This window comes from Pseudomonas sp. GM102 (genome assembly GCF_000282555.1).
Classification (GTDB): Bacteria; Pseudomonadota; Gammaproteobacteria; order Pseudomonadales; family Pseudomonadaceae; genus Aquipseudomonas.
Genome location: NZ_AKJB01000017.1, coordinates 1 through 57,671, shown reverse-complemented (window position 1 = coordinate 57,671; position 57,671 = coordinate 1). Strand labels below are relative to the sequence as shown.

The following is a 57,671-nucleotide window of genomic DNA, read 5'->3' as shown; positions in this document are numbered from 1 at the left end:
GTGAGAGGGCGTTGAGCATGGTCTGTCTCCGATGAATGCGCCGAGCTTACTAGAGGCCGGTACGCGGATTCAATCAGAAAATGCTATCGATGATCATGGGCTTTTCTATCGCTTGAGTACGTCGGGTGTTGTGACACACTTTGCGCCGCGCCCGATAACTACAACGTCACAAGGACGAAACCATGACGACACTGACCATTGCCGCCGCTCAATCGATCTCCATCGCCGGTGATCTTGCCGCCAATATGGCCTGGCATCGGCGCTTCATGCAGGTTGCTGCGGAGCAGGGCGTGCAATTGCTGGTGTTTGCGGAACTGTCACTGACCGGGTATGAACGCGGCCTGGCGGCGGAACTGGCCATAAGGCCGGACGCCGGGGTGCTGCAACCGCTGCGTGATTTCGCGCGGGAAGTCGGTGTGACCACTGTCGTCGGGATGCCGATTCGTCTGTCGGATGCTTCGCCGGTATTGATCGGAGCTCTGGTATTGGGCGCCGATGGTTCGCTTGGGGTTTACAGCAAGCAGCATCTGCACCCAGGCGAGGAGGTGGCGTTTGCTCCGGGAACAGGCGGTTCGACATTGAAGATCGGTACCGACACCGTCGCGCTGGCGGTCTGCGCCGATTTTTCTCACGCCAGTCACGCGGCAGCCGCGGCACGGCAGGGCGCTGATCTTTACGCCGCGGGCGTGTTGATCACAGAAAACGGCTACGCTCCAGATACCGCACTATTGCAAGGCTATGCTTGCACCCACTCGATGGCGGTTCTGATGGCCAACCATGGTGGCACAACGGGTGGCTGGGAGTCGGCAGGGCGCAGTGCAATCTGGGCGGGGGACGGGACGTTGATTGTGGCGGCCCCGGGTACGGGGAGCCTTATGGTCGTTGCTCGGCGCAATGCTGACGGTTGGAGAGGGCAAATCGTGGCTGTGGCGGAGGCTTGAATGGGTTTCGAATTGCGTCCGGCAACGTCTCGGGATCTGGACTTTGCTCGTGACCTGACTTGTCGAAATATGCTTCGCTACTACATTCAACATGAGCTGTTGTGGCTGGACGAGGCCTTCGATGTCGCTTGGGAGGGGCGCGAAAACTGGCTGATCGTGCGTGATGACACGCTGATGGGTTATGTCAGCCTGAGCCGTGACGCCAGAGCCTTGTATATCCGCGAATTGCATATGCTTGAAGCGTACCAGGGGCAGGGCGCCGGGTCCTGGGTGATCGATCAGGTATTCGCCATGGCATGCAAGGAACGACGTCCGGCATTGCGTCTGACCGTTTTTGAAAATAATCCGGCAAAAATACTTTACGAAAGAAAGGGCCTGAAGGTGGTCGGCAAAGACCAGTGTTTCCTGAGAATGCAGCGTGATATCAATGAACTGCACCGCTGAAACACACTGGTGGCAAGCCTCGCAAGAAGATTTGACACTTTTTATATGCTGCTTTCCGCTAGGTCTGCCAGTTGCTTTTTGCTAAGGTGTCCGGCAACCCAATAAGACCAAATCGCGAGGTGTCTGCTTGATTAGGGTGCTAGTAGTCGATGACCATGATCTCGTTCGTACAGGCATTACACGAATGCTGGCTGACATCGATGGCCTGCAAGTAGTCGGTCAGGCCGAGTCAGGGGAGGAATCCCTGCTCAAAGCGCGTGAGTTGAAACCCGATGTGGTGCTGATGGACGTCAAGATGCCCGGGATCGGCGGTCTTGAAGCCACGCGCAAATTATTGCGCAGTCATCCCGACATCAAAGTCGTCGCAGTCACCGTGTGCGAAGAAGATCCGTTTCCTACCCGGCTGTTACAGGCGGGGGCCGCGGGTTACCTGACCAAGGGCGCCGGATTGCCGGAAATGGTCCAGGCCATTCGCCTGGTATTTGCCGGGCAACGCTATATCAGCCCGCAGATTGCCCAGCAACTGGCGATCAAGTCGTTCCAGCCAACCAATGATTCGCCCTTCGACGCCTTGTCGGAGCGGGAAATCCAGATTGCGTTGATGATTGTCGGCTGTCAGAAAGTGCAGATCATTTCCGACAAACTGTGCCTGTCGCCAAAAACAGTGAATACCTACCGTTACCGTATTTTCGAGAAGCTTTCGATCAGCAGCGATGTCGAGTTGACGCTGTTGGCGGTTCGTCACGGCATGGTTGATGCCAGCCTCTGAAAATGACTGAAATATTCGATCCAAGTGCTTTTCTGTCGACGGTCAGTGGGCGGCCGGGCGTCTATCGCATGTTCGACAGCGATGCGCGGCTGCTTTATGTCGGCAAAGCCAAAAATCTCAAGAAGCGTTTGGCGAGTTACTTCCGCAAAGCCGGTCTTGCCCCCAAGACTGCTGCGCTGGTGGGCCGTATCGCCCAGGTCGAAACCACCATCACGGCCAACGAAACCGAAGCCTTGCTGCTTGAGCAGACGCTGATCAAGGAATGGCGTCCGCCGTACAACATCCTGCTGCGCGACGACAAATCCTACCCTTACGTCTTTCTCTCGGATGGTCAGTTCCCACGCCTGAGCATCCATCGGGGAGCGAAAAAGGCCAAGGGCAAATATTTCGGCCCTTATCCCAGCGCCGGTGCGATTCGCGAAAGCCTGAGTCTGCTGCAAAAGGCCTTTTTTGTTCGTCAGTGTGAAGACAGCTTTTACAAGAACCGCGCTCGACCTTGTCTGCAATACCAGATCAAGCGCTGCAAGGCGCCGTGTGTGGGGCTGGTGGAGCCCGAGGTGTATGCCGAAGATGTACGCCACTCGGTGATGTTTCTTGAAGGGCGCAGCAACGCCCTGGCGGATGAGTTGTCTGCGGCCATGGAGGAGGCTGCGGTCAACCTCGAGTTCGAGCGCGCCGCCGAGCTGCGTGACCAGATCTCATTGCTGCGTCGGGTCCAGGACCAGCAAAGCATGGAAGGCGGGACGGGCGATGTCGATGTGATTGCGGCGTTCGTCAATCCAGGTGGCGCCTGCGTGCACTTGATCAGCGTGCGCGGTGGCCGGGTGTTGGGGAGCAAGAACTTCTTTCCGCAGGTGGGTATCGAGGAAGACGTTTCCGAAGTCATGGCAGCGTTTCTCGGCCAATACTTCATCAGCAGCCCAGAACGCGACTTGCCGAGCGAGCTGATCGTCAACGTGGTTCACGAAGACTTTCCGATCCTGATCGCAGCCATCGAAGAGCTGCGCGGTCGTGAATTGACCATCAGCCATCGAGTACGCGGTACCCGAGCGCGCTGGCAGCAATTGGCGGTCACCAATGCCGAGCAAGCGTTGGGCGCACGTCTGGCGAACCGGCAACACGTCGCGGCCCGTTTCGATGCCTTGGCCGAAGTGCTGAAACTGGACGAGCCACCGCAACGTCTTGAGTGTTACGACATCAGCCATTCCAGCGGTGAGGCCACTGTGGCCTCCTGTGTAGTGTTCGGACCGGAAGGCCCGATCAAGTCCGACTACCGGCGCTACAACATTGAAGGCGTTACACCGGGCGATGACTATGCCGCGATGCACCAGGCCCTGACCCGACGCTTCAGCAAATTGAAGGACGGCGAGGGCAAGTTACCGGACATCCTGCTGGTCGACGGCGGTAAAGGTCAGCTATCCATGGCCCGTGACGTGCTTAACGAATTGGCCGTGCCAGACCTGATTCTACTGGGCGTTGCCAAGGGCGCGACGCGCAAGGCGGGTTTCGAAACCCTGTACCTCAACGACGCGGCCCATGAGTTCACCTTGCGCGGCGATTCCCCCGCGCTGCATTTGATCCAGCAGATCCGCGACGAAGCTCACCGTTTCGCGATTACCGGGCACCGCGCACGTCGCGGGAAAACTCGCCGCACGTCTACGCTTGAGGGCGTTGCCGGCGTCGGACCGACACGTCGACGCGATTTGTTGAAACATTTTGGTGGATTGCAGGAGCTGTCTCGTGCCAGCATCGAAGAGATCGCCAAAGCACCCGGAATCAGCAAAAAGCTCGCAGAGTTGATTTATGCAAATCTGCACAGCGAGTAGAATGCCCAACTCACCTCGTAGCCAGTTGTGCCGATGAATATCCCTAATCTGATTACCGTTCTACGCGTCCTGCTCATCCCGATCTTCATTTTGCTGTTTTACTTGCCTTACCACTGGAGCTATCTGGCGTCTGCGTCGGTCTTCGCATTTGCCGCCGCGACCGACTGGCTCGACGGGTATCTGGCCCGTCGTCTGGAACAAAGCACACCGTTCGGGGCTTTCCTCGATCCTGTTGCAGACAAGCTGATGGTCGCCGTTGCCCTGGTTCTGCTGGTGCAAGAGCATGGCAACCTGTGGCTCACGCTGCCGGCCGCCGTTATCATCGGTCGCGAAATTGTCGTCTCGGCACTGCGCGAGTGGATGGCCGAACTCGGTGCCCGTGCCCATGTAGCGGTGTCGAACCTGGGTAAATGGAAAACCGCCGCGCAAATGCTGGCGCTGGTGATTCTGCTGGCCAATCCGTCGAGCTTCAGCTTCTGGGTCCTGATGGGGTACGCCTTGCTGCTGGTGTCTGCCGGCCTGACGTTGTGGTCCATGGTCCAATACTTGCGGGCTGCCTGGCCGCATCTGAAGACGGATGTGGAAAAGAAATAAACTTTTTTTGAATCAAGGGGTTGACGGGGCATCTGGATTCTATAGAATGCGCCTCACCAAGACGCGGGAATAGCTCAGTTGGTAGAGCACGACCTTGCCAAGGTCGGGGTCGCGAGTTCGAGTCTCGTTTCCCGCTCCAAGCATTAAAAAATGGATCTCTGAAAAGAGGTCCATTTTTTTCGTCCAGAGAAAAGTCTTTCTTTGACTTTTGCCGCGTCCCCCCTGAAAACACTCAGGTCCAGCCCCAATGGGCACATTCTCCAGTACATCAATCCGGTGTTCGGCATATCGGCTTTCTCGTGGCGTGTGCGATGGCTCTCACCAAGACCGCGGTCCGACACGCCAAACCCGATAAACAACCGCGTATTTCTCTCGGTACCTATCCTGAAATTAGCTTACGAGATGCTCGTGCTCAGCGTGATGTTGCGAGGGCACTGGTCGCCAGGGGCATCGATCCGCGTGTCCATCGGCAGCGGGGGCGTAATGCCAGGCGCCTGGCCACGGAAAACGCCTAAGAAGTGGTGGTTCAGCATTGAAAGTGGTACGCAAAGTTGAACATCGTGTTTCTGGTCGTGGGTCTAGATAGTCAGTATCCGTCTTGGCTCTCAACCCTCAAGGTCAACTCCTTCAGGGCTGCCTCTAAGGCCAGCTGACGGGCAAACTCTCGCAATCGATAGATCGGTTTCGTCTCTGAAGCATTGGCTGGTGCTGGTCTTCGGATCAGCATCCGCCAGCCACTTCAAGTGTCCATCGGACGGACTTCCAGTGCCGGATAGGTATCGAGAGTATCCGGTGCCCAGGACACCGCTGCACCTTAGTAATGAAGGAAAAACAAGAATACTTCGTGCAAAATTATCGGAAAAGCCTATGTGAAGATTAATAATTAATTCATAAAAAAGTGCACTTCCCCTAACCTTTCAGTATCAATTATGGAGGTGCATCTATGTTGATTTTCGTTAAGTCAATGGTCATTGGGCTTTGTATTGCAGCCCCTGTGGGGCCCATTGGGCTGTTGTGCATACAGAGGAGCCTTATGCTGGGATGGAGAGCAGGTTTCGCGACAGGATTGGGGGCGGCTACAGCTGATTCGATCTATGGATTTGTCGGTGCGCTGGGGATTACAGCTATCATAGCGACGCTCATTAGCTTCAAACCATGGTTGTGTATTTTCGGGGGCGTGTTCCTCGCGTACATTGGTTATCAAACAATAAGATCGAAAGGGAGCACAACAGCCTTGGCAGGTGAGCGAGCCAACATGTTCAAAGCCTACTCGACTACACTGTTTTTGACACTGTCAAACCCAATGACCATCTTGTCGTTTATTGCGATATTTGCCGCCATGAGTGACGGCATGGTCAATGATCAAAGCAGTCAGCACTCAGTGTTGCCTATGGTGATCGGTATATTTCTAGGCTCGGCTGTCTGGTGGCTGGGGTTGAGCGGATTCTCCTCCATATTCAAGACCCGGATCTCCCAATCAAAGCTTAGGTTGATCAACTATTTTTCCGGGTCAACCATAAGCATCCTAGGTGCCTATCAGGTAGCCACTGGCGTTATACTTGCCACAGGTACCTGAGCGGAAAGTCATACAAGGCTTGTTTCTCATTGACTGATCAACACGCCTTGGCATCAATCCCCAAGGCCCACGGGAGGATACTTTACTGCATTCTAAATTCAATGTACGCCCTGAGGCGGCCTATCGCTTGTTGGATTTCTGATTCTGTCGCATTACTAAACGACAATCTGACCTGAGTAACAGCCTCATTCGTCAGTGAAAACAAGGAAGTGGGAAATACAATAACCTTGAAATTCCTGGCGCACTCGCACATTTCAGAATATTCAAAGGTGAAAGGCAACTGTACATTGATGAAAAAACCACCTGTCGGATGGTTCCAGGTGACAGCTCTTCGAGAATTATCCTTGAACGGGAATTCACGTTCAAGGCATTCAATCATGCAGTTTCTTTTTTTCGTGTAAGACAACACTCTTGGTTGGTTCAGGTTTTTTAAAGAGTAATTGTTCTCTATCAACAAACCTCCGACAACCGCTTGACACAGGGCAGGTGTATTGACCGTGATCAAGCTTTTGGCTTTGCATAATCTACTGCTAAAGGACATCACCCCGGCGCCCTCCGGAGCGATGACATAGCCCATACGTAATCCCGGAAAAATCGACTTTGCAAAAGAGCCAAGAAGGAACACTCGACTACTGTCGATCGACTTCATCGAAGGGATTTTATCTCCCTCGTACCTGAAGTAGCTGTAGGCATTGTCCTCCAGGATTAAAAAGTCAATTTCGTTGGCCAAGGAGAGCATAGCCTTCCTGTCTTCATAGGAAAGGCTGTCAGCAGTAGGGTTACTAAAATCTGAAATCGCGTACAGCGCTTTTATCTTTTCCCCCCTGGACTCCAGCTCCTTGGCTACCTTACGCAGGGCAGAGGGATCGAGGAAGGTGTCCATGGGAACGGGTACAATTTTTATTCTTAATAATTTCGCAATACCGGTTATCCCGGAAAACACAGGGTCAGGCACTAATAAAACACCGCCCCCTTCAAAAATGGCTAACAGTGTCAAGGTGGCAGCTTCTTGAAACCCCATACACACGACAATACTTTCAGGGGTGAAAATTTTTATCCCTTCATCCACCTGCAAGTATTTGGCGATTATCTCATTGATAATCCCGGCGGTTTTTCCATATTGGCAAAGGAGTGTCGCAAGTGAATGTTCCGTATCGGCGATGTATCGTGCATAGCTGGCCAGTCCCTTATCGATGAGGGAGTGGTCGCATTGCTCATCATCAGGTCGACCGGAAGCCAGAGAAATAGCCTCTGGATTTTCATTGGAAATGGAATTTAGAAGATGGATAACGTTCAGAGTAGGGTCTTCGAATATCGTTTTTTCGAATGCAATGGACAATTTCGCTTCTCCATAAAAAAAGCAACGAGCCGTTGAAAGCTCGTTGCTCATGATTAACATCAACTACGCAGGTTTAAGTGCACGTTCTCGATTCGCCATGTTTTCCATGGTTTCGAATGCTTGAAGCAGATCCTCTTTAAGATCCTCAAGGGCTTCTAAACCAAAACACAATCGAACCAAACCCTTTTCAATCCCCATGTCCGCTTTTTCCTGCTCAGTCATTGAGGCATGACTCCCACTAAAGGGTTGAGCAACCATCGACGTGACACAGGCCATTCCCGTGCCCGTTCCAAACCATTTGAGGGCGCTGGTGAAGATTTTGTAAAAGGGAACCAGATCGGACCGAATATCAACAAACACAATGCCACCATATCCGGTCAATTGTTTGTCATCGACTCGCGGATAATAAACATGCTCAATAAAGGGCAGTTCCTGCAGGTAGTTGAGCATGCTGGAGGTAGTGTTACTGTGTTTCTCCATGCGTAGGTTAAACGTCTGCATGCTTCTGCGAAGCAACCATGCGCTATAAGGGGCTAATATTGAGCCTGAATAAAAACGACCTTCGAGCAGGCGCTTATAAATCATTTCACTGTTGATAAGCACCAGGCCGCCCATGACATCGCTGTGCCCGGAGAAATACTTCGTTGCACTGTACAGAGAAATGTCGGCGCCAAAGTTTAGAGGTTTTTGAAAGATCGGAGTGGCCCAAGTGTTATCAACGACTACCAGGGCCTGTGGGTTGTTTTGCTTAACCGCCCTGCTGACCGCATGAATATCAATATCTTTCAGGAAGGGATTGGTCGGCGTTTCGAAAATGACCATATCCACGTTCGATGGCAACGCTTCCAACCCACTTTCTGTGGTGAGATCCAGAATCGTCAGTTGCGCACCGATACGTGCAGCATATCGCTGAAACAGTTTATAAGAACAGCCATAGATGTATTTGTTGATCACCAGCGACCCACCCGGTTTCAGCAGCTCCAAAACCATGTAGATGGCACTCATTCCGGTGCTGTAGGCCAAGGCGTATTCGCTGCCTTCCAAGGAAGCGACAACCTGTTCCAGCTCCGTCACGTTGGGATTGGCTTTTCTCGAGTAGAAGAACGCCGAGTCAGCGCTAAAAGCGCTGCACTGATAAATAGGCGTCACAGATGGATGGGCCTCTCGGTCATCGACCTTGATATGGAGTATTTCAGTAGACACATTCATGACTTGTTGACCAGTTTGATAATCTGCTCATACATGTTCTGCTTGCCTTCATAACCAATTGTCGGCGTGATGTCATTTTGCGAAATACCAATCTCTTCAATCGACTCGGTTGGGAAGTGAGCCCTGTCGAATACTTCATGAAGATTTGAGTTAACTCCCTTGGGAAGCCAGACCTCAGGGCCTGATTCATCAATTCGCGCCTTGGCGACAATGAATCGATAGCTTTCGTACGGCCGCAATGTCAGTGATTTCCAATCACTGTTAAGCCCGTCGGTATAATTGCGCCGCAGGTAGACGGTCTGTTCAAAGCCTTCAGTATTCAGCACTTGGGCATGCAACGATACGATATCCCCATGCCACTCGAACTTTCGCTTCTCATAAGCGGTCAACGCATCTTCTTGCAGTTCAACAGGAATGTTCACTTTGTGTTCGCCAAGTAACTTGAAATGTGCATCGTGCCCACACTGAGTACAGCAACCATTGCTATCCAGTCCGATGATGTCAGCATTCAAACCGTAGCGGGTAACGAGTAGAGCGTTACAGTTATTGCAACTGGTATTGGTGCCCTCGACATCATTCACGTTTCCCAGATAAACATGCTCAACCCCCATGCTCCGAGCGATGTCTCGAGCCTTCAGGAGTCTGTCCACGGGGGTCCGGATGCTATTACTCATTTTATAATCGGGGTGAAACCTTACAAAGTGGAGCGGTACATTCGGGCCCAGTTCATCCAATACCCACTGGCTAATCTTCCTGGCGGTATCCTCATCGTCACTGATGTCGGTCACCATCAAAGTGCTGACTTCAACATATTTACCCGCATCGTATACTTTCTTGATGCCGGCCAGAACGGGCTCTACCCAGCCTGTTGTGACTTTTCGGTAGTATTCAGGGGAAATGGATTTTAGCGAAATGGAGAATATATCAATGACCGGCAATAGTTCATCAATGGCTTCTTCACTGATAAAAAATGCAGATTTATATAAGTTGATCAACCCCGCTTCCTTTGCCAGCTTTGCCGTGTCGAGGATAAACTCATGCCAGACAACAGGGTCGTTATAAGTCCAGGAGATGACGCGTATACCATGCTTTAGTGCAGTTTCCACCACCTGTTCAGGGGTGTAGTAGTACACGTCTTTGTCTGTCACATATTTGGCCTGGGAGGTCTTCCAGTTGTGACAGTAGCCGCAGTTAAGCATGCAGCCGATATTGCCTAAGGAAAGGATTCGCTCTCCGGGAGCAAAGTGGAATACCGCCTCGGTTTCGATCGTCTCTTCGGTACTGTGAACGCCTTTACCATAATTCAATGTAACTAAACGACCCCCTCTGTTTCCGCGCACCTTGCAAAAACCTACCTTACCTTCCTGGATGACACAGTTTCGAGGGGAAAGATGACACTTTACACTACCGTCAGGAAGTATTTCCTCCAGCTTTGCGGGCATGCTTTCCAAGGTCCAGTTTTTATTTTTTGTATTTTCCATTACTCACTCCTCATCTCGGAAGTTACTGTCAACATCACCGGTTAAAATAGTCGAGGCAAAATAATCCCACAGCCACGGTGGCCGCAATCCCTCTCGTGGTTATGGGTAGGCAGAAGAAGCGCTGGTTAATCCATAATTTTTAAGTGAAAAGCGCCTGGCATTTATATTCATGAATGGTTGTATGAGAGGGCCTATGACCAACAAAAATGCAATCGTTCCCACACCGAACGGCCCACCTAAAAGCCACCCGGTCGAAAAGATTCCAACTTCAATGATCATTTTGGCCTTGGTGAATGACCACGCCCATTTGGAAACCATGGTAAGCACCACAAGGTCCATGATTCTGATACCAATACCGCTCATGATGATCAGTGCGGATGAATAAGCACACAAGATCAGTCCCATCGCTAATATCGTGTACTCATCCACTCTGGCAATCAAATACTCTCCAAGCCCCAGCACAGACCAGAGGTCTATTAGCAGGCCGGTAAGCGTAGTTGTAATAAAGGGACTTATCGGAGGGTATTTCTTGTTCCAGAGCATCCACCACAGCAGAAAGAATATAGCAACGATGCCCGAACAAACACCCATTCCGAGCATGAGTATTTTATTGATTGAAATGATCAGGACATCTAAAGGATCAGTTCCCAGTCGACTGACTATGAAAAACTTGGCACCCACCGAGAACAGGGTGACGCCAGCCAGATACATGAAAACCTGATCCATCTTGAAGTTGCGAAAACCTAGGACTTCCGTTCCAATATACTTGGTGAGTGATGGACAGGACTTTTTTGCACACTTTATTTTTTCATCTTCCATGCGAACACCATCCCTGAAGGAAATTTTTTATTATGCGGTGCGTAACGCTAAAGATTAGGGCTATTGATTTCCCTGATTCTTTTTAGGCTTTGTCGGGCTGTAAATAGACTAGCACTGCGCTTTATTTTGGTGCATTATTTTTTAATGAAAAACACATGCTTTTCATTAAAATTTATACTTTTTACTGGGGAAACGTACATGGATCGTATAGACACAAAAATCCTGGGAAAGGTGCAGGACTGTGGTCGCATTTCCATCACAGAGCTGTCCAGGCACGCGGGTCTTTCTATTCCCGCCACCACTGATCGGCTACGAAAACTCGAAGACTCCGGAGTCATCAAGGGCTATAGCGCTCAGTTAGATCCAACCAAGCTAGGGTTTGGCATATCTGCTGTCGTCGGCATCACCACCCTCAAGCCGGCGAAATCCAAATTGATAGCGACGCTCACCGACATACCCGAAGTTGTTGAGTGTCTACACATCACGGGTAACGACTCCTACCTGATCAGGATCTATGCCAAGTCAATGGCCGATATCGAGAATGTCATTGCGAGGATCAACGCGTACGGTGAAACACGTACAAGCATTGTTTTGTCAGTCCCTATCGAGAGAAGAACGCTTGCCCCTTGAGTTGCGCGACATCCTCTGACTATCTATTTTTTGCCAAGTAGAAGGACATACATCCGCCACTCCAGCCCAACGAATAGGCTTCGGCCATGTAGTCGTAGTTGCCGACGGTGCTGATCCAGCGCACCACCAGATCGCGACGCTCGGTGCTGAGGTTGGGCTGGCCCATCTCCTGGTGTTTGTATTCCGGACCGGCGTGGCGTTCGACCTATTTTTCCGCGTGAACCATCCTGACCCCCAGACCGTCCCTTACGCTCACCTTGTTGCAGGCCCGCGAGGCGGCCATGGCATTTTTCCGGCCGGTGCTCAATGAACATGATCTGACTGGACGCTGATGATTTCGCGGCTGGCGACGTGGCTTACGCGGGAGTTGATGCCGGCAGCCTGATGGTTGCTTCTGCGGCTGGATGTAGAAAACACTCGGTAGTACGGTTTGGCGTTATGTTCTTCCTGTTCTTGACATCCCCTCCGTGACATCGGATTTGCAAATGCAAATCAGCCTGGTCTCAAATACCCCCATCACAAACAAAATCAATAAACGCTCGCAACTTCGGCGTCAGGTAGCGGCTTGACGGCCATACCACCTGGATGTTCAGCGTGCGCAGCACTTGATCGGGCAGTATCGACACCAGCTCTCCGGCCGCCAGTGCCTCGCGCACCGCAAACTCCGGGACGCAGGCAAGGCCCAGTCCTTGGCGGGCCATGTGGATCAGCATTTCAAGGTTATTGCAGACCATCGTGGCCGGTACTTTCAACTCGCTGCCTTCGGCAAGCCCCGGCAGTGGCCATTTTTCCAGTTTGCCCGTGGAGGGCAGTTTGTAATGCAGGCAGTGGTGTTCCTGCAGTTGCTCGACATTCTGCGGGTAGCCGTGGTTCGCAAAGTAACTGGGGGCGCCGACGAGGTAGAAGCCGAAGCTGTCGAGTTTCCTGGCCATTAACCGCGAGTCGTGCAACTGGCCGGTGCGCACCACGGCGTCGAAACCTTCCTCGACCACATCCACCAGCCGATCGGTGAAGTCCAGTTCCAGCTGGATTTGCGGATAATGCTGCATGAATCGCGAAAGCTGCATGAACAGGACGTCGCCCAGCAGCGGCAGGCTGATGCGCAGTTTTCCTCGTGGTGTCTCGCTGGAGCTGGAGAGTTCCTGCTCGGCGGCTTCCAGTTCGTTGAGCACCCGGCGGCAGCGCTCCAGAAACAACGAGCCTTCGCTGGTCAGGTTGATGCTGCGGGTATTGCGATGGAACAGGCGTGCGCCGAGTTTCTCTTCCATGCGCGCGATGCTCTTGCCCACCGCCGAGGCGGAGATCCCCAACAAGCGGCCGGCCCCAACAAAACTGAGGCTTTCGGCGACCTGCACGAACACCGTGATGCCATTGAGCTTATCCAACACTCACTCCTTTGATTGCGGACAAAAAGGTCCGTGGACCTCGGAATTGTAACCTCTGTTTCCCGACAACGGCCGGCTCTACCATCGAGACATCGAGTCATTCATTCAACTATTCAGGTCCGCCAATGTCAGTCAACGAACCGCTTCGCCCATTACAGTCTCTACGCTCGTTTGCACCCGTCCAGCTGGCTTCACGCATCGACACGGTGCTGGAGCAGACCCTGCACGATCAGCGCCTGGTGGGCGCGGTGGTGCTGGTGGCTCACCGCGGCAAGCTCATTTACCAGCGCGCGGCCGGGTTGGCCGATCGTGAGGCGCAGTTACCGATGCGCGAGGATGCCTTGTTTCGGCTGTCTTCGGTATCCAAGCCGATCGTTTCGGTGGCGGCACTGGCACTGATCGGCCAGGGCAAACTCAACCTGGATGACGATATCACCCGCTGGTTACCTTACTTCAAGCCAACGCTGAGCGACGGCCAGCCGGCGACGATCACGGTGCGCCAGTTGCTGAGCCATACCGCCGGCTTCACATATGGTTTTCTGGAAAGCGATCAAGGTGGCCCTTATCGCGATGCCGGTGTGTCCGATGGTATGGAGCGCAGTAACCTGACGCTGGAAGAAAACCTGCGCCGCCTGAGCCACGCGCCCTTGCTGTACAAACCGGGCAGCTCGTGGGGCTACTCGATTGCGACCGATGTGCTGGGCGGCGTGATCGCAGCGGTCACCGGTACTTCGCTGGCCGCCGCTATCGACACACTGATTGCCAAGCCACTGGGCTTGGGCGATGTCGGTTTCGGCGTGTCTGACGCCAGCCGCCTGAGCCCGGCATACCTGAATGATCAGCCACAACCGCGGCGCATGAAAGAACTGGAAGTGGTTCCGGTTTTTGAAGGCACTGCCGGCATCAAGCTGGAGCCGGGCCGGGCCCTCGATCCACAGGCTTTCAACTCTGGTGGTTCAGGCTTGATCGGCAGCGCCGGTGAGTTTCTCCAGTTGCTCGAAACCCTGCGCAAAGGTGGCGCGCCGTTGTTACCCAAAGCGCTGGTCGAGGAAATGACCAGCAACCAGACCGGCGAGCTCGAACTGGAAAACTGGCCCGGTCGCGGCTTCGGTCTGGGCTTTACCGTGCTCAAGGACCCGGCCGCCGCACAGACAGCCGAATCGGTTGGCAGCTGGCGGTTGGGCGGTGCCTACGGACACTCCTGGTTTGTCGACCCGGTCGAACAATTGACGGTCGTTGCCTTCACCAATACCGCTTTCGAAGGCATGTTCGGACAATTCACCGTTGACCTTTGCAACGCCGTTTACGGGGAATGACCTTCGCGCCGGTCCCTGCCCGGGGACCGGCCGCAAGCACAAGAAAAGCGGTTCTCCCAGCGTTCCGCCACTAGAAAAATGTCTGCATTTAGCCGTACCCCTGGGGTCAACGGACCCTCGCAACATTGCCTGCAATGCTCGCAACGCCGCTGAGACTGTCGTGTGTTTTTTTACAGGGAGCACGCCCCGGACACGCAGGTGTCTTGGGCGCGCCATGACTATTTGGGGATCGGGAAATGAAAAAAGCAGAGTTCTACCATTCGCATATCCACAGCAAACTCGACTCGCTCACCGGGATCCGTTTCCTCGCGGCGGCGATGGTGTTCATGTTTCACGCCTCACTGACCCGGATCATCGGTTTCAACCCCTATGCCGACACCGATGTGATCAATGCCTTCCAGCGGATCTTCAGCGGTGGTGGCTGGCTCGGGGTGTCATTCTTTTTTGTACTCAGTGGCTTCGTGATCACATGGTCGGCCCGCAAAGGCGACAGCGTGACGGGCTTCTGGAAACGCCGTTTGTTGAAAATCTACCCTAACCATATCGCCACCTGGGTGTTGGCGATGGCGTTGTTTGCCGTGCCTGCCGCCAGCGTGGCGATCTGGTTGCCCAACCTGCTGCTGGTGCATTCCTGGATTCCACGGATGGACACCTTCCTCAGCGTCAACGGTCCGTCCTGGTCGCTGTGCTGCGAATTGTTCTTCTATTTGCTGTTCCCGCTGGTGCTCAAGCTGATCTGGAACATTTCCGAGGAGCGCCTGTGGCACTGGGCCTGGGCGATGGTCGCCGGCCTGGCCCTGACGCAAGTGGCGATACGCTTGCTGGCGCCTGCGACACCGCTGATCAATGAGTACCCGATTTCCCTGAGCCAATGGTGGTGGTCCTACTTCTTCCCACCTGTGCGGATGTTCGAGTTCGTGCTGGGCATGCTCATGGCGCGCATTCTCATGGCCGGGCGCTGGATCGAACTGAGTGTGCCCTGGGCTTTCGCGTTGATGGCCGGCGGTTACCTGGCGGCCATGTGGGTGCCGTTCCAGTACAGCCTGAATCTGGTGACGCTGGTGCCGATCGCCGCACTGATCACGGCGATTGCCGCCAGTGACCTGAATGACCGCAAGGGGCTGCTCAACAGTCGCTGGATGATCTGGCTGGGGGAAATCTCCTTCGGTTTCTACATGATCCATTTGCTGATCATGACTTACGCGACGCAACTGCTCGGCGGCCGATTGTTCGATAGCGCGACGGCCACGTTGATCGTCGCGGTCACCTTCGCGCTCTCCATCTTCGGTGGCTGGGTGTTGTTTAACTTTATCGAGCGACCGGTCATGCAGCGCTGGGGCCGGACCGGGAAAGCCAAGGTGTCGGGCAGCCGTTTGGGCAGCCCCGAAACCGCGCCTTGATGCACCTTCGACAGACCGTTGCCCCCACGTCGCTTAATAACAGGGAAGTTGTTTTATGGACTCGAACCGACCCAAACGCTCGGGCAGTGCGCTCATGCTCCGTGCCAGTCTTGCTTGCGCTATCGTCGCCGCCCTGGTGGTCGTGCTACGCGGGGAACCGTCCACTGTCGCCAAGGCCAGCGTGGCGCCAGCGGCCGCCGAAGTCGATGTGGCCATGGCGCTGTCCAGGCCGGTGACCGACTGGCAGAACTATTCCGGGCGCCTGGAGGCGGTCGAAAAAGTGGTCATCCGGCCGCTGGTGTCCGGGACGATCGTTGCCGTGCATTTCAAGGACGGCGCGATCGTCAAGGAGGGCGACTTGCTCTTCGAAATCGACGCCAGACCCTATACCGCCCAGGTCGAACAGGCCCAGGCCAGTCTGGCGGCGGCGAAGTCGCGAAGCCAGTACACCGCCACCGATCTGGGCCGGGCACAACGGCTGATCAACTCCAATGCCATCGCCATGCGCGATCTGGACGAGAAACAAAACGCTGCCAGCGAAGCGCAAGCCAATGTCCGGCAGGCCCAGGCGATACTCGATAGTTCCCGGTTGGATCTGGCCCACACTCGCATCACCGCGCCGGTCAGCGGACGCATGTCCCGTGCCCTGGTGACGGCGGGCAATATCGTCAGCGCCGGTGAAAATGCCGCGCCGTTGAGTACCCTGGTATCGCTTTCGCCGATCTATGCCGCTTTCGACGTCGACGAGCAAACGTTCCTGCGCTACCTCAATCACGGCAGTGCGAAGGGCAATGAAGTGCCGGTCATGCTCGGGCTGTCCAATGAAACGGACTATTCCCGCGAGGGCAAACTGGCGTCGATGGACAATCAGCTCGACGTGCAGTCGGCTACGTTGCGGGTGCGCGCCAGCTTCGACAATACCGACGGCCTGCTCAGACCCGGCATGCTGGCCAGAGTCAAACTCGGAGGCGGCCCGCCGCGTCAGGCAGTGCTGATCGACGATAGCGCAATCGGCACGGACCAGGATAAGAAGTTTGTGTTGGTGGTCACCGCTAATGATCAGGTCGAGTACCGGCGCGTCAGCCCCGGCAACCTGGTGGGCGACCTGCGAATCATCGATTCCGGCCTGCAAGCCGGCGAGCGAGTCATGATCAACGGCCTGCATCGGGCGCGGCCGGGTGACACCGTCAGACCACTGCTCGCCCAACGCGTCGATGCGAGGGAAGGGCAATGAACTTTTCGCGCTTCTTCATTGACCGACCCATTTTTGCCGGAGCCCTTTCGACTCTGATCTTGCTGGCCGGGATCATCTCGCTGTTTCGCTTGCCTGTCTCGGAATACCCCGACGTGGTCCCGCCGCTGATCGTGGTCAATGCCCAGTACCCCGGCGCCAACCCGGCAGTGGTGGCGCAGACTGTGGCGGCGCCGCTCGAGGAGCAGATCAACGGCGTCGAGGACATGTTGTACATGCAGTCCCAGGCCAATAGCGACGGCAACCTCACGCTCAGTGTCACGTTCAAGGTCGGTACCGATCCGGACAAGGCGCAGCAACTGGTGCAGAACCGTGTCTCGCAAGCCTTGCCACGCCTGCCGGAAGACGTGCGTCGGCTGGGGGTGGTAACGATGAAGTCATCGTCGACCCAGACCCTGGCCATTCACCTGATCTCGCCGGATGACCAGTACAACGCCACCTACCTGCGCAACTACGGCATTCTCAACATCAAGAACCAGTTGGAACGCATCCCGGGCGTCGGTGAAGTCCGGATCTGGGGCGGCGGCGACTATGCGATGCGCATCTGGCTTGACCCGCAAAAAGTGGCCCAGCGCGGATTGAGCGCCAACGATGTGGTGGCGGCGATCCGCGAGCAAAACGTGCAGGTCGCGGCCGGTGTCATCGGTGGTCAACCCATGCGTACAGATGTGGCCCAACAGTTGTCGGTCAACACTCAGGGCCGGTTGAAAACGGAAAAGGAATTCGGCGACATCATCCTCAAGAGTTCGCCGGGCGGGGCGGTGACTTTTTTGCGCGACGTTGCCCGTGTCGAGCTGGCGGCGTCGGATTACGGTTTGCGCTCACTGGTCGACGGTAAGCCCGCTGTGGGGTTCGGCGTGTTCCAGATGGCCGGTGGCAACGCCCTGGCGATTTCCGATCAGGCGCGCGACATCATGCGCCAGGCCAAGCAAGACATGCCGGCCGGGGTCGACTATACGATTGTTTTCGACCCGACCCAGTTTGTCCGTTCGAGCATTTTGGCGGTGATCCAGACCCTGCTCGAATCCACGCTGCTGGTCGTGCTGGTGGTCATCCTGTTCCTGCAAACCTGGCGGGCCTCGATCATTCCGCTGCTGGCGATGCCGGTGTCGATCATCGGCACGCTCTCACTGATGCTCGCCTGTGGTTTTTCGATCAATGCCCTGTCGTTGTTCGGCATGGTTCTGGCCATCGGTATCGTCGTCGACGATGCGATCGTGGTGGTGGAAAACGTCGAGCGCAACATTGCCCGGGGGCTGAGCCCCAAAGACGCCTCCTATAAGGCCATGGAGGAAGTCAGCAAGCCGATCATCGCCATCACCCTGACGCTGGCGAGTGTGTTTGTACCTCTGGCGTTCATGCCTGGGCTGACCGGACAGTTTTATCAGCAGTTCGCGTTAACCATCGCGATTTCGACCATCATTTCGGCGTTTAACTCCCTGACCTTGTCACCGGCGCTGTGCGCGCTGCTGCTCAAGTCCCACGACGCACCGCGAGATCGCCTCAGTCGTGCTATCGATCGGCTCCTGGGGCCATTGTTCAGCCGCTTCAACCGACTCTCGGCGCGGGGCGAGCAATCCTACGGCAGCAATCTGGGCCGGGTGATTCAGCGCAAAAGCATGACCCTGGGTTTTTACGCAGTATTGCTCGGGCTCACGGCCTGGCTTGGTCATTCGTTGCCCGGTGGTTTCGTGCCAGCCCAGGACAAAGAGTTTCTGGTCGGCCTGGCCCAACTGCCCAACGGCGCCTCACTGGAGCGTACCGAGCAAGTCATCCAGCGAATGAACGACATCGCCCTCAAGCAACCTGGCGTGGCCCACACCCTGGAATTTCCCGGCATGTCGGTCAACGGTCTGATGAACTCGTCAAGCGCCGGCATCATCTTCGTGATCCTCAAGCCGTTCGCCAACCGGCAGGGTTCGGACATGAGTGCCGCAGCCATCGCCTCGGCGTTGAACCAGCAGTTTTCCGCGATCAAGGAAGCTTTTACCGGCGTGTTCCCGCCGCCTCCGGTGTTGGGGCTGGGCACCTTGGGCGGATTCAAGTTGCAGTTCGAAGACCGTGGCGCGCTGGGGTTTGAAAAACTCGATGAAGCGGTTCGCGCGTTCCTCAAGCAAGCCGCACTGGCACCTGAACTGGGGCCGAGCTTTTCCAGCTATCAGATCGATGTGCCGCAATTGAAGGTCGATCTTGACCGGGTCAAGGCCAAGCAGTCGCAGGTTGCCATGACCGACGTCTTCGATACGTTGCAGATCTATCTGGGCTCGTTGTATGTCAATGATTTCAACTTGCTGGGCCGGGTCTATCAGGTCCGGGTGCAGGCCGATGCGCCGTTCCGCGCCCACTCCGATGACATCGGGCAACTGAAGACCCGCAATGCCGACGGCAACATGGTCCCGCTGGCCAGCCTGGTGGAGGTGCACCCCACCTATGGGCCGGAAATGGTCGTGCGCTACAACGGCTACACCGCTGCGGATCTGAACGGCGGCCCCGCGCCGGGTTATTCATCCGGTCAAGCTCAGGCCGTGGTGGAGCGAATCGCGGCCGAGACGCTGCCCAAGGGCATCAAGTTCGAATGGACCGAATTGACCTACCAGCAAATCATTTCCGGCGACTCCACGTTGTGGATCCTGCTGATCTGCATGCTGCTGGTGTATCTGGTGCTGGCCGCCCTCTATGAAAGTCTGCTGCTGCCGGTGGTCATCTTGCTCATCGTGCCCATGAGCATCATGTCGGCGCTGCTCGGGGTGTGGCTGACCCAGGGCGATAACAACATCTTTACCCAGATCGGCCTGATGGTGCTGGTGGGGCTGGCCAGCAAGAACGCGATTCTGATTGTCGAGTTCGCCCGTGAGCTCGAGCAGCAGGGCCATAGCATCGTGCGCGCCGCCATCGAAGCCAGTCAGTTGCGTTTGCGCCCGATTCTGATGACCTCGATCGCTTTCATCATGGGGGTCGTGCCCCTGGTGCTCTCTACCGGCGCTGGTGCCGAAATGCGTCACGCCATGGGCGTCGCGGTGTTCTTCGGCATGCTCGGGGTAACCCTGTTCGGCCTGTTGTTCACCCCGGTGTTCTATGTCGCGCTGCGGCTGCTCGCGACACGGCGATCACGCTCGCTGACGGACGACTTTGCACCGTCGGTTGCGGACATAACTGTCCGTTAAGAATGGAACAGCGGCTTGTTTTTCAGTATTCGCACTCACTTTACAGTTACCGTCAATCAACGAAATAAAGGGACAGTCAATGACGCGCGTCGTGCGGTTTAGCCAATATGGTGGCCCGGAAGTACTCAGGATTGATGACATCAAGGTACCTGAACCGGGGCCTGATGAAGTACGGATCACCGTCAAGGCGATTGGTCTGAACCGGGCAGAATCCATGTTCCGCTCCGGTCAGTATCTGGAAGAGGCACAGTTTCCTTCCCGTCTGGGCTACGAGGCGGCAGGTATTGTCGAGGCCGTCGGCGCACGCGCCGGGCAGTTTGCCGTCGGTGACATCGTCAGCCTGATTCCTCCGGCCTCGATCGCGCAGTGGGGCACCTATGCCGAACTGGCCGTGGTGCCGGCGGCGATGCTGGTCAAGCATCCTGCCAGCCTGTCGTTCGCTCAGGCCTCGGCGGTGTGGATGCAATACCTCACGGCGTGGGGCGCGTTGATTCATGTCGCGGTATTGCAGCCCGGCGAATTCGTTCTGATCACGGCGGCCTCAAGCAGTGTCGGCCTGGCGGCGATTCAGATTGCCAATCAGGTTGGCGCCATCCCGATCGCCGTCAGCCGCACCTTGGCCAAGCGCGAGCAGTTGTTGTCTGCCGGAGCCGCGCACGTGGTGGCCAGCGAGTCGGCGGATTTCAATCAACAGGTTGAGCGGATCACCGCAGGCAAGGGCGCCCGGGTGATCTTCGATCCGGTGGGCGGGCCGTTTCTGGAGCATCTGGTCGACGTAGCCGCCACTGACGGGATCGTTCTCGTGTATGGCGCTCTGAGCCCCGAGCCCGCGCCGTTCCCACTGTTCAAGGTGCTGGGCAAGAGTCTGGCGTTGCGCGGCTATCTGCTGCACGAAATCACCTCCCGGCCAGCCTTGCTTGAGGCCGCCAAGGCGTATGTCATTGCCGGTCTGGAGGAGGGGACGTTGCGTCCGGTCATTGCCAAAACCTTCGACTTTGAACAGATCGTTGCCGCCCATCAGTACCTGGAAGCGGGCGAGCAGTTTGGCAAAGTCGTGGTCACGCTGGAGTCCGAATCATGAAAATGCTCCATCCGATCTACTTTCTCGCACTGGGCCTGTTTGGGGTTTACACCATCGAGTTCGGCGTCGTCGGGATTCTTCCGGTGATTATCGAGCGCTTCTCGATCAGTGCATCCCAGGCCGGCCTGTTGGTGGGGTTGTTCGCGCTGATCATTGCGGTATTCGGCCCGATCATGGTGCTGCTGCTGTCACGCTTCAACCGGAAAAAAATCCTCACCATTGCGTTGTTCATTTTTGCCGGCACCAGTGTGTTGTCGGCCTATGCGCCCAACTTTGAGTCGCTGATGGTGCTGCGCATCATCCCGGCGCTGTTTCACCCTGTGTACTTTTCCCTGGCCTTTGTCGCAGCCGTTTCGCTGTACCCACCGCAGGAGTCGACCCGTGCAGCCGCCAAGGCCTTTGTCGGTACCAGTATGGGCATGGTGTTGGGGGTGCCGTTGACGACGCTGATCGCGGCGCAGTTTTCCTATGAGGCCTCGTTTCTGTTCTGCGCCGTGGTCAACTGCATTGCCGGCCTGGGGATCATTGCCCGGCTGCCGGATGCGCCCGATAAAACCCGCATTTCCTACAAAGAGCAGTTGGCTATTTTGCGTAAATTTCCACTCTGGCTGAACATCACCGCCTCGACGCTGATTTTCGCCGCGATGTTTTCCGTGTACAGCTACTCGGCCGAGTACCTGGCCAAGGAAGCGGGCATGAGCGCGCAGATGATCAGCATCCTGTTGGTGATCTTCGGTATTGGCGGCGTCGCGGGCAATCTGTATGCCGGCAAGCTGATCGGGCAGAACATGGTCCGGACAACGCTCCTGCACCCGATCCTGCTGGCCGGTGCCTATGGGCTGTTGTACCTGTTCGCCGGTCCGTCCCTGATGACAATGTTGATTATTGTGGTGATCTGGGGCGCGACCCATACCAGCGGGCTGATCGTCACGCAGATATGGCTGACCTCCGAAGCGCCGGAAGCGCCCGAATTCGCCACCGGCATTTATATCTCGTTCATCAACCTGGGGGTGACGATCGGGTCAACGACGGGTGGGTGGTTCCTGGCGCGCATGGGTTTGCAGGGCACCCTGTACAGTGGTTTGCTATTTGCGGCGCTGGCCGTATTGGTCATCGTGATCAAAGTTCTGTTTTTCAGTGCCGAGCCGCGCAAGGGAGGAGCGCAGATCGCCGCAGACTGAGTTGAACGATGCATCGCAGCCCGCACGGATGGGGGTGTATTTTCGTCAGTGCGTGGCCGCCATCGCCCAAACAAGGATATCCAGGAAGGAAGCCTATGGGTCGACACCCTGGATTGTCATTCCATCGAGAATCGATCGAGGCCACATGAATTCGTTACCTTTGCACAATGCTTCCTGCAACTGGCCCGTAGGCCTGGAATCGCGCGACATCAGCATGTTCGACTGGGAGAATCTGCGCCATTACGTTACTTTCGCCCGCACGCAGTCGCTTAGCAGCGCGGCGAGGGAGCTGGGTGTGGAACATGCCACCGTCGCGAGGCGGATCGCGGCGCTGGAGTCATCACTGAACCTCAAACTCGTTGACCGACGCAAACGCAACTATGAAATGACGCCGTTTGGTCACCGCATCGCCGAAATCGCCGGGCGAATGCAGAAAGATGCCAAGGCGATTTCCAAGGTGGCGCTTTCGGTGCAAACGGAAATGGTCGCCGACCTCTCGGTCAGTGCACCACCCCTGCTGACCTCCGAGTTCATTGCCCCGCACCTGGGGCGCTTGCGTCGTGAACACCCCTCGATCAATGTGAGCCTGCTGATGCAGGACGATATCGGCACCCTGTGCAGCCCCGAACCGGACCTGATGATTCGTTTGTGCCGCCCGACCCAGATGGACTTGGTGGCGCGCAAGATCGGCACCGTGTCGTTCGGGCTGTACGGCAGTGCGCAGTACCTGGCAGAGCACACTAGCGATCAGTACGAGTACATCGTCTATGACGACAGCATGGAACACTCTCGACAACAGGTGTGGCTGCGCGAGGTGGCTGCGGAGCGCCCTGTGGTATTGCGCGCCAGAAGCCTTGAAGTTCAGGCCTCGGCGGCCCGTGCCGGTGTCGGTATCGCGCTGTTGCCCAATTTTTATGGCCTGAAAGACCCTGCACTGGAAAAGGCCCAGTTCCATAATTCGGATCTGATGATCGATATCTGGCTGGTGGTGCATGAAGATTTACGCAAGGAAGCCCCTATTCGTTCGCTAATGGACTTCCTGGTCAGTTGTTTTCCGACTGAGCATTATTTCTGAGGCATCTTTTTGAGAGGGGGTGTAGTTCACTATTGAATTAACACAAGGTGAATTTTTTAACCCCCTGGGGTGAATACGGGGAGTTTACAAACAAGCGGGCAGCTTCCAGTATCAGTCCAAGAATAAGAAACACGCTTCCTTCGACGATTGAAAACCTTTGCCAGGGTTTTCAATAGTCCTCCCACCGGACATGGCACACGCCGCTCCGATTGCGGACATTCCATAATAAAAAAACAGCCATGATTCCATTTGCCCATTGAACGTGTTCGATGGCATCTGACGCTGAAAAAAATATGTTTGACTTTATCTTCGGCCTTCGCGGCCCTCGACTCATGCCTCGTAAAAACCTGTTCAGGAATAATCCTGCATTACGGCCTCGTTACTACTGGATAAAACCGGAGCGTACTTGCGTGCGTGTCCAGAGTTTTAAGAGAACCCACAGAAGGAATTGGATCATGAGTAAAGTAAAAATTATTGATGTAACGCTCCGTGATGGTGGTTATCGTAATAATTTTGAATTCACTGCCGACTATGCCGCTAATGCAATCGGGCACTTGACTGATGTAGGTGTAGTTCACGCTGAAGTGGGCTATTGCAATGGCTCTTTCATTCGCAAAAAAGAACATGGCCTGAGCAGTTCGGTCAACCCTGAATATCTGGATTCATTACGCCGCGCCGCACACGGCCAATTAGGGCTGTGTGTCATGGTTCACCCGCGTAATGTAGCCAGCGAAGACTTTGAAATGCTGGCCGAACATGGCGTCGGAATGATTCGGGTATGCCTGCGTGCCGATCAACTTGAACAAGGGCTGGAAACCATCCAGTTGGCCAAGTCGTTCAACTTCCTGGCCAGCGCCAACATTACCCATATCACCACGCAAACACCGGGTGCTGTTACCGACATTGCATTGCGTGCGGAAGGGGCCGGGGCCGATATCATTTATTTTGCCGACTCCAACGGCAACATGATTCCCGATGATGTTGAACTGCTGATCAGCCGGATCTCCAGAAGAGTGCATGCGCCGTTGGGCTTTCATGCGCACAACAATCTTTCCCTGGCACTTTCCAACTCCATCGCAGCGGTCGATGCCGGTGCGGAATACATTGATACCTCGATTTGCGGCATGGGCAAAGGGGCGGGCAACTTGCACCTGGGCATGTTCATCGCCTATCTGGAACGCATCGGCAGTGCCAATGGCTATGACCTGGTCAAGGCCCTGCAACTGTCCGAGTACACCGCTGAAAGCGTGCCACTGAGCAGTCTGCCAGCCCCGCTCATGGACGTGATGCTGGGCGCTTACAACCTGCCGTTCGATGTGTCGCAACGGCTGGAGGACACCATGTCCCGGTTGCAGATCAACTCGATCTTCCAGGCGCTCAGAGCGATGCACGAGCAGGACCTGTTTGCGCGGCACGCAGCACGGCCGACGGTGATTTCCCGAGCCAGTTTCCCTGCTCGTCTTTCCGCTGAAGGAAAAATGTGATGACGGTACTTCATTCATCGGCGTTGCCGGGGCAGCCGTCGCGTCATCGAGTCTGTGTGCTGCCCGGCGATGGCGTCGGCGTGGAAGTGGTCGAGGCTATCCTGCCGATCTTCGAGGCGCTGGCGTTGCCCATCGATCTGGATTTCGGCCAGATCGGTTGGGAGTGCTGGCGAACCGGCGGTGACCCGGTACCGGCCGAGACCTGGGCAAAAATCGCCGCCGCCGATGCCACGTTGCTCGGCGCCATCACCAGCAAGGCTTTGCAGGAAGCCGAGGCCGAGCTGCCGGAGCAATTGCGCAACACCTCGCGGGTTTACGTCTCGCCGGTGATTCAGCTGCGTCAGCGTCTGAGTCTGTACGCCAATGTGCGGCCAGTCACCGATGTCCTGGGTGAAGGCCGGTTTCGCTTCACGGTGATCCGGGAAAACACCGAAGGGCTCTACGCGGGGCTGGACTTTGCCGCGATACCCGCCGAGTTCGAACCGGTGCTCAAGGCGCGGAACTGGCCGGGGCGCCCTGGCACCGCGACTCGCCCGAGGATGCGACGATGACGGTGCGATTGCAGACCCGGGCCGGTTTGACTCGACTGTTTCGCTACGCCTTCGACTACGCCCGCAAGCACGGCTACCCGCGTGTGACCCTGGCGGACAAGCCCAATGTATTGCGTTACAGCGGCGCGTTTGCCAAGGGCATCCTCGAAAGCGTTGCCACGGACTACCCGGACATCGCCTACAACATCGACAACGTGGACGCCGTCGCCCTGTGGATGATCCGTCGTCCGGAGCGCTTTGGCGTGATCGTCGCGGAGAACATGTTCGGCGACATCCTTTCCGATCTCGGTGCCGGGGTCATGGGTGGCCTCGGTTTCGCACCCAGCGCGAACATCGGTGATGCCGGGGCCTACTTCGAACCGGTACACGGCAGCGCCCCGGCGCATGTCGGCCAGAACAAGGCCAACCCCAGCGCGATGTTTCTGTCTCTGGCATTGCTGCTCGAACACCTGGGCTACCACGCCCAGGCCCTGGCCATCGAGCAGGCGGTGGCGCAAGTGGTCAAGCACGACTGCCAGACCTATGACAGCGGTGGTCACGCAACCACCCGGCAATGCGCCGCGGCCATCATCGAAAGAAGCGTGCTCAACCTTCGTCCACTCAACCCGCAAACCGACAACGGCCGGGCTTTGCCCGCAAGGAGTCATGCATGAGCCACCTTTCACTCTCGGTGCAACAACGCGCCTCCCTGCTGGAGCAATGCGCAGCTCTGGATACGGCGTCACTCAGTGATGCCCTCGATAGTCTCGGCATTGATGCCGGGTTGCAAGGCATCGTCCAACAAGTCCCGGGTACCCGTTGCTCAGGCTTTGCCTTCACCGTGCTCTACGAGCCGGTCAACCAGAGCGACGGGTTCAAGAACGCCGCCAACTACATTGACGACGTCCCCCCGGACTCCGTGGTGGTGTCCAGCAATGCCGGGCGCCTGGACGCTACCGTTTGGGGCGACATCCTCACCCATGTGGCCTTGAGCCGGAACATCCGCGGCACGGTGATCGACGGTGCTGCCCGCGACATCGACACCGTGACCCGACTCGGTTACCCGTTGTTCAGCCGTGGGCGGTTTATGCAATCGGGAAAGAACCGCGTGCAACTCAAGGCCACCCAGGTGCCGGTGCAAATCGGTGCGGTGACGGTAAACCCGGGGGATTTGATCGTCGGCGATGCCAGCGGCTGCCTGGTGATCCCCATCGACAAGGCCGAGGAAGTCATCAAGCGCGCCCAATCGGTGGAAAAGACCGAGCGCGACATCATCGAGTCGGTGGCGCAAGGCCTGTCGCTGGCCGAGGCGCGACGCCTGCACCGCTATGACCAGCCGTGGCTTGCGGCTGAGGCCAAGAGCCCGAGCGCCGCCTGAGCGGCCTATCTGCGTGCGATGAACAGGCGTCGTGCGAGACGGCACATGACGCCCACTTAAGGAGAAGAGAGATGACTTCGAACCATTTGGTAAAAACCAATCCGATGCGCAGCAGCACCAACAAAATCAAACTTGGGGTGTTCGCGCTCAATATCGAAGGAGGTTGCACCCTGACCACCGTCCCGGAGCGCTTGAGCGCCAGCGACTGGAGCGGCAACCTGGAAATCGCCAAAAAAGCCGACAAGGCCGGCCTTGAGTTATTGCTGCCGGTAGGGCGTTGGCGCGGCTGGGGTGGCGCGAGCGACCCGATGGGCGTGTCTTTCGAAACCTACACCTGGGCCGCGGGGCTGGCGTCGGTGACCGAACAGATCGCCCTGTTTACCACCTCGCACCTGTCGACCGTGCACCCGTTGTTCGCGGCCAAGCAGGCCGCGACCATCGACCATATCAGCGGTGGCCGCTTCGGTCTGAACATGATCTGCGGCTGGTACGGTAAAGAAATGGGCATGTTCAATGGCGGTGTGCAGCTGGAGCATGACCGGCGCTATGACCATGCCGATGAATGGCTGAAAGTCGCCCGGCTGGCCTGGAACGAGCCGGCCAATTTCGACTTCAAGGGCGACTTCTTCAACATTGCCCAAGGTTTCGCCCAACCCAAACCACTCAACCAGCCGTTCCTGATGAATGCCGGTGGTTCCGAGCGCGGTCGCCGGTTTTGTGCCGAGCATTGCGACGCGGCGTTCCTGATCCTCAAGCACGAAGATGACGACGACACCATTCGCGCACAGATCAAGGCCTACCGCGACCTGGCACGCCTGGAGTATGGGCGCGAGATCCAGATCTGGGTCTACTCCTATGTCGTACAGAAAGACACGCTGGAGGAAGCCGAGAAGTACCTCGACTACTACGTCAATCAGCATGGCGATGAAGTCGCACTGGATAACGTCACCTCGGAGATCGGCATTCAGAGCGGGATGTTCGCCAGCACCGAAGACGCCGAACGCTTCCGCTTCCACTTCAAGGCCGGTTTCGCCGGGGTGCCATTGGTAGGTACCGCTGAAATGATCGCCCAACAATTCCAGCGTTACAGCGACCTGGGCATCGACGGTATCTGCCTGACCTGGCTCGACTACAAAAGTGGCCTTGACGAGTTTCTCGAAGACGTCTTGCCACGCATGGAAGACGCCGGTCTGCGCCAGCCCCACAACAGCGCCCGGCGGATCATTGGAGCGGTGGCATGAGCGCCCGAAGCGCTTTGGCGCTGGCCGTCGAGCCGTTGAGCACGGAGCCGGCCGAGGACTTCAAGCGGGCCATGCGGCGCCTGACCAGCACGGTTTCGATCATCGCCACCGGCGTTGGCGACGCACGCAGCGGCATGGTCGCCACGGCGGTCAGCTCATTGTGTACCGAGCCGCCTTCGCTGCTGATCTGCATCAACCGCTCGGCCAGTCTGTGTGAGCCGTTGCTGACCAATCAACGGTTCAGCGTGAACCTGCTCGATGCGGCGCAAAGCCAACTGGTCGGCGTTTTTGCCGGCCAGCTCAAGGGGCAGGCGCGTTTCGAACATGGTGACTGGGCGGCGTTCGACGACTTGCCGTATCTGCCTGACGCCCAGGCCACGCTGTTTTGCAGCGTGGATGCCCGACTGACCTACGCCACCCACGAGGTGATTGTCGGTCGGGTCGAGCGTTCGCTGGTCACTGAACGCATTTCACCGCTGCTCTGGCAGGACGGTAAACCGGCACAGTCTTGCGCGCTGATTCACTGAGCCACGAGAACTTTTTAACCTACGTTTGCCAGGAGGCAATCATGAACAACCTGACTGAATTCGAAGCACCGACCCCTGACGAAAGCGACGCGATTTTCCTGGTTAACGTCGTGCATGTCTTCGAAGGCCAGCAAGACGCCGCCCTCGATGTACTGCGCTCGGCAGTGAGCTACGTGGCGCAGGCTTATCCGTCGTTCCAGTGGAGTCGCCTGTTCAAAAGTATCGACGGCAAGACGGTGATCAACCAGGCGCAATGGAGCAGCAAAGAAGAGTTCGATTCGCTGTTTTCCGACGAGCAGTTCCTGAGCCGCTACAACCGATTGAAAGAGACCGGTACCTGGGAGTTCCACTTGTACAAGGTCAACGACTACATCCCGGCAGCCTACGCCCCGGTGGCCGCGGCGCACGTTTAAGCGAGGTGCAGGCCCGTGCATGTCGCGGGCTTGCCGCTCGGCGAATTCTTTTATCGGTACATCAAGGAGATAAACCGTGAGCAATTTTGACTCTGCGCTGACTCGACTGCTTAAAACCACCAACCCGGTGATCCTGGCGCCCATGGGCGGTGCTTCCGGCGGACGATTGGCCGCTGCGGTTTCACGGGCCGGCGGGCTTGGTCTGGTGGGCGCCAGCTATGGCGATCCGGACTGGATGAAAACCGAGCTGGAGCTGATGAAGGACGTCAAGCAACCCTGGGGCGTTGGGCTGGTGATGTTCACCGTGGCCAAGCGCTTCGAACTGCTGGAGCTGGCCCTGTCTTATCGGCCCAGCGTGGTTGCCTTGTCGTTTGGCGATGCCCGGCCTTTTATCGCTCCGATCAAGCAGAGCGGGGCGCTGGCCATCGTTCAGGTGCACGACGTCGATCAGGCGCTGGCAGCCCTGGAGGCCGGTGCCGATGCGCTGATCGTGCAAGGCGCCGAAGCCGGCGGGCACAGCCTGCGGCGGGCATCGTTGCCATTGATCCCGGCCGTGCGCGATGCGGTGGGCGAGGAGGTGGTACTGATCGCCGCTGGCGGTATTGCCGATGGCCGGGGGCTGGCCGCTGCCCTGTTGCTGGGCGCCGATGGCGTGATGATGGGCACGCGATTTTTGGCCAGTGAAGAGGCGCTGCCGTCCAACAAACTCAAGCAACGTCTGGTTCGAGCCACCGCTGGCGATACCGTGCGCACTCGCGCGTTTGACCTGGTGCGGGGTATCGAGTGGCCGGAACAATACAGCGGTCGTGCGCTGGCCAATGATTTCACTGCTCGCTGGTTGGGTTTCGAGCACGAACTGGTGAAGGCTCCGGCCAGTGTTGGTGAGGACTACGCCCAGGCGCTGCGCGAAGACAACACGCAAGTCCGCGCGATCTGGGCGGGGGAAGTCGCCGACCTGGTCAACGATGTCTTGCCCGCCGCCACCATCGTCGAACAGACCTTGCGTGGCGCGGAACAGGCGCTGCGTGGCGCCCGCACACTGTTTGATTGACGCGATCTGCGCGTGTTCTTCTGGAAAGGAATCGATATGAACAGCAAAACCCCCGTACATGTGCAGTTTGGTCTGGGCCCGGAACTGGTCGTGGTGATGTCACCGGTCATGCCCGCCTGGGACCAGGGACAGTTTTTCGCCCCATTGACCCAGTCGCTGGTCGATAAAGGCTATCGGGTCATCATCTTTGACACGCTCTCGCTACTGGCCGAAGACCACGAGGATTTTGTCAGCTTCACCCAGCGCTGGGCCGCGGTGCTCGAGCCGCTTGGGCCCATTGCCCTGATCGCCGGTTCGGCGCTGGGCGGGGCAGTGGTGCAGGGGTTGCTCGCCACCACAGTGGGCCAGCAAGTGGCGCGGGCGCTGCTGATTTCTTCACCGACCAAGGCCGACAAAGTCCTGGATCGCCGACTGGGGACGATGGCCGAGCTGGCCAGCGCCGGTGATGTCGACACCGCGCTGATGCTGCTCGATCAATGGGTGCTACCGGCTCATGTGAAGCCACCGGTGGGCCGACCCGATGCGCTGGCGAGCGCCGACGAACAGGCCGGGCGACGTCTGGATCAAGGCTTTCGTTTGTTGAGTGAGCTCGACGTGGAGTCTCAAGTGGCGGCCTGGCCGGGGCGCCTGTTGAGCATCTTCGGTGCGGACTCGCAGTTGGTCAGGGCCACCAATGTCAGCTTCAATACCTCCGCGCAACATCTGGCCATCAGCATTCCCGGGGCCGGGATGCGACCGCTGCTCGATGACCTCGCGCGAGTGCGCGCCGGTGTGCGAGCCCACCTGGGAATCGATCTGGAGGCTCATGCATGAGTGCTTCGACCGCCGCCCCTGCCTCCCATGCACGCTTTATTGATGTTCATTACCATGCCGGCCCTGATGCTTATTTGCGTCGCCATAGCGCGCTGCAGGCCGGGCACCATTACCAGGCACTGGACGGTTGGGTGGTGCTCAAAAATCACCTCGGCTGCACCGCCGCCCAAGCCTGGGAGGCCCGCGAACAAGGACTGCCGGTGTCCGGTTCAATCGTGCTCAATGAAATCGCCGGCGGCCTTGATTGGCGGGTGGTCGAACGTTCACTGTGCCAGCACGGTGCCGTCGACCTGCGTTTTGTCGTGCACCTGCCCACCGTGACCGGCCGTTCGCATACCAGTCGGCTGACCCGCTCACTCAGTCACTCGATCCTGACTGAACGACCGATCAAGCCGCTGACCGTCAGCGATAGCAGCGGTCAGCTGAACCTCGCCACGCTGGACCTGCTGCGCATGAGCCGTGACTACCCGGTGGTGATCTCCACCGGGCACGCCAACCGCGAAGAAGTTCTGCGCCTGGTGGAAGCGGCCGATCGGCTGCAAGTGCCACGCCTGATGCTCAACCAGCCAGCAAATCCACTGACTGGCCTGAACGCGCAAGACCTTCTGGACCTGGGCAGCCTACCTGCGCTGTACATCGAGCAGACCGCGCTGACCTACCTGCTCGGCTATCAGAGCAAGGAAGACTTTTCTAAAGTGCTGCGCGACGTACCCCGTGTGATCTACAGTTCGGACCTGGGTCAGACCAGCCAGCCAGACGTCCGTCCGTGGTTGGAGATGAGCAGGCAATGGTTCAAGGAGTTTGAGGTGAGTGCCGAGCGAGTCGAATCGATCACCCGTGGTTGCCCGTTGGAGATGCTCAGTCATTGATGGTCGGGAGAGGGGGATTGTTGAAGTCATGCTGAAATCCTGATCAGGGCCGGGCTCTGGCCCGGACCCTGTGTTTCACTGCACGAACACAATGGCATGCTCGACAATAAGTAAGGGACGGGTAACCACCTATGAATCCTATTGTTCTAGGCGACTTTGCAGACATCAGAATGCGTATTGCACGCGGGTGTAGTAGTAACCGCCGGTGAAGCCGAAGGGTGAAAAACTGCCCCAGTTATCGCCGAACGAAGAGTTGCTTACGCCGATATGGTCTGGGTACTTGTCGAACAGGTTCTGCGCACCCACGGCCACAGTCAGCTGTTTGTTGATCGCATAGGCCACGTCAAGGTCGGTAATCCATTTGGCCGAATACTCGCGATCCAGGCTTGGATCGCTCGAGCTGTTGACCTCGGTGTAGGTGCCATAACGGGTCAGCCGCAGATTGACGTCGAAGTCGCTGATCGCCCAGTCGGCGGAGAAGATCATCTTGCTGCTGGGGGAGGTTTTGGTAATCAGTGCTCGCGATTGGCGTCCGAGCAGCTGGAAGTCGCCCAGGGCGGTCAGTTGTGACGGTGTGTCGTTGACGCTGAGGATTTTCGTGTGGTTGTAGTTCAGTGCCGCAGTCCATCTCACCGAGCCTAACTGGTTCAGGTTCTGCCGGTAATTGCCGACCACATCGACCCCGGACGTCCGGGTGTTGGCACCGTTGGTGAAGTACTGCGCGCCAGCGGTGGCCGGCACACCAATGCTGTCGAGCAGGGCGGCGACGCCCGGGCCCTGGAAACGTTCGCTGAGCACCAGGCGGTCGCGCAGGTTGATGACGTAGCCGTCCACGGTCAGGCTCAGGTCTTCGCTGGGAGTCAGGGCGAAACCGAGACTGAAGTTGGTCGAGCGTTCGGGTTTCAACGACTCGGCCCCAAGGGCTTGGGCGCCGGCTGAATCCACCGGCAGAATCACGTAGTTGTAAGACTGGTAGACGCCATTGATGGTGTCGAACCCGGTCGAGCGCGCGGTGAAGATCTGATTGGCCAGCGACGGCGCACGAAAGCCATTACTGACAGTGCCGCGCACCGAAAACACCGGGTTGAATTCGTAGCGGGTGCTGATTTTGCCGCTGCGGGTGCCACCGACGCCTTCGTTGTAATGCTCGTACCGTGCTGCGACGCCGAGGTACCACTGCTCGACGGGGTAGAAGCCCAGGTCGATGTAGCTGGCGACGCTGTTGCGGCTGACTTTCTGTGCATCTTCAGGCGTAATGCCGTTGGTGACCTGGGCGCCTGGATCGGGACGCTGCCCGGCGCGCGGATGGCCGGCGGGGAACACGTAACCGCCATCGATATACGAGGCTTCGGAGCCGGCGCGGGTCTCGTAGCTTTCACCTCGGTGCTCGAAGCCGAAGGCGACATCCAGCGGCTTGGCCAAGCCGATTTCGTAGCTGTTTTTCAGATCCAGATTACTGGTCAGTTGGTCCGCAATGTAAATGCCGGAGGTGAACTTGTTCGGGGTGTTTTCGCCCAGCGACGGGTTCTGGTTGTTGTAGGTGCGTTGCTTGGCGTAGTTACGCCCGTAGGTGCTGCTCAGGTCCCAGGCCCAGCCGCCGAAATCCTCGCCCTTGGCGCCGAAGGCGGACTGGAAGTCGGTTTCGTTGATCAACCAGTAAGGACTGTAACCGTCGGGATAGCCATTGGGGCCGGTGGTGATGGTGTTGCGCCCATTGGGCAGGCGGAAATTCTGGCCGTCGTTGTTCTCCCGTGTGGCCAAGGTCGAGAACGAGTAGAGCGTGACGGCATCGTTCAACGGCAGGTCGAGGTTGTAGGCGACATCGGCCAGTTGGCTGCGGGGCAGTCCGTAACCCTTGTAAGTGTGGTGGCTGGCATCGGCCTCGCGCGGGTCGGGCGAGCCGTCGGCCTGCGGATAGTAATGCGTGCTATAGCCGTTGCTGCCGGCCTTGTTGTCGCGTTCCTGATAGCGGGTGTCGAGCGAGACATTGAGTACACCGGCTTCGCCGACCTGAAAACCATAATTGAGCGCCTCCTGCGCGGTCCCGCGTTTGCCGTCATAGCCCTGGCCGAGGGTGGTGTCGGAACTGCCGCCGGTGGTTTGCTTGAGGATGATGTTGATCACCCCGGAAATGGCATCCGAACCGTACTGTGCCGCCGCGCCATCGCGCAGCACCTCGATGTGATCGATGGACGCCACCGGGATCAGGTCGAGGTCGCTGGGTGCTGCGCCGCTGTTGATGCCATTGATGTTCAACGTGGCGCTGGTATGCCGGCGCTTGCCGTTGACCAGCACCAACACATGGGACGCTGTCAGCCCCCGCAGGGTGGCCGAGCGAACCACGCCGCTGGCATCCCAACCGGCGCGGTCGGGCAGGTTGAAGGACGGGATGAACTTGCTCAGCGCCTCCAACAGGCTCGGTTTGCCCACCGAACGCAATTGTTCGCCGGTCACCACGTCGATCGGAGTCGGGCTGGTGGTGACGGTGCGTTGGACGGTGCCACGGTTGCCCGTGACGACTACCGTGTCGAGAGTCGGTGAGCTGCTTTCGGCGGCCTCGATGTTGAACGAGGCCAGGCCACAGGCAATCGACAGCGGCAGCAATAACGGGCGGTAGGCAGGCGCAGCAAGACGTGTTTGGCAGTTGAGCATGAGAGTGAAGCTCCTGAATGTCGGCTAAGGTCCGTGTCACTTCTTGCGAGCGGCGACGGCTTCGATTTCGACCAAGCCGCCCGGTAGCGGCAGGGCGACTACCTGCACGGCGGTGCGTGCCGGTTTGTTCGGTTGCGCGGCGCTGCCGAAGAACGGCGTATAGCCTTCCTGCAACCCGGCGAAATCGAGCTTGCCGCCCTTGGCCGGATCGCCCACCAGAAACACCCGAAGTTGCACCACATCACCCAGGTCCAGTCCTTGGCTTTGCAGCACGCCTTTGAGCTTGTTGAGAATCGAGGTGGTCTGCGTCGCGGTGTCGCCATAGGCAGCGAAGGAATCCTTCGGTGCTTTCGGATCGTGCAGGTCGGCGAGCAGGCCGCTGACAAACAGCAGGTCGATCTGGGCCGGCACCGACACCGCCAGCGAAATCGGGAAACTGGAATTGGGCAGGGCGATGCGTTTGATCTCGTCGGCGTGGCTGCTGAGAGCGGTGGCGGTCATGAGGAGTCCTGTGAGCAAAGTCATGGTTTTCATCGGTCAGTCCTTTATTGAAAAAAGTCAGGCGGCAACGCCCGGTTGCTGGCGTTCGGCATGGCGGCCGATCAGGGAAACGATGCGTCGCGCCGAGTCGGCGGCGCTGTTCTGCCAGATGCCGACGCCGCCATGGGCGAGGGCGTCGCTGGCCAGGTACGTGCGGCCCTGAGGCTCGTTGAGGATCTGATAAGCGCTCTCGCCGACCTCGTCGTTGACGATCCACGGGCCTTTGCTGAAAGGCACCTTGGCCCAGTTGATGGCCACTGGTTTTTGCAGCTTGGTGCTGTGGCCGGGGTGCAGCAGTTCGACGGCTTGCCGCGAGGAGGCGAACTGTTCGGCGAGGGATTTCTTGCTAAAGGCCTGGGCCGATTCGCTGGTGTTGTAGGCCGCGACCAGAATCCCCTGGGCGCTGTTCAACCGGTCGCTGGGGTACCACAAACCTTTGACTTCATGGTCCAGGTACGACAATCCGCCGTAGATGTTGAAGTCGGTTTCCCAGAAACGCGGCGACTGCCAGGCCACTTTGTTCGCCTGATCGCTTTGCGCGCTGAGAATCGCTTGCTTGAACGGCGCACTGAAGTTACTCGGCAGCTTGGCCAGCAACGGCAGGGGGACCGTGACGATGGCGTAATCGGCGCTCAGCGTCTGGGTGGTGCCGGTCTTGCGGTCCCGGTAGGTGATGCGGCTGCCGTTTTCGGAGGTCTGAATGTCGCTGACCTCGGCGTTGAAACGCACCGTATCCTTGAGCTTGTCGTAGAACGCGTAGGGAATTCGGTCCATACCGCCAACCGGTTGGAACATGGTCGAGGAAAACTCCGGGATTTCATCGAACACCAACGCGCCCCAGAGCTTGGGATTGAGCAGGGTCTGTAGCTCCAGCGGTGCACGGGTGATGCCGGTTTGATCGCCGGCACCTGGAATGCGGGTGTATCCCGAGCGCACCGAGCCCTTGTATTTGAAGTCGGCGTTGAGATCGCCATAGACCTTGAGGAAATTGAGCAGCGCCTTGCGATCATCGACGCTCAAGTCCTGGTCCAGGGCCTTGCGGCTGACGGTGCGCGCCAGCAATTCAGACAGTTGGCCGCGGGTGTCGTTGACCGCCTGGCGTAACTGGAACGCCGGTTTGGTCGGGTCGGGCAAGGCCAGCGCATTGCGGCTGCTGTTGACCAGCACTTGCAGCTCGACACCCAGTTCGCGGCAGTAGCCGAGGATCGTCTGGTGATGGCTGGGAATACGCGCGGGACCGGCGTTGAAAAACTGCCCGTCATCGAAGTCGACGGTCTGGCTGATGCCATCGTCGAAATCGACCTTGGTGCCGCGCCGTAGAGTCCAGTTGCGTCCACCCACTCGCTCGCGCGCTTCGAGAATGGTCACGGTGAAGCCAGCCTTGCGCAGCTCGTAGGCGCTGACCAGGCCGGATATACCGGCACCGACCACCACCACGTGCTTGCCTTTGCCACTGCTGCCCAGTTGCAGCGGATTGAATGTTGCCGCCACGGCCTGAGGCGTGAGCCCCAATGCACCGAGGGCGCTGACAGCGGCGGAATAGCCACCGACGGCGGCAATACGGGAAATCAGTTCTCTACGGGTAACAGCCATCGTGGTGCTCCTTGCATTCAAGCGGTAAGGAATCCGGTGTAGGGGCGCGTCAGGGATCAGAGGTCGTAGCGCACGGACAACAAGAGGGTTCGCGGGTCGTTGATGGAGTAGAAGCGGGCGCCGCTGGAGGGCACGTAGCCGACCGATTGCGGGTAGGCGCGATCGAGCAGGTTTTTCACGGCCAGCGTGGTGGTCCAGTGACCGTCGCCGGAGAGGTAACGGGTGTTGGCGTTCCAGAAGGTCTGCTGGGGAATTTCCTGGACGTCGTCGTTGAGCGCGTTGGCGTAGGACTTGGTCTGGAACTGCGCATCGGTGCCCGCCAGCCAGGTACCGGGCAGTCCGGCCGGGATGGTGTAGTTGAGGCCGACGCTGGCGTTCCAGCGCGGCGAGAACACCAACTGCTTGCCGTTGGCATCGACACCGGCGCCGCTGGCATTTTCGAAGTCGTCGTACTGGCTTTCCAGGTAGCCGACATTGGCGGTCAGTTGCAGATCACGGGTCAGCGCAGTCAGGGTTTCCAGTTCTACGCCATAGGTGTGTGCCTGGCCGACGTTGGTCCGCAGGCTGACACCCAGCGCCGGGTCGTAGGCGTTGGTCTGCAAATCCTTGTAGTCGTTGTAGAACAGCGCGAGGTTGGCCCGCAGGCGCTGGTCGAAGAAGTCACCCTTGAAGCCGGTTTCCCAGGTCGTCACGTCTTCCGGCGAGAACGCTTGCTCAGCCGCGGCCCGGGTTGGCGCACGGTTGTCGTAGCCGCCGGCCTTGAACCCTTTGGCGACGTAGGCGTACTGATTGAGGTGCGGCGTCCAGGCGTATTCGAAGCCGAGTTTGGGGCTGGTGGACTGCCACGATTTGCTCGAATTGGCGCTGAAGTTGGTCCCGGTGATCTGCCGGTTAGTGTTAATCGCGTAGTTGGTGTAGTCGAAGTTCTTGTGTTCGCGGGTGAAGCGCAGCCCGGCGATCAGCGACAACTGCGGGGTGATCTTGTAACTGCCCTGGCCGTACAACGCGTAGCTTTCAGTGTTGGTCGTGCTGTATTGACCCTGGCCAATCACCCGATTGCGCGCCACGGAATAGGTGAGGTTGTCGCGGTCGGCTTCGAATTTTTCGCGGTACAGGTACAGGCCGGTGCTGAAGCTGAATTTGTCGTAGTCGCCGTTGAGCTGGAATTCCTGGGTAGCGTAGTCCTGCTTGTAGGTGATCAGGTTTTGCTGGATCAATGCTGCCTGGCCCGAATTGTCATAGTCCACCGGCTGGTTGAACGCCGAATAAGCGGTCACCGATTTGAAGTTCAAGTGGTCGTCGATGGCGTAGATTGCGCGCAGTACCGAGCTGCCTTGGTCGAGTCGGTTCTTCGGATTGAGGCTGCTGTAGCTCTTGAATTTATCGAAGTGGCCGTCGGCATCAAACGGCGTGTAGCTGGTGGTGTCGCCACGGTCGAAGGTGCCGGCCAGAGTCAGTTGCACATCCCACGGCGAATCGATCGGGTTGAAGCGCAACTTGCCGCGGTAGGACTGGATGTCGACGTTGTTCACATCCTCGCCGCGGGTCGGGTTGGAGACCGTGCCGTCACGGGTCAGGCGAATCGCCGAAAAACTGCCGAACAACGCGTTGTCCACCAGCGGACCACTGATCAGCAATCGGCCGTTCTGCGCGTTGTAATTGCCGGCGCCGAGCTCGAAGAAGCCCCGGGTTTCCTGGGTCGGATCACGGGTGATCACGCGGATCGCGCCGGCGCTGCTGTTGCGTCCATACAGCGTGCCTTGCGGGCCGCGCAACACTTCGACGCGCTCGACGTCGTTGAAGTCGAGCATCGAGGAAATCGCCCGCGGGATGTACAGGTCATCGGCGTACACCGCGACGGCGGCTTCCTGGATCGGATCGGTTTCGCCGATGCCACGAATCCCGTAGGTCTGGGCGCTGTAGGAGATCGACTGGCGACTCAGGGTCAGGTTCGGCACCTGCCCGGAGAGGTCGCGGATGCTTTTGATCTGCTTGTCTTCCAGGGCTTTTTCGTCGAACGCGGAAATCGCCAGCGGGGTTTTTTGCAGGTCTTCGCTGTGGTGTTCGGCGGTGACTGTGACAACGGGGAGGGCACCATCCATGGTGTTTTCTTCGGCGTGGGCCGACAACCCGAACATCGCCAGCGACACGGCCAGCGTCAAACGGTTTGCAGTGAAGGTGTTGTGCATGGTGAACCCCAAGTGTGTAAGCGCAGCGTTGGCGTCGTTATGTTTTTTTGGGCAAAGCGTTGCCGGGGCCATGTTTCGAAAGCCATGGCGGCGGGGGGCTTGAGCCGGTTTCGGATTTGGGTGTGGCAGTTGACCGTGGAATGGTGTCGGCCGGAAAAACGTGCAGTTCCGTGGGCCTCCACCTGGTCAGGGGTCGGTGATGGTTGTAACAGTATTTGTATAATACGGCGCTGTAAAAGTCCGATTGGTTATAAGTTAATTATAAAAAATAGGCATTAAGTGTTGTATAGAGATGCGTAAAACTGATGTTGATGTGGGCGGTTAAAACGCATTCGCGGGCAAGCCTCGCTCCTACAGGAGCGAGGCTTGCCCGCGATGACGGTGGTTCGGCTGGATTCAATACCCGCGTTGTACGTCTGCCTGATTCTCCAGCGCCAAACCGTTGAGATAACGCTCAAGATTGGCCAGGAAACTGTCAGCTATCTCATGGCCACTGTTGGTGGAAATCGCCGAGGTATGGGGTGACAAGCGCACCCGTGGATGGGTGTAGAACGGATGTCCGTCCGGCAGTGGCTCGGGATCGGTGACGTCCAGCGAAGCCAGGCCGATCGTTGCGCTGTCCAGTGCTTCAAGCAACGCCCCGTGATCCAGCAGACCGCCGCGGGCGATGTTGATCAGGTGCAGGCCGGGTTTGGCGCTGGCGAGCACCGCGCTGTTGACGATATGCCGGGTCGCACCGGTCAACGGCGCGGCCAGCACCAGATGGTCGGAACGGGCAAACAGGTCATGGATATCGCGCGCGGCTTCGACGCCTTCCACCTCGAACGGCGTCTGACTCTGACGCAACGCCAGCACATTGATGCCCAAGGCGTGGGCCTTGTTCGCCAGGCTGCGGCCAATCGCACCGAAGCCGAGAATCCCTAAGGTGGTGCCCTTGAGCGGCGTCAGTGCGGTGAAATTCCATTGCGAGTCATGCACCCAAATGTCCGGCAGACGCTTGGCAGCAGCGAATATCGCGGCCAAAGCGAATTCGGCGATGTTCTCGGCAGCACTGCCGCGCGAAGTGCTCACCGGCGGGCCGTTGAACAGCCATTGAGGGTAGAAGTCGATGCCGGAAGACACCACCTGAACCCACTTCAAGCCGTAGGGCCAACCCGGCGGCGGTGTGTCCGGTGCCAGATAGCCGCGAACATTGATCGGCCGCGCCAGCAAAATACTGACTTCAGTCGGCAGGTCGCTGGGGACGCCACTCGGCACGTCGATTAACCGGGCGTCAGGATGCGTGTGTGCGAGGCGCTGACGAATCACATCGTTGAAGTCTTCATCCAGTTGGCTGGCGATAATGAGCTGGCTCATGGGCGTTCCTTTGGCTGGTGCTGGGCGAAGACCGCTTTGCCGACGCCTTGCAGCACGGCATCGTTCTGCGGCGTGTGAACACGGCTGCACAGCACATCGCGGTAATGCCGTTGCAGCGGATTCGTGCGGGACAGGCCGGGGTTGCCAGACGCCTCGATGGCCAACTCAACGGCGCGGATGGCGTTGCCGGTCACCAGGTATTTCAGTTGCGCGGCGTTACTGGCTGGCGTGCGACCTTCGGCGGCGGCATCCAGCAGGCTGCGGTTGGCGAACAACAGCGTGTCGATGTGCCCGACGGTTTCCTGGAAGCGCGGCAGGGTGGAGAGCGCCGCGCCGAGGTTGGATGGCTTGCGTTGTTCCAGCCAACCCACCAACCAGTCGCGAGCGGCTTGGGCGATGCCGTCGTAAACCGACGAGAGCAACACCGACATCCACAGGAAGCCGTCGCCATCGAGTTCGGGTTGCGGCGCGCTCCAGGGGCTGACGCTGACGGCATGATCCAGCGGCACCAGCACATTGTCGAACACCACTTCGTGGCTGCACGTGGCGCGCATACCCAGATGGTCCCAATCCTCGATGATGCTGATGCCGGGTGTGTCCTTGTGCACCAGCCAGGCACCGACCAGCGGATCTTCATCGGTGCTGCGCGCCCAGACGCTGAACCATGTCAGGCCATGACTGCCGGTGGAGTAGATTTTTCGGCCACTGATGCGCCAACCGGCAGAGGTGCGCCGGGCAACGGTCGCTGGCAAACCACCGCGAGCCGGGGTGCCGAGGTCGGGCTCGACCCGCAGGGCGTTGATCAACGCGCCTTGCTGGACGGCGTCCTGCGCCACTTGCAGGCGCAATGCTTCGGGCCAGGTTTTACTGTCTTGCAGGCGCGCGTGCTGGATGTACTGCATCACCAGGATCAACGCCGTCGAGGGTTCACCCTTGGCGATTGCGCTGATCGCCTTGCGCGCCTGGGCCAGATTCGCGCCACCGCCGCCGAGGGCTTTGGGCACGGTCAGCGCGACCAGGCCGTGCTCCTGCAGCAGCTTGAAATTGTCCTGGGGGAAGGCGCCGCTTTTGTCATAAAGGTGCGCCGTGGCGCTGAGTTGTGCGCCGATGGTTTCCAGCAAGGCTTCGAAGTTCGCCGCCTCTACCGATCGCAGCAAGGGCGGATGTTGAGAAGAAAGACTCATGGTGGATTCACTCGATCAAAAAGTGTGAACAGCAGTGGTTGGTGGCCACCGTAACCAACTGTGGCGAGGGAGCTTGCTCCCGCTGGGTCGCGAAGCGGCCCCGAATCCAGGCACTGCGGTGATTCCGGCAAACCGTTTTGCGACTGCTTCGCAGCCGAGCGGGAGCAAGCTCCCTCGCCACAGGTAGAAGTCGACTTTAGGGCTCATATCGGCAACAACTTGAACTGCCGGTCCCACAACGGACTGACATCCAACCGTTCGCTCAACACACCCGCAGCGAAGAACAAATCCGCGACCTCCTGTTGCGAGGCTATCGCCTGGTCGTCCACCTCGATGACTTTCCACGGCTGGCTGCGGCTGTTGTACATGTCGAGAAACACCGCTTTGTCGACGCCCAGTAGCTGCGCGGATTTGACGGCCCAGGGTTCGGGGTTGTTATTGATCCATTCCAGCGTGCGCGCCGTACGCTGCAAGTAGTCCTGAATCGCTTGTTTGCGCAGCGGGTCTTCGAGGGCCGCGGGGCGCGCTGCCATCAAGTAGTTGCCGGACAAATAACCCTCAGCGGTTTTCAACACCCGGGCGCCACTGCGGAATTTCGCCAACTGGATAAACACCCCATAAATCACCCAGGCATCGAGCTGACCGCTCTGGAAAGCACTGAAACCATCCTGCGGCGTGAGCGCTACCGCCGTGATGTCGTTCATCGTCAGGCCCTGTTCTTTCAGTGCCTTGATCAGAAAGTAATGCGAGGTGGTCGAGCGCACGTACCCGACCCGTTTGCCGCGCAACTGCCCGACCGATTCGAGTTTCGAGTCCTTGGGAATCAGGAACACCTGGTTGTTCACGTCGCCTTGTATCACTGCGATGAGTCGCGGTTGGCGATGGCTCTGGATAGAGAAGATCGGTGGGATCTCGCTCATGGAGCCGATGTCCAGGCTGCCCGAGGCCAGCGCTTCGACGATCAGGTTGCCGCCGGCAAATTCCGCGTAATCGACTTTGTAAGGGCGGTTAGCGGTGCCGGCGTCTTCGGTGAAATACGATTCCTGGCCGCGATAAGTGGCGACGCCCAGGGTCAGGTCCGAAAGCGAGGTGTTTTGCGCGAACGCACGCGAAGCCAATCCCATCGAGGACAGCCCCAGCGCCCCGAGGGCGAGTGAACTGGCCGTCAGGAAGCCGCGACGATTGAACTGCCCCGGCAGGCGATTAAAGGATTCGCTCATGCCAGTGCCTCGCTCTTCGGGTGAGCCTGGGCGGTTGTGTAACGGTTGGCGGGTGCCTCAAGTCCAAGGTTGTCGCGCAGGGTCGTGCCGCTGTATTCATCGCGAAACAGACCGCGCTGTTGCAGCACCGGCACGACGAGTTCGGTGAAATATTGCAGACCGTCCGGCAGCACCGAATTAATGATGAAACCGTCAGATGCGCCTTCTTCGAACCAAATTTGAATGGCATCGGCAACCTGCTCAGGCGTGCCGACGAAATCGCGCCGTGGCCGGGAGAAACGCAGGGCCACTTCGCGCAAGGTCAGGCCTTCGTCTTTGGCCAGTTGTTTGATCCGGTCCGAGCCGCCTTTCTGGCTATTGGAGCCTAAGTCACCCAGCTCGGGGAATGGCGCATCCAATGGGTACTGACTGAAATCATGGTCATTGAACGGCCTGCCGAGGGCGACGATCGCATCCTCAATACTCACCAGTTCCACCGCTTGCTGATAGCGGCTTTCAACTTCTGCTTCATCGCGGCCAACGATCGGACGGATGCCCGGCAGGATCGACAGCTTTTGTGCATCCCGGCCGAAGCCGCTGGCGCGCTTTTTCAGGTCCTGATAGTAGGCGCGTGCTTCGTCGAACCCCTCGGGGCTGACGAAAATCGCATCGGAATTCGCAGCGGCGAAATTACGTCCGTCCTCAGAGGTGCCGGCCTGGAAAATCACTGGCTGACCTTGCCGGGAGCGGGCGATGTTGAGCGGGCCTTTTACCGAGAAAAATTCACCTTTGTGCGCCAGCGCATGCAGTTTGCCGGGGGTGAAAAACTCGCCGCTTTGCTTGTTGTAGGCGAAGGCGTCGTCTTCCCAGGAGTCCCACAACCCCTTGACCACATTCACATGCTCCTTGGCGATGCGGTAGCGCACCGCATGGGGCGGGTGCTCGGCCTTGCCGAAATTATCGGCGGTGCCGCTGAGCCAGGAGGTCACCACGTTCCAGCCGGCACGACCGCCGCTGATGTGGTCCAGGGACGCAAACTGGCGCGCCACCTGGAACGGTTCGGTGTAACTGACGGTGACGGTTGCTACCAGGCCGATATGGCGAGTGGTCGCGGCCAGCGCCGAGAGGATGGTCAGCGGCTCGAAGCGATTGAGGTAGTGCGGGCTCGACTTCTCATGGATGTGCAGGCTGTCGGCGATAAACACGAAGTCGAACTTCGCCGCTTCGGCCAGTTGCGTTTGCTGCTGATAGAAACCGAAATTCACGCTGGCATTGGGCAGGGCTTGCGGGTGGCGCCATTCGCCCCAACCATGGCCGACGCCATGGATCATCGCCCCGAGTTTGAGTTGGCGTTGTTTGCTCATGGTTCTACTCCTTTAGCGCGAAGCCTGGGTAAGTGGGGGACGTTTGGTGTTGAAGCTCTTGTCGAAGCCTTGGGAGACGTCGATGTGTCGGGTCAGCAAGCCTTCTTCCTGATAGATATCGGCGGTGGCCTGCAAGCCGCTGACGACCGTGTCGTCAATCACCACCGGTTGCATGTGGGTCGCCTTGGCCACGGCCACATGCACCGCCAGGGGCAGGCCGGTGATTTTGGCCTGGGCGGCGGCGTACTCATTGGGGTGCTCGTTGCTCCAGCGGTAGGCCCGGTCGACCCGGGCGACGAAGTCGTCCAGTTGCTGGCGCTTATCGACGATGGCCTTGTCGGTGGCTGCGAGATAAAGGTGATTGCTCAGCAGGTTGCTGCCGCTGACCAGGATCTTGGCCTGACTCTGAGAGGTGACGACGGTGGTGTAGGGATCCCACGTGGACCAGGCATCCGCGGTGCCGTTATCCAGCACCAGTCTTGACTCGCTGGGCAGCAGGAAAACGAACTGCACATCCTGGGTGCTCAGGCCGGCGCCGCGCAGGGCCTTGATGGCCAGGTAATGCCCGATCGAGCCGCGTGTGGTGACGATGCGCTTGCCCTTGAGGCCTGAGACATCCTTGATCGGTGAATCCTTGGGCACAAGAATGGCAGTGGTATTGCGCCCCTCGGCATGAATGATGCTGACCACTTTGAGCGGCGCACCGGCGCCGAGGGCGAACACATAAGGCGCATCGCCCAGGGCGCCGATGTCTACCGCTCCAGCGTTCAACGCTTCACCTAACGGCGCGGCGGCGGGGAACTCGGAGAACTGGATCTGGTAGGGCACATTTTTCAGTTCACCGGAGACCTCCAGCAGTACCTTGATCGTGGACTTTTGATTGGCCACCAACAGCGGTTGCAGGTCGGCGGCGTGAGTGACGGCGCCAAAGGTGAGGACGGTGGCGATCAGCAGATGTTTGAACGGCTGGGTGAAACTCATAGCAGCATGCTCCAGGCGGGACTTGATGCTTCATGTCACCTCCGCCTGGAGAAAGGGGTCGGGCTGAATTCAACGTTGGGCGTATCAAGTGGCGCTGCCCGGTATACGGCGCAGAAGCCTTAAGGGCTCAGATCACAAAAAAGCCATGGGTGGCGTCGCGGGCCAGTTGCGCCACCAATCCATATTCCCAGTCCAGATAGGCTTGCATTGCTTCGCGAGGACTGTCGGTGCCTTCATAGGGGCGGCGATAGCGATCAATGCGCGGTGAAGCCAGATGAGTTTCACCGTCTTGCAGTGGCAGTTGCGCAGCGATCCAGCTGGCCGTGCCGCCCTTGAGCAGGAACACGGGTTTGCCGGTCAGGGCCTCGACATCAGCGACAGCCAGCCGTGCCAATTGGCTGCTGCCACAGGTCAGCACGTAGCGTTGTGCGGCCGGTACGTTGGCCAGCGCTTCGCGCAATTGCCCGCGCAGTGCCCACCATGCACCGGGGATATGGCGTTTGACGTAGTTGGCGCTGCTGGTGAAATCCAGCACCACACTGTCGCCATGGGTCAGCCATTCGGCCAGGGTTTCGGGGCTGATTTCCTCGGCTTGCTGCGGCGTGGGGACCGGCGCCTGCCAGGCACCTTTCTCGCTGAAATGCGCAGGCTGCACGTCATCCAGCACATGCACCTCCCACCCCAATTGCGAAAGCCAGGACGCGGACATGTTGGCCCTCACGCCATCGTCATCGACCAGTACCAGGCGCGCACCGCGCACGCTGGCAAAGTGATCGGTTTCCTGCACCAGTTGGCCGCCCGGTGTCGAGCGGGCCGAGGGCAGGTGGCCGGTTTCAAATTCTTCCGGGGTGCGGACGTCGAACAGGTAAGTGCTGCGGGTTGCTTCTTGTTGCCAGCCTTGCAAGTCGGTCAGAGTTGCACGGCCGACGAGGGCTTTGTCGGCAACGCGACGGGCATCCTGGGCGGCGATGTGTCGGTGTTCTTCGCTGGTCGGCGCAAAACGGCGCGACTGGCCGTGTTGCAGTTTTTGACCGGCCAGGGTCCAGCCGATGGTGCCGTTGCGCAAGGCTGAAACCGGGTTGGCGATACCGGAATTGATCAACGACTGAGTGCCGATGATGCTGCGGGTGCGACCGGCGCAGTTGACGATGATCCGCGTTGCCGGGTCCGGCGCCAGTTCTCGGACACGCAATACCAGCTCCGCGCCCGGAACGCTGATGCCGGTGGGAATGCTCATGGTTTGATATTCATCGAAGCGCCGGGCGTCGAGCACCACCACATCGGCTTCGCTGTCGAGCAGTGCCTGCACTTCTTCCGCCGCCAGGGATGGCGTGTGACGCTGGCTCTCCACCAGTTCGCCAAAGGCTTTGCTCGGCACGTTGACGTCGATAAACAGCTCGCCACCGGCACGGCGCCAACCGTCCAGGCCACCCTCCAGCAAGCCGACATTGATGTAGCCGAGCTCTTGCAAGCGCTGAGCGGCGATCTGTGCGAGGCCTTCGCCGTTGTCGTAGACGGTCACCGGGGTATCCAGCCGCGGGATCCGCGAGTACACCTCCAGCTCAAGCCTGGACAGTGGAATGTTGGCGGCGAACAACGGGTGCGCCTCAGCGAAGGGCGCTTCTTCACGCACATCGACGAGGGCTAGTTCTTCTTTGTTCAACAGTGCCTTTCGAATCTCGGTGAAGGAGCGGATCAGCTCTTTTTTTACAGGGCTTGTACTCATAAGGCTTGGCTCTCTTTGGACAGATCCCAGATGTTGGGGAGAAAGGCGTTGGAATAACCGGAGATAAACAGTTTTTCGCTGCCGTCGGGCTGATACACCGCGCGGCGCACGGCGCCTATGTTGGCGCCATAGACATGGATGCTGATGGACACCTGATCATCAAAGGCATTGCTGACTTGATGAATGTCGCCAATCTTGGGCGACACCGCTTCGACCTGGCCGGGTTGCAGCTGAGTCAGGTTGCCCTCGGCCACCAGCGTGCCGTCGGTGTGGCGGGCGAAACCTTGGGAATATTCGGCACCGCGCAACATGCCGATCAGGCCCCAGACCCGATGATCGTGGATTGGCGTGCGTTGCCCCGGCCCCCAGACAAAACTGACGACGCTGAAGCGCTGTCGTGAATCGGCATGCAACAGGTATTGCTGATAACGCTGCGGATCGGGGCGGGCAAAGTCTTCTGGCAGCCAGTCGTCGTGGCTGACCAATTGGCCGAGCAGCTGGCCTCCGCGATGCAGCAGGTCACCCTCGCGCGGGTGGCTGTCGATCAGTTCAGCCAAGGCGCCTATGAATGCTCTGAGTCTCTCTGGGTGTCGGGCCTGGGTCATGGCGATTCCATCGTTCGTTTCGAAGGTTGTTGTGATTATCTAAGCATAATGATTGTTCTTAATATGCTATTTTTTAATGATTAGGTTATAGCTGAAAGGAATTAAGAACTCGATTGAATAGCGTTATACGTTATCGATAGGAGCCAGGGAGCGCTCCGGGCTATCCAGACTCCAGCAATAGAACTATGCTTTTCAGACATCTTATTGACTGTTCTCTATGTGCGGGCCAAATGAAAATTGATGATATCGATGCCTTCGTCGAAGTGATTCGTTGCCAGTCCATCAGCCATGCGGCCGAGTCGCTGCAATTGACCCAGCCGGCGATTACCCGGCGTGTGCAGAACTTCGAGCAGGCGTTGGGCGTGGAGCTTTTCGACCGCAACACCAAGCCGCTCAAGCCCACGTTGATTGGCACGCGGGTGTACGAACAGTGCCGTTTGATCCTGCGGGAAATGGACGCGTTGCGCGAACTCGTGGCCACCGATGCGCCGCCCACCGGGCTGTTGCGCCTGGGCGTTCCGCAAACCATCGGCGATGTGGTGCTGCTCGATGCCCTCAAGCATCTGCGCGTCGAATACCCCGAATTGCGCGCGCAGGTTGCAACAGGGTGGGGCAGTCAACTGGTCGGCAAGATCGAACGCGGTGAACTGGACGCCGCGGCGGCGCTGTTCCCGGCGGGCAAGATTTTTCCGGACAACATCGTCGGTGAGTCCATCGGCAAGATGGAACTGGTGGTGGTCTGCGCCAAGGCGCAAGTGTCCAAGCGTGCGTGCAAACTCGCCGACGTTTACCAGAGTGGCTGGATTCTCAACCCTGACGGCTGCGGTTTTCGCGCCGGGTTGCAACGAACCTTGTCTGACCAGGGGCTGGCTCTGAGGGTCAATCTGGAAACCTTCGGTACTGAATTGCAGTTGGGCCTGGTCGCCGACGGTCTGGGGCTCGGGCTGGTGCCGCGTCCGTTGCTGGAGCGCAGTGCGCATTTCGATCAGTTGGCGGTGATGCCGCTCAAGGATTTCAAACCGCTGATGGACCTGTGGCTGATCTACCCGCACTTTCTCGGCAACCTGCAAGGGCCGGTCGATGCCTTTGGCAAACTGGTCGCCGGGTCGCTGCAGAAGATCAAGAACGCGGCATGATCAGCAACTGAAGACATAAAAAAAAATGATAATTAGCTTAGATTAAAATGTGCTTTTTATTATTTTTTGGCATCCCCTAGGCTGGCTGGAAATCCTTAAGGCCATCCAGGAAGTTTTGCCATGAGCAGCGTCAGCCCGTTATCCAGCGTCTCGAAAAATGTTCGTCAGCGCGTCACTCCCGAAGAATGGGAAGTGCGGGTCAAACTGGCCGCAGCCTATCGGTTGGCGGCGTTGTTCAAGTGGACTGACCACATCTACACGCACTTTTCCGCGCGGGTGCCGGGGCCTGAGGAACATTTCCTGATCAATGCCTTCGGGTTGTTGTTCGATGAAATTACTGCGTCCAACCTGGTCAAGGTCGACATCGACGGCACCATCGTCGATGACCCGACCGGCCTGGGCATCAACTACGCCGGGTATGTGATCCACAGCGCCATTCACGGTGCGCGTCCCGACCTGCAAGCGGTCCTGCATACCCACACCCGCGACGGCATCGCGGTATCGGCGCAGCGCGACGGGCTGTTGCCGATCTCGCAGCATTCCATCGGTTTTTCCGGGCGGGTGGCCTATCACGGTTACGAAGGCATCGCCCTGGATCTGGACGAGCGTGAACGGCTGGTGGCGGATCTGGGGGACAAAAGTGTGCTGATCCTGCGCAACCACGGACTGCTGACCGCCGGTGTCAGCGTTGAACACGCCTTCCAGCAACTGCACGGCCTGGAACGTGCCTGCAACATTCAGATCGCGGCGCAGGCCGGTGGCAATGCCGAGCTGATCTTCCCGCCGGCCGAGGTGGTGGCCAAGGTCGAGAAGCAGGCCGAGGTGTTCAAAAGTGGTGACGGGCCGGGTGTTGCGCGGCACTGGGATGCGCTGATTCGACAGTTGGAGCGCAGTGATACCGATTACAAGAACTGAGCCAGATATCCCAGGTGAATACAGAGGTGATGTGTCAGACACCAAACTTGCGATCACTGCCGATCAAAATGTAGGAGCGAAGCTTGCTCGCGAAAACGGTCTGTCAGTCAACATCTCTGTTGAATGTGCCGCCGTCTTCGCGAGCAAGCTTTGCTCCTACAGGGATTGGTGGTGAACACAATCCTTGCGAACACCCTACATGCGCAGTGCTTTACGCGACTTTTTCCGCCGCTTGCCGTTCACGTTCGGCCACCAGTTGACGGGTCAGCGGGATCAGGCGCTTGCCATAATCGATGGCATCGTTGAGTGGGTCAAAGCCGCGGATCAGGAACGTGGTGATGCCCAGGTCGTAGTAGTCGAGCAGGGCTTCGGCGACTTGTTCCGGGGTGCCGACCAGCGAGGTCGAATTGCCTTGTGCGCCGAGCAGGCCGGCGATTCCGGTCCACAGGCGCTTATCCAGACGCGAGCCTTGGGCTGCGGCCGCCAGCAAGCGTCGGGAGCCTTCGTTCGGTGGTTCGCGACGAACAAAACCGTTTTGTTCGGCCAATGCTGTGGCTTGTTGCAGGATGCGCTCGGCACGTTCCCAGGCTTGCGCTTCGGTGTCGGCCAGAATCGGTCGCAACGACAGGCTGAAACGAATGCTGCGCCCATGTTTGGCCGCCTCGGCGCGCACCTGATTCACCACTTCGCGCACCTGTTCGCAGGTTTCGCCCCACAGCGCGTAAACGTCCGCATGCTTACCCGCCACCGCGATGGCCGCCGCCGATGAGCCACCAAAATACAGCGGTATGTGTGGCTGTTGTGGCGACTTCACTTGCGAGTGCGCACCCTCGACCTGGTAGTACTTGCCCTGATAGTCGAAGGGATTTTCGCCGGTCCATTCCTGACGTAGCACGTCGAGGTATTCATCGGTGCGGGCGTAGCGCTCGTCTTTGCCGATGTAGCTTCCATCGGCTCGCAATTCGCGATCATCGCCGCCGGTGATGATGTGCACGGCAGTGCGCCCACCATTGAACACATCGAGGGTGGTGAACTGTCGTGCGGCCAGGGTAGGGGCGGCGAATCCCGGTCGATGGGCAATCAGGAACTTGAGCTTTTTCGTCACACTGGCGGCGTGGGAGGCAATCAGCGTGCTGTCCGGACTGTTGGAGTGGAACGCCACAAGGGCACGGTCGAAACCGGCTTCCTCATGGGCGCGGGCGACGGTCTCCACATATTCGGGCTGCAACACCGGGCCGCTGCGCGGCTGGGTTTCCGAGGATTGGTGGCCACCGATGTAACCGATAAATTCGATGCTCATGCTGAGTTCCTTGTCTTTGGATAGGCGTGATTCAAGCCTCCACCGGGCAGGGGGTCGGTCTGTGACGTCGAAAATAGGCGCCGTGGGGCAGGGCTGTGAAATGCCGTTTTGTTCTAAGTTAATTATTAATTAAATGAATCATACAAAATTGAAGATATCAGTAATGCGCATTTTAATCGGCGTCAGGAATGCATCCGCCACAGGACGTGCGTTGCACGGTTTAATTATGCAAATAATTTATCTGGATTATTTTCTATCTGATTTTTAATCATATTAGGTTATTCCCAAAAAGAATTTCACTGGCGTTTTTTATGCGAATAGCATGAATCCGAAGCCATATTCTTGATGAGGAAGGAAGCCTAATGACCGAAAAGACCTTCGATACGCAGAGCACTAGTAGCTCGTTTTCTGTCAGCAAGGCTATTGAAAGCCAGGGTGCGTCGAAGCTGATCCCCGGCTGGCTATACAACTGGCGAACCCCCGAAGTCTTTCTGCGCTTGCTCAGTCCGATTGCGTTGCTGCTCTTGTGGGAACTGGCGTCGCAGCTCGGCCTGATCCCACAACGGATCATCGCCGCACCCTCGCAAATCGGCGGCACCCTCTGGGCGATGATCGTCTCCGGGGAGCTGGGCAAGCATTTGCTGGTGTCGCTGCAGCGCGCGCTGCTGGGCTTGAGTATCGGCGTCAGCGTCGGCGTCGTCGCGGCACTGATCACCGGTTTGTCCAAGCGCGGTGAGGTCATCCTCGATTCGCCGATGCAGATGTTGCGCACCATTCCCTCCCTGGCGCTGGTGCCGTTGTTCATCCTCTGGTTCGGCATCGGCGAGTTCACCAAGATCGCGCTGATCGTCACCGGTACCACCTTCCCGGTGTACCTGAACCTGTTCGCCGGGATTCGCAACATCGACCCCAAATTGATCGAGGCCGCCAACACCCTGGGCCTGAGTCGTCGCGAGTTGATCTGGCATGTGATCCTGCCGGGCTCCTTACCCTCATTCTTTGTCGGCCTGCGTTACTCGCTGGGGATTTCCTGGCTGGCCCTGGTGTTCGTCGAACAGATCAACACCACCGCCGGTATCGGTTTTCTGGCCAGTGATGCGCGGGACTTCATGCGCACCGACGTGATCGTTATCTGCCTGCTTATTTACAGCGTCCTCGGCTTATTGATCGACGGACTGATTCGCACGCTGGAGCGTTTTGCCCTGGCCTGGCGCCCATCTTTTGTGAGGAACTGACATGTCGACTATCGCCGCAAAAAACCTGCAGTCAGAAGCACCGGTACAACTGCGTAATGTGGTGCGCCAATTCGGCCAGCAACGGGTCATCGATGGCCTGGACCTGGACATCGCACCGGGCGAATTCGTCGCGCTGCTCGGGGCCAGTGGTTCGGGAAAGACCACCTTGCTGCGCAGCCTGGCCGGCCTGGACAGTATCGACAGCGGTCAGCTGCGGGTGCCCAAGGCACGGGCCGCGGTATTTCAGGAGCCCCGATTGATGCCGTGGAAGCGCGCCTGGAAGAACGTGATTCTCGGTCTGCACACCCCGGACGCCAAGGCTCGTGCGCTGCAGGCTCTGACGGAGGTGGGACTGGCCCATCGGCTTGAAGCTTACCCGGCCACGCTCTCCGGTGGCGAAGCGCAACGCGTGGCACTGGCCCGTGGGCTGGTGCGCGAACCCAAGCTGTTGCTGCTCGACGAACCCTTCGCCGCGCTCGACGCACTGACGCGGATTCGCATGCATCGGCTGATCATCGAGTTGTGGCGCAAACACAACCCGGCGGTGCTGCTGGTCACCCATGACGTGGACGAAGCCATCCTGCTGGCCGACCGGGTGATCGTGCTGGCCAACGGCAAGATCGCCGAACAATTGTCGATCGGTCTGCCGCGAGCTCGAGACACCGGTCAGGAGGGTTTTCAGGAAATCCGTGCGCGCTTGCTGAGTTTGTTGGGGGTCGAAGTGGAAACCGTTGCCGTGGCTGAACGTCAGCTCACGAACAGCACAGTCCGGCGTTTTGCCCATGGCTGACGCAGCTTCCAATTCATTGATACGGGAATGTTCTGTTATGCCGATCCTCGTTCGGAAATCTGCGCTGGTGTTGTTGTCCAGCATCGCGTTGTTGCTCGGCGGTTGCGGTGACACGGTTGCGCCTCAATCTTCATCCGCTGCCAAGTCAGACTTGTCCGGCGTGAAGCTGATTCTGGGCGATCAAGCCAAGGGCTTGCGTACCGTGGTCGAGGCGGCGAATGCGTTGGAGGGCATCGACTACAAAGTTGAATGGGCGAACTTCCAGGGGGCCGCTCCCTTGTTCGAAGCTTTGCGCGCCGGTGCCGTCGATCTGGCGCCGGCCGGTGATACCCCGGTGCTTGCCGCCGCGACCGGGGGCACGCCACTGCGCATCGTCGCGGTACGGCGCAGTCAATCAAGGGGCATTGCGATCCTGGTTCCAGCCGATTCGGATATCCGCACCGTTGCCGATTTGAAAGGCCGCAATGTCGTGGTGTCTTCGGCCCGCGGCAGCATTTCCCAATACCTGTTGATTCGCGCGCTGGCCAACGCGGGCGTTGATGAACAGGACGTCAAGGTCGGGTTCGTCCTGCCGACCGATGCCTTGTCCGCATTCAACGCCGGCAAGATCGAAGCCTGGGCCACTTTCGGTATCTATCAGGCATTTGCCGAGCAGCAGGGCGCACGGGTGCTGATCAGCGGCGAGGGGATCAACACCGGGCTGACCTTCATCACGGCTTCCGATGAAGTGCTCACCGACCCACTCAAGCGCAAAGCACTTAGCGACGTGTTGCAGCGTTTCGCCAAGGCCTTCGAATGGGCCCGGCAACACCCCGACGAATATGCGCGGGTGTTCGCCAAGGTCAACGATATTCCCCTGGAAGTCTCGCAGCGACTACGCAGCTGGGGTGACGAAGCGCTGTTGCCGCTCGAACCACGGGATGTTCAGGCGCTACAGCAAGTCGATGACTTGTTCGTGGAAAAGAACATTTTCCCCCATCGTGTCGATGTGCAAAAGCTGACGGATGATCAAGTGTTTTCCCTGGTGCCTTTGACATTGACGCAATCGGAGCCGGCACGTTAGTCCGGGTCCAGGCGCGTGTTCAATTTGAATGTTTACAGGAGTCAATGAATGGGCAATGTCCAGAGCGCTGCAAGTGCCCTAGAGGTGTTTCGGCACCCGGCACCCGGTGGCGAGCTGCTCGACCTTGGCCGGGTTTTCCGCGAACCCCTGGCACTGTCGCGGCTGCACAGCACGCCCAAGCGTGTGTTGAGTCGTCGTGAAGGGGTCTTGCTCGGGGTGTTTGCCTTGGTGTTGCACGGCGCGGTGATTGTCTGGGTCAACCAGACACCGCCGCCGACATTGCCAGTGGTGCCACCGGAAATTCCGCCGATGACTATCGAGTTCTCGCAGCCGGCACCACCGGTGGTGATGCCGCCACCGCCCGAGCCGATTCCCCAGCCCGTGGTCGAACCACCACCGCCGGTTGAAGATGAGCTGGCTGTGAAACCGCCGCCACCCAAGCCCATTCCCAAACCAAAACCCGTAGTTAAACCGCTGCCTAAACCCGTGGCCAAGGCGGTAGAGCAAGCACCGGCGCCGCCCGCGGCGCCACAACCGGTCGCCACGCCTGCACCCCCAGCACCGCCGGCGCCGAAACCGGTGACCCCGGCGTCCGCCAGCGCCGGTTACCTGAAGAACCCGGCGCCGGAATACCCCTCGCTGGCGATGCGTCGCGGCTGGGAAGGCACCGTGCTGCTGCGGGTGCATGTCCTGGCCAGCGGCAAACCCGGTGAAATCCAGATCCAGAAAAGCAGTGGCCGAGATCAACTCGATGACGCCGCACTGGCTGCGGTCAAGCGCTGGAGTTTCGTCCCGGCCAAGCAGGGCGATATTGCCCAGGACGGCTGGGTCAGCGTGCCCATCGACTTCAAAATCAAGTAACTCAACCCCATCGATAGAACCGCGGGCCACCTGACAAAAGGCGCATCGCTACAACTGATCCATTGCCTTGTTGGAGAGCCTGACCATGAACCTGATCGCATCCCCCTTTGAGTCCATCGAACATACCGTCATCTGGCTGTTGATCCTCTTTTCCGTGGCCACCTGGGGCCTTGCCTTGCTCAAGGGCGTGCAGTTCACCCGGCTCAAGACGCAGGATCGAAAATTCCATAAACACTTTTGGGCGGCCTCCAGCCTCGACTCGGCAGCCGAACTCGCTCACAACCAACCCGGCGCGGCGGCACGCGTGGCGCTGGCCGGTTATGCGGCGATTCAAGTCAGCGACAACCAGAACACCGATCTCAGTCAGTCGATCAACCATCAAGACCGTCTCGAACGCGCCCTGCGCCAGCAGATCGTGCGAGAACGTCGCTCGCTGGAAAGTGGCCTGGCGATTCTCGCCAGTATCGGCAGCACCTCGCCCTTTATCGGTCTTTTCGGCACTGTGTGGGGGATCATGTCGGCGTTGAAAGGCATCAGTGCAGCGGGCTCGGCGAGCCTTGAAACCGTGGCCGGCCCGATCGGTGCCGCACTCGTCGCCACCGGTGTCGGGATTGCCGTCGCGGTGCCCGCGGTGCTGGTCTACAACTACTTTTTGCGTCGCCTGAAGCTGACCGCCGCCGACCTCGACGACTTCGCCCATGACTTCTACAGCCTGGCGCAGAAGCATTCGTTCCGTGTGCTGCTACACCCGGTCCTGAGCAAATCCGGCGCGACCGTCGCTGGACAGCAAATAAAGGAGGCCTCCTGAAATGGCCTTCTCCACACAAGACAGCGATGAAGTGCTCAGCGAGATCAACGTTACGCCACTGGTGGACGTCATGTTGGTGCTGCTGGTGGTGTTCATCGTCACCGCGCCGCTGCTGACCAACGCAATTCCGATCAACCTGCCAAAGACCGAGTCGGTGGCGCCGGTGGAACAGAAAGACCCGCTGGTGGTGAGCATCGATGACAAGGGCAAGGTGTTCATCAACAAAGACGAGATCCAGGCGGATCTGCTCGAGTTCAACCTGCAGGCGGCCAAGGCGAAAAACCCCGATGTGCGCGTGCAGCTGCAGGCGGACAACGGGGTGAATTATGGTGAAGTCGCGCGGGCGATGGCCTCGATCGAGCGGGCGGGGATTACCAGGCTGTCGGTGATAACGGCGAAATAGGATTCGGGTTTATTGCATTGGATGTGGGCGGTGAATGATGGGGGAGGCCGCGTTTGGCGAGCGAACTCCGCTTGCTCATGAAACCGACGGCCATACCTCAACTGCATGCATTGAGATGCATGCATCCATGCCTGCATTGCTCAGCTCAAAACGTCTGTCCCAAGGAAAACTGAAACACCTGTGTATCAGCATTTTCGGGTGTGCGCACCGGGAATGCCACGTTAGCGCTCAATGGCCCCAACGGGCTATACCAAGTAACCCCAACCCCAACCGAACTGGCCATCTGGTCGAGGTCGACCCCGTCGCAACCCTGGGTGGTGCTAAGGTGGCATTTGTTGGAGTAGACGCTGCCAACGTCCCAGAACACCGAAGTGCGCACGGATTTGTTGTCTTTGATGAAGGGCATCGGAAACAGGTATTCAACGCCGCCGGTGATGAGGATGTTGCCGCCCAGCGATTCGGTGTCGCGGTCGGAATAATACGCCTGCCCGGCGCTGGCATAGGTGCCAGTGGCCGGAGTGTTGCGTGGGCCGAGGGTGCCGCTTTCGAAGCCGCGCACCGAACCTTCGCCTCCGGCGGTGTAGTTTTCATAAAACGGCAGGCCGTCTGTCGAGCCGTAGCTGTTGCCGTAGCCGAGCTTGGTATGGAACCGCAGCGAGGTGGCGTCGGTGACCGAGAAGAAGGCTTGCCCAGTGTAGTCGAGCTTGTAGAAATTCAGGTCGCTGCCGGGCACTGTCAGCATCAGGTTCAGGTTTTGCGAATGGCCGCGGGTGGCCAGTACGCTGCGGTTCAGGGTCGACTCCGACCAACCGAGGTTAGCCTTGAGGTTGTTGAATTCTTTGCCTTCACGTTCGATGAAGTCATAGATCTCATCGGCGCTGTAGGTGCCTGGTTCGATGCTGTCATGTTGCACCGTCACGCCGAAGCTCAGCCTTGAGGTTTCATTGATCGGGTAGCCGACTGTTGTTCCGGCGCCATAGCTATTGATGGAATAGTACGAATAATCGTCATCGTAATATTCGTTGTAGTCGGTGGCGTTGTAGAACAGGTTGTAGCCCAGGCTCACGCCGTCCGGCGTGAAGTAGGGGTCGGTGAAGCCGATGTTGTACTTGCTTTGGTAAGACGAGCGAGTCAGGCCCAGGCTGGCATAGTTGCCGGTGCCGAGAAAGTTGTTCTGGGTGATCGAACCACCGAGGATCAGACCGGAGCTCTGGGAGAAACCGACGCTGGCGGTGATCGAACCGGACGCCTGCTCTTCAACGCTGTAGTTCACGTCTACCTGATCATCCACACCCGCTACCGCTGGAGTTTCGACGTTGACTTCCTTGAAAAAGCCCAGACGCTCCAGACGCGTCTTGGACTGGTCGATCAGGTAGGTTGAAGCCCAGCCGCCTTCCATCTGACGCATCTCACGGCGCAGTACTTTGTCGTCGGTCTTGGTGTTGCCCCGGAAGTTGATGCGGTTCACGTAGGCACGTTTACCCGGATCGACAGCGAACGTGATGTCGACGGTGTGGTCGTCATTGTGCGGGGTCGGCACGCCGTTGACGTTGGCGAAGGTGTAACCCTCGTTGCCCAGGCGACGGGTGATCAGTTCGGACGTGGTGGTCATCAGCTTGCGCGAGAACACCTGGCCTTTCTGAACCAGCAGCAGGGACTTGACCTGGTCTTCAGGCACTTTCAGGTCGCCGCTGAGCTTGACGTCACGAACGGTGTACTTCTCGCCTTCGTTGACGTTGACGGTGATATAGACGTGTTTCTTGTCCGGGGTGATCGACACCTGGGTCGAAGTGATATCCATATTGATATAGCCGCGATCCAGATAGTAGGAACGCAGACGCTCCAGGTCACCGGAGAGTTTTTCACGAGCGTACTTGTCATCGTTCTTGAAGAACGACAGCCAGTTGCTGGTCTTGAGGGTGAATTGATCGCTCAATTGCTCTTCGGTGAAGACGGTATTGCCCACCACGTTGATGTGCTGGA

General features: G+C 58.3%; 49 protein-coding genes, 1 tRNA gene and 3 pseudogenes. 34 read left to right on the top strand and 19 right to left on the bottom strand.

The features are described 5' to 3' along the window. Positions 1–182: 182 nt before the first annotated feature. The 8 genes from PMI18_RS24475 (at position 183) to PMI18_RS24505 (ending at position 6,150) form a co-directional block, all read left to right on the top strand. A complete protein-coding gene (locus PMI18_RS24475) occupies positions 183–941 on the top strand; it encodes a carbon-nitrogen hydrolase family protein (RefSeq protein ID WP_007896276.1) in 759 nt (252 codons plus the stop codon). Further along, positions 942–1,385 carry a GNAT family N-acetyltransferase gene (locus PMI18_RS24480; RefSeq protein WP_007896275.1) on the top strand — a complete coding sequence of 148 codons (444 nt, stop codon included), beginning with the start codon at positions 942–944 and terminating at the stop codon, positions 1,383–1,385. A gap of 127 nt (positions 1,386–1,512) precedes the next feature. Beyond that, a complete protein-coding gene (gene gacA / locus PMI18_RS24485) occupies positions 1,513–2,154 on the top strand; it encodes a response regulator transcription factor GacA (RefSeq protein WP_008015884.1) in 642 nt (213 codons plus the stop codon). Positions 2,155–2,156: 2 nt separating this feature from the next. Then, positions 2,157–3,980, top strand: coding sequence for an excinuclease ABC subunit UvrC (gene uvrC, locus PMI18_RS24490; protein WP_007896268.1), 1,824 nt, complete (start codon positions 2,157–2,159; stop codon positions 3,978–3,980). A gap of 33 nt (positions 3,981–4,013) precedes the next feature. After that, positions 4,014–4,574, top strand: a complete 561-nt coding sequence (gene pgsA, locus PMI18_RS24495) for a CDP-diacylglycerol--glycerol-3-phosphate 3-phosphatidyltransferase (protein WP_007896267.1) — start codon at positions 4,014–4,016, stop codon at positions 4,572–4,574. A gap of 63 nt (positions 4,575–4,637) precedes the next feature. Continuing rightward, positions 4,638–4,713 (top strand) — tRNA-Gly (locus tag PMI18_RS24500). 172 nt (positions 4,714–4,885) lie between these two features. Next, a complete protein-coding gene (locus PMI18_RS31845; RefSeq protein WP_081499814.1) occupies positions 4,886–5,089 on the top strand; it encodes an Arm DNA-binding domain-containing protein in 204 nt (67 codons plus the stop codon). Positions 5,090–5,517: 428 nt separating this feature from the next. After that, the gene (locus PMI18_RS24505; RefSeq protein ID WP_007896265.1) at positions 5,518–6,150 is read left to right on the top strand and encodes a LysE family translocator; all 633 of its coding nucleotides are present in this window, start codon (positions 5,518–5,520) and stop codon (positions 6,148–6,150) included. An 82-nt stretch (positions 6,151–6,232) separates the two neighbouring features. Here PMI18_RS24505 and PMI18_RS24510 read toward each other — a convergent pair whose 3' ends face one another. The 4 genes from PMI18_RS24510 to PMI18_RS24525 form a co-directional block, all read right to left on the bottom strand. Then, positions 6,233–7,489: an aminotransferase-like domain-containing protein gene (locus PMI18_RS24510; RefSeq protein ID WP_007896264.1), complete on the bottom strand. Its 1,257-nt coding sequence runs from the start codon at positions 7,487–7,489 to the stop codon at positions 6,233–6,235. Positions 7,490–7,552: 63 nt separating this feature from the next. Then, positions 7,553–8,698, bottom strand: a complete 1,146-nt coding sequence (locus PMI18_RS24515) for a trans-sulfuration enzyme family protein (RefSeq protein ID WP_007896263.1) — start codon at positions 8,696–8,698, stop codon at positions 7,553–7,555. After that, positions 8,695–10,179 (bottom strand): AmmeMemoRadiSam system radical SAM enzyme, encoded by a 1,485-nt coding sequence (amrS, locus tag PMI18_RS24520; protein WP_007896262.1) that lies wholly within the window; start codon positions 10,177–10,179, stop codon positions 8,695–8,697. Before amrS ends, PMI18_RS24515 begins: the two co-directional genes overlap by 4 nt. A gap of 99 nt (positions 10,180–10,278) precedes the next feature. After that, positions 10,279–10,998 (bottom strand): YczE/YyaS/YitT family protein, encoded by a 720-nt coding sequence (locus PMI18_RS24525; RefSeq protein WP_007896261.1) that lies wholly within the window; start codon positions 10,996–10,998, stop codon positions 10,279–10,281. 198 nt (positions 10,999–11,196) lie between these two features. On the opposite strand from PMI18_RS24525, the gene PMI18_RS24530 reads away from it, so the two are divergent. Beyond that, entirely contained in the window at positions 11,197–11,628 is a 432-nt protein-coding gene (locus PMI18_RS24530) for an Lrp/AsnC family transcriptional regulator (RefSeq protein ID WP_007896260.1), read from the top strand. Positions 11,629–11,713: 85 nt separating this feature from the next. Here PMI18_RS24530 and PMI18_RS31015 read toward each other — a convergent pair. After that, positions 11,714–11,830: pseudogene (locus PMI18_RS31015) on the bottom strand (copper amine oxidase); the annotation flags it as partial. Positions 11,831–11,852: 22 nt separating this feature from the next. Between PMI18_RS31015 and PMI18_RS30040 the strand changes: the two are divergent. Continuing rightward, positions 11,853–11,951 (top strand): annotated as a pseudogene (locus PMI18_RS30040) (homoprotocatechuate degradation operon regulator HpaR); the annotation flags it as partial. Between the two features lie 180 nt (positions 11,952–12,131). Here PMI18_RS30040 and PMI18_RS24535 read toward each other — a convergent pair. Then, positions 12,132–13,013, bottom strand: a complete 882-nt coding sequence (locus PMI18_RS24535) for a LysR family transcriptional regulator (protein WP_007896258.1) — start codon at positions 13,011–13,013, stop codon at positions 12,132–12,134. Between the two features lie 125 nt (positions 13,014–13,138). Between PMI18_RS24535 and PMI18_RS24540 the strand changes: the two genes are divergently transcribed. The 16 genes and pseudogenes from PMI18_RS24540 (at position 13,139) to PMI18_RS24610 (ending at position 31,788) form a co-directional block, all read left to right on the top strand. Continuing rightward, positions 13,139–14,329, top strand: a complete 1,191-nt coding sequence (locus PMI18_RS24540) for a serine hydrolase domain-containing protein (protein ID WP_007896257.1) — start codon at positions 13,139–13,141, stop codon at positions 14,327–14,329. 236 nt (positions 14,330–14,565) lie between these two features. Next, complete coding sequence (locus PMI18_RS24545; protein ID WP_007896256.1) at positions 14,566–15,729, top strand: acyltransferase family protein; 1,164 nt, start codon at positions 14,566–14,568, stop codon at positions 15,727–15,729. A 55-nt stretch (positions 15,730–15,784) separates the two neighbouring features. After that, the gene (locus PMI18_RS24550) at positions 15,785–16,963 is read left to right on the top strand and encodes an efflux RND transporter periplasmic adaptor subunit (RefSeq protein WP_007896255.1); all 1,179 of its coding nucleotides are present in this window, start codon (positions 15,785–15,787) and stop codon (positions 16,961–16,963) included. Further along, a complete protein-coding gene (locus tag PMI18_RS24555) occupies positions 16,960–20,145 on the top strand; it encodes an efflux RND transporter permease subunit (protein ID WP_007896254.1) in 3,186 nt (1,061 codons plus the stop codon). The genes PMI18_RS24550 and PMI18_RS24555 overlap by 4 nt, the downstream gene beginning before the upstream one ends. 79 nt (positions 20,146–20,224) lie before the next feature. Continuing rightward, positions 20,225–21,226: a zinc-dependent alcohol dehydrogenase family protein gene (locus PMI18_RS24560; protein WP_007896253.1), complete on the top strand. Its 1,002-nt coding sequence runs from the start codon at positions 20,225–20,227 to the stop codon at positions 21,224–21,226. Further along, positions 21,223–22,407: an MFS transporter gene (locus PMI18_RS24565; RefSeq protein WP_007896251.1), complete on the top strand. Its 1,185-nt coding sequence runs from the start codon at positions 21,223–21,225 to the stop codon at positions 22,405–22,407. The genes PMI18_RS24560 and PMI18_RS24565 overlap by 4 nt, the downstream gene beginning before the upstream one ends. Positions 22,408–22,552: 145 nt before the next feature. Next, the gene (locus PMI18_RS24570) at positions 22,553–23,482 is read left to right on the top strand and encodes a LysR family transcriptional regulator (protein ID WP_007896250.1); all 930 of its coding nucleotides are present in this window, start codon (positions 22,553–22,555) and stop codon (positions 23,480–23,482) included. Between the two features lie 455 nt (positions 23,483–23,937). Beyond that, entirely contained in the window at positions 23,938–24,966 is a 1,029-nt protein-coding gene (locus PMI18_RS24575) for a nucleoid-structuring protein H-NS (RefSeq protein WP_007896249.1), read from the top strand. After that, a pseudogene (locus tag PMI18_RS0129315) lies at positions 24,966–26,170 on the top strand (isocitrate/isopropylmalate dehydrogenase family protein). Before PMI18_RS24575 ends, PMI18_RS0129315 begins: the two are co-directional and overlap by 1 nt. After that, positions 26,167–26,874, top strand: a complete 708-nt coding sequence (locus PMI18_RS24580; protein ID WP_007896246.1) for an RraA family protein — start codon at positions 26,167–26,169, stop codon at positions 26,872–26,874. The pseudogene PMI18_RS0129315 and the gene PMI18_RS24580 overlap by 4 nt, the downstream one beginning before the upstream one ends. 71 nt (positions 26,875–26,945) lie before the next feature. Further along, a complete protein-coding gene (locus PMI18_RS24585) occupies positions 26,946–28,115 on the top strand; it encodes an LLM class flavin-dependent oxidoreductase (protein WP_007896244.1) in 1,170 nt (389 codons plus the stop codon). After that, positions 28,112–28,642 carry a flavin reductase family protein gene (locus PMI18_RS24590; protein ID WP_007896243.1) on the top strand — a complete coding sequence of 177 codons (531 nt, stop codon included), beginning with the start codon at positions 28,112–28,114 and terminating at the stop codon, positions 28,640–28,642. The genes PMI18_RS24585 and PMI18_RS24590 overlap by 4 nt, the downstream gene beginning before the upstream one ends. 41 nt (positions 28,643–28,683) lie before the next feature. Further along, positions 28,684–29,055: an antibiotic biosynthesis monooxygenase gene (locus tag PMI18_RS24595; RefSeq protein WP_007896242.1), complete on the top strand. Its 372-nt coding sequence runs from the start codon at positions 28,684–28,686 to the stop codon at positions 29,053–29,055. A 76-nt stretch (positions 29,056–29,131) separates the two neighbouring features. Continuing rightward, on the top strand, positions 29,132–30,106 hold the full coding sequence (locus tag PMI18_RS24600) for an NAD(P)H-dependent flavin oxidoreductase (RefSeq protein WP_007896241.1): 975 nt from the start codon (positions 29,132–29,134) through the stop codon (positions 30,104–30,106). 36 nt (positions 30,107–30,142) lie between these two features. Further along, positions 30,143–30,919 carry a hypothetical protein gene (locus PMI18_RS24605; RefSeq protein WP_007896240.1) on the top strand — a complete coding sequence of 259 codons (777 nt, stop codon included), beginning with the start codon at positions 30,143–30,145 and terminating at the stop codon, positions 30,917–30,919. Continuing rightward, positions 30,916–31,788: a DUF6282 family protein gene (locus tag PMI18_RS24610; RefSeq protein ID WP_007896239.1), complete on the top strand. Its 873-nt coding sequence runs from the start codon at positions 30,916–30,918 to the stop codon at positions 31,786–31,788. The genes PMI18_RS24605 and PMI18_RS24610 overlap by 4 nt, the downstream gene beginning before the upstream one ends. A 165-nt stretch (positions 31,789–31,953) precedes the next feature. Here PMI18_RS24610 and PMI18_RS24615 read toward each other — a convergent pair whose 3' ends face one another. From PMI18_RS24615 to PMI18_RS24665, 11 genes are all read right to left on the bottom strand, one after another. Further along, positions 31,954–34,440, bottom strand: coding sequence for a TonB-dependent receptor plug domain-containing protein (locus tag PMI18_RS24615; RefSeq protein WP_007896238.1), 2,487 nt, complete (start codon positions 34,438–34,440; stop codon positions 31,954–31,956). A gap of 36 nt (positions 34,441–34,476) precedes the next feature. Continuing rightward, positions 34,477–34,974, bottom strand: coding sequence for a RidA family protein (locus PMI18_RS24620; protein WP_007896237.1), 498 nt, complete (start codon positions 34,972–34,974; stop codon positions 34,477–34,479). 24 nt (positions 34,975–34,998) lie between these two features. Beyond that, a complete protein-coding gene (locus PMI18_RS24625; protein WP_007896236.1) occupies positions 34,999–36,573 on the bottom strand; it encodes a flavin monoamine oxidase family protein in 1,575 nt (524 codons plus the stop codon). 56 nt (positions 36,574–36,629) lie between these two features. Beyond that, positions 36,630–38,762 (bottom strand): TonB-dependent receptor, encoded by a 2,133-nt coding sequence (locus PMI18_RS24630; RefSeq protein ID WP_033035888.1) that lies wholly within the window; start codon positions 38,760–38,762, stop codon positions 36,630–36,632. A gap of 396 nt (positions 38,763–39,158) precedes the next feature. Continuing rightward, on the bottom strand, positions 39,159–40,118 hold the full coding sequence (locus PMI18_RS24635; protein WP_007896232.1) for a D-isomer specific 2-hydroxyacid dehydrogenase family protein: 960 nt from the start codon (positions 40,116–40,118) through the stop codon (positions 39,159–39,161). Further along, on the bottom strand, positions 40,115–41,302 hold the full coding sequence (locus PMI18_RS24640) for an acyl-CoA dehydrogenase family protein (protein WP_007896231.1): 1,188 nt from the start codon (positions 41,300–41,302) through the stop codon (positions 40,115–40,117). The genes PMI18_RS24635 and PMI18_RS24640 overlap by 4 nt, the downstream gene beginning before the upstream one ends. A 203-nt stretch (positions 41,303–41,505) precedes the next feature. Beyond that, positions 41,506–42,522, bottom strand: coding sequence for an ABC transporter substrate-binding protein (locus tag PMI18_RS24645; RefSeq protein WP_007896229.1), 1,017 nt, complete (start codon positions 42,520–42,522; stop codon positions 41,506–41,508). Beyond that, a complete protein-coding gene (locus PMI18_RS24650) occupies positions 42,519–43,865 on the bottom strand; it encodes an LLM class flavin-dependent oxidoreductase (protein ID WP_007896227.1) in 1,347 nt (448 codons plus the stop codon). Before PMI18_RS24650 ends, PMI18_RS24645 begins: the two co-directional genes overlap by 4 nt. Before the next feature lie 12 nt (positions 43,866–43,877). After that, positions 43,878–44,846: an ABC transporter substrate-binding protein gene (locus tag PMI18_RS24655; RefSeq protein ID WP_007896225.1), complete on the bottom strand. Its 969-nt coding sequence runs from the start codon at positions 44,844–44,846 to the stop codon at positions 43,878–43,880. Positions 44,847–44,973: 127 nt separating this feature from the next. Beyond that, a complete protein-coding gene (locus PMI18_RS24660; protein WP_007896222.1) occupies positions 44,974–46,572 on the bottom strand; it encodes a rhodanese-related sulfurtransferase in 1,599 nt (532 codons plus the stop codon). Beyond that, complete coding sequence (locus PMI18_RS24665) at positions 46,569–47,177, bottom strand: cysteine dioxygenase (protein WP_007896221.1); 609 nt, start codon at positions 47,175–47,177, stop codon at positions 46,569–46,571. Before PMI18_RS24665 ends, PMI18_RS24660 begins: the two co-directional genes overlap by 4 nt. Positions 47,178–47,407: 230 nt before the next feature. On the opposite strand from PMI18_RS24665, the gene PMI18_RS24670 reads away from it, so the two are divergent. Next, on the top strand, positions 47,408–48,313 hold the full coding sequence (locus PMI18_RS24670; protein ID WP_007896220.1) for a LysR family transcriptional regulator: 906 nt from the start codon (positions 47,408–47,410) through the stop codon (positions 48,311–48,313). Positions 48,314–48,433: 120 nt separating this feature from the next. After that, positions 48,434–49,228, top strand: coding sequence for a class II aldolase/adducin family protein (locus tag PMI18_RS24675; protein ID WP_007896219.1), 795 nt, complete (start codon positions 48,434–48,436; stop codon positions 49,226–49,228). A gap of 211 nt (positions 49,229–49,439) precedes the next feature. Here PMI18_RS24675 and PMI18_RS24680 read toward each other — a convergent pair whose 3' ends face one another. After that, complete coding sequence (locus tag PMI18_RS24680; protein WP_007896218.1) at positions 49,440–50,528, bottom strand: LLM class flavin-dependent oxidoreductase; 1,089 nt, start codon at positions 50,526–50,528, stop codon at positions 49,440–49,442. Positions 50,529–50,890: 362 nt separating this feature from the next. Between PMI18_RS24680 and PMI18_RS24685 the strand changes: the two genes are divergently transcribed. The 6 genes from PMI18_RS24685 to PMI18_RS24710 all read left to right on the top strand — a co-directional run bounded on the left by PMI18_RS24685 (position 50,891) and on the right by PMI18_RS24710 (position 55,688). Further along, positions 50,891–51,763, top strand: coding sequence for an ABC transporter permease (locus PMI18_RS24685; RefSeq protein ID WP_007896217.1), 873 nt, complete (start codon positions 50,891–50,893; stop codon positions 51,761–51,763). 1 nt (position 51,764) lies between these two features. After that, entirely contained in the window at positions 51,765–52,553 is a 789-nt protein-coding gene (locus tag PMI18_RS24690) for an ABC transporter ATP-binding protein (RefSeq protein ID WP_007896216.1), read from the top strand. A 37-nt stretch (positions 52,554–52,590) separates the two neighbouring features. Beyond that, the gene (locus tag PMI18_RS24695; protein ID WP_007896215.1) at positions 52,591–53,616 is read left to right on the top strand and encodes an ABC transporter substrate-binding protein; all 1,026 of its coding nucleotides are present in this window, start codon (positions 52,591–52,593) and stop codon (positions 53,614–53,616) included. A 48-nt stretch (positions 53,617–53,664) separates the two neighbouring features. Further along, positions 53,665–54,477, top strand: coding sequence for an energy transducer TonB (locus PMI18_RS24700; protein ID WP_007896214.1), 813 nt, complete (start codon positions 53,665–53,667; stop codon positions 54,475–54,477). A gap of 85 nt (positions 54,478–54,562) precedes the next feature. Then, positions 54,563–55,285 carry a MotA/TolQ/ExbB proton channel family protein gene (locus PMI18_RS24705; protein ID WP_007896213.1) on the top strand — a complete coding sequence of 241 codons (723 nt, stop codon included), beginning with the start codon at positions 54,563–54,565 and terminating at the stop codon, positions 55,283–55,285. Between the two features lies 1 nt (position 55,286). Further along, positions 55,287–55,688: an ExbD/TolR family protein gene (locus PMI18_RS24710; protein WP_007896211.1), complete on the top strand. Its 402-nt coding sequence runs from the start codon at positions 55,287–55,289 to the stop codon at positions 55,686–55,688. Between the two features lie 145 nt (positions 55,689–55,833). On the opposite strand, the gene bamA is transcribed toward PMI18_RS24710, so the two are convergent. Further along, positions 55,834–57,671 (bottom strand): outer membrane protein assembly factor BamA (gene bamA / locus PMI18_RS24715; RefSeq protein ID WP_007896209.1); only part of this gene is annotated, 1,838 nt, incomplete at its 5' end.

Coding starts and splice junctions, on each gene's coding strand:
- PMI18_RS24475 (WP_007896276.1), top strand. CDS start 183: ATGACGACACTGACCATTGCCGCCGCTCAATCGATCTCCATCGCCGGT.
- PMI18_RS24480 (WP_007896275.1), top strand. CDS start 942: ATGGGTTTCGAATTGCGTCCGGCAACGTCTCGGGATCTGGACTTTGCT.
- uvrC (WP_007896268.1), top strand. CDS start 2,157: ATGACTGAAATATTCGATCCAAGTGCTTTTCTGTCGACGGTCAGTGGG.
- pgsA (WP_007896267.1), top strand. CDS start 4,014: ATGAATATCCCTAATCTGATTACCGTTCTACGCGTCCTGCTCATCCCG.
- PMI18_RS31845 (WP_081499814.1), top strand. CDS start 4,886: ATGGCTCTCACCAAGACCGCGGTCCGACACGCCAAACCCGATAAACAA.
- PMI18_RS24505 (WP_007896265.1), top strand. CDS start 5,518: ATGTTGATTTTCGTTAAGTCAATGGTCATTGGGCTTTGTATTGCAGCC.
- PMI18_RS24515 (WP_007896263.1), bottom strand. CDS start 8,698: ATGAATGTGTCTACTGAAATACTCCATATCAAGGTCGATGACCGAGAG.
- amrS (WP_007896262.1), bottom strand. CDS start 10,179: ATGGAAAATACAAAAAATAAAAACTGGACCTTGGAAAGCATGCCCGCA.
- PMI18_RS24525 (WP_007896261.1), bottom strand. CDS start 10,998: ATGGAAGATGAAAAAATAAAGTGTGCAAAAAAGTCCTGTCCATCACTC.
- PMI18_RS24530 (WP_007896260.1), top strand. CDS start 11,197: ATGGATCGTATAGACACAAAAATCCTGGGAAAGGTGCAGGACTGTGGT.
- PMI18_RS24540 (WP_007896257.1), top strand. CDS start 13,139: ATGTCAGTCAACGAACCGCTTCGCCCATTACAGTCTCTACGCTCGTTT.
- PMI18_RS24545 (WP_007896256.1), top strand. CDS start 14,566: ATGAAAAAAGCAGAGTTCTACCATTCGCATATCCACAGCAAACTCGAC.
- PMI18_RS24550 (WP_007896255.1), top strand. CDS start 15,785: ATGGACTCGAACCGACCCAAACGCTCGGGCAGTGCGCTCATGCTCCGT.
- PMI18_RS24555 (WP_007896254.1), top strand. CDS start 16,960: ATGAACTTTTCGCGCTTCTTCATTGACCGACCCATTTTTGCCGGAGCC.
- PMI18_RS24560 (WP_007896253.1), top strand. CDS start 20,225: ATGACGCGCGTCGTGCGGTTTAGCCAATATGGTGGCCCGGAAGTACTC.
- PMI18_RS24565 (WP_007896251.1), top strand. CDS start 21,223: ATGAAAATGCTCCATCCGATCTACTTTCTCGCACTGGGCCTGTTTGGG.
- PMI18_RS24570 (WP_007896250.1), top strand. CDS start 22,553: ATGAATTCGTTACCTTTGCACAATGCTTCCTGCAACTGGCCCGTAGGC.
- PMI18_RS24575 (WP_007896249.1), top strand. CDS start 23,938: ATGAGTAAAGTAAAAATTATTGATGTAACGCTCCGTGATGGTGGTTAT.
- PMI18_RS24580 (WP_007896246.1), top strand. CDS start 26,167: ATGAGCCACCTTTCACTCTCGGTGCAACAACGCGCCTCCCTGCTGGAG.
- PMI18_RS24585 (WP_007896244.1), top strand. CDS start 26,946: ATGACTTCGAACCATTTGGTAAAAACCAATCCGATGCGCAGCAGCACC.
- PMI18_RS24590 (WP_007896243.1), top strand. CDS start 28,112: ATGAGCGCCCGAAGCGCTTTGGCGCTGGCCGTCGAGCCGTTGAGCACG.
- PMI18_RS24595 (WP_007896242.1), top strand. CDS start 28,684: ATGAACAACCTGACTGAATTCGAAGCACCGACCCCTGACGAAAGCGAC.
- PMI18_RS24605 (WP_007896240.1), top strand. CDS start 30,143: ATGAACAGCAAAACCCCCGTACATGTGCAGTTTGGTCTGGGCCCGGAA.
- PMI18_RS24610 (WP_007896239.1), top strand. CDS start 30,916: ATGAGTGCTTCGACCGCCGCCCCTGCCTCCCATGCACGCTTTATTGAT.
- PMI18_RS24615 (WP_007896238.1), bottom strand. CDS start 34,440: ATGCTCAACTGCCAAACACGTCTTGCTGCGCCTGCCTACCGCCCGTTA.
- PMI18_RS24620 (WP_007896237.1), bottom strand. CDS start 34,974: ATGAAAACCATGACTTTGCTCACAGGACTCCTCATGACCGCCACCGCT.
- PMI18_RS24625 (WP_007896236.1), bottom strand. CDS start 36,573: ATGGCTGTTACCCGTAGAGAACTGATTTCCCGTATTGCCGCCGTCGGT.
- PMI18_RS24630 (WP_033035888.1), bottom strand. CDS start 38,762: ATGCACAACACCTTCACTGCAAACCGTTTGACGCTGGCCGTGTCGCTG.
- PMI18_RS24635 (WP_007896232.1), bottom strand. CDS start 40,118: ATGAGCCAGCTCATTATCGCCAGCCAACTGGATGAAGACTTCAACGAT.
- PMI18_RS24640 (WP_007896231.1), bottom strand. CDS start 41,302: ATGAGTCTTTCTTCTCAACATCCGCCCTTGCTGCGATCGGTAGAGGCG.
- PMI18_RS24645 (WP_007896229.1), bottom strand. CDS start 42,522: ATGAGCGAATCCTTTAATCGCCTGCCGGGGCAGTTCAATCGTCGCGGC.
- PMI18_RS24650 (WP_007896227.1), bottom strand. CDS start 43,865: ATGAGCAAACAACGCCAACTCAAACTCGGGGCGATGATCCATGGCGTC.
- PMI18_RS24655 (WP_007896225.1), bottom strand. CDS start 44,846: ATGAGTTTCACCCAGCCGTTCAAACATCTGCTGATCGCCACCGTCCTC.
- PMI18_RS24660 (WP_007896222.1), bottom strand. CDS start 46,572: ATGAGTACAAGCCCTGTAAAAAAAGAGCTGATCCGCTCCTTCACCGAG.
- PMI18_RS24665 (WP_007896221.1), bottom strand. CDS start 47,177: ATGACCCAGGCCCGACACCCAGAGAGACTCAGAGCATTCATAGGCGCC.
- PMI18_RS24670 (WP_007896220.1), top strand. CDS start 47,408: ATGAAAATTGATGATATCGATGCCTTCGTCGAAGTGATTCGTTGCCAG.
- PMI18_RS24675 (WP_007896219.1), top strand. CDS start 48,434: ATGAGCAGCGTCAGCCCGTTATCCAGCGTCTCGAAAAATGTTCGTCAG.
- PMI18_RS24680 (WP_007896218.1), bottom strand. CDS start 50,528: ATGAGCATCGAATTTATCGGTTACATCGGTGGCCACCAATCCTCGGAA.
- PMI18_RS24685 (WP_007896217.1), top strand. CDS start 50,891: ATGACCGAAAAGACCTTCGATACGCAGAGCACTAGTAGCTCGTTTTCT.
- PMI18_RS24690 (WP_007896216.1), top strand. CDS start 51,765: ATGTCGACTATCGCCGCAAAAAACCTGCAGTCAGAAGCACCGGTACAA.
- PMI18_RS24695 (WP_007896215.1), top strand. CDS start 52,591: ATGCCGATCCTCGTTCGGAAATCTGCGCTGGTGTTGTTGTCCAGCATC.
- PMI18_RS24700 (WP_007896214.1), top strand. CDS start 53,665: ATGGGCAATGTCCAGAGCGCTGCAAGTGCCCTAGAGGTGTTTCGGCAC.
- PMI18_RS24705 (WP_007896213.1), top strand. CDS start 54,563: ATGAACCTGATCGCATCCCCCTTTGAGTCCATCGAACATACCGTCATC.
- PMI18_RS24710 (WP_007896211.1), top strand. CDS start 55,287: ATGGCCTTCTCCACACAAGACAGCGATGAAGTGCTCAGCGAGATCAAC.